We start from the raw sequence: 57,671 nt of genomic DNA on the forward strand, positions 1-57,671 counted from the left end.
GCCGGGCCTTGCCTGCGCAAAATGCCGATTCACGCAAGAATATCAATATGTTGGCGTTTATGGACGGAAACTAATCTAGTCTCTACCGTTCAGAGCGGCTTCCCTCGCCAGTGACAGCGAGTCAAGATATTTGGCATCGTCGGCTTTGATTGCCGCGCAGATCTGGTCGGGGGACAGCTCACTGGTGCACCTTTGGGCTCATAGTGTTTCCTCGTCATCGAGATGAGGATTGCCGGATTTGGCGTAGAACACCAACACGGGTCCGAGATCAAAGCGCGTCCCGGGCGCAAGGCGCTGGACGGACCGGGGCCATGTTTCGGTTGAGGCGCCATCGATGCCTCGCGCCAGCGTTCTGGCGAAGCGGGGCATCAGCGGAGCTAGTGTCGGTGCCAGGATCGCAGCGGCCGTCGTCTGAAGGGCTAGCGAAGTCCGATTGCGGGCGGGATAGAAACGTCGCGCCGCCGCAAAGTCTCGCGCCCCGCGGTAGATCACGCAATCGCGCACGAATTCGCAGACCTGAGTGGCCGCGCGCCGAACCGAGAAGCCTTCGTCCGAATAGGCGCGCTCCATCGCAGCGCGATAGATCTCTATGGCAGCAAAGAAGGCGCGGTCGACCGGGCTCCAGTCGCCTGCATCGGGTACACGGCCGGCAAAATCGTGCTTGATTTCCTGGTTCAACGCCTCAAGCCAGTTCAGCCAGATGCTTTGGAACACCTCGTTCTCGGTGCGGCGCAGTGCGTCCAGCGTGAAATCCGTCCGCTCACCTTCCGGGCGTGTCAGGCCCAAATGGAGGCGTACGACGTCGACTGTGTTTGGGCTCAGAACCTCCTTGCCCCAGACCGCATGGCGGCAGCTGGTTGAGAACTTCTTGCCGTCGAGCAGGTAGAACTCGTTGACGTGATAGCGGATGCGTGGCTTCCAGTGGGAGAAGACCTCGGCGTAAAGAGCGGGGTAGAGTAGCGCGTGGTAGAACGAATTGTCGAAGCCGAAGAAATGGACAATCTGCCAGTCGTTGCCGGGCATCTCCGCCTTCCAGTCGCGACCCATCGAGCGGCCGAGCGCCTGGATGTTGTAAAGAAAACCGAAGGCCATCTCCGGCCAGACCCAGATCACTTGCCCCGGGAACCCTTCCGCCGGCAGGCCCCAGTCCGAGGGGTGGGTAATGGGCACTGAAAATTTCCCGCGTCGGCGTACGCGTGCGAAGAGATCCAAGATCCGTAGCGGGACGCCCGACGCCCTTAGATGCCGGTCGATATTGTCGTAGCATTGGTCCATCGCAAGTTCAGCGCGGCGGAGGGAGCCGACCACCGGCGCCTCGGCAGACTTCCGTGACCGCGCTGCACCTAAGTCGTGGCAAAGGTTTGGGGCACCGCATTCCTCGCAGATATTGCCAGCGGCGGAGCCGCCGCAATCGGGGCAGAGGCCGCCAACATCCGGCTCGTAAAGATAGTGGCCTGTCACAGCATCAAAAAGCGCAGGGCTCTGGCGTAGATCTATCGCCGTGCTGCTCAGAAGACTGCGGAAACACGCGGTTTGGAACTCGCCGTAACCGTCATCGCCCATTGTGGCTTGGAAGCTGTGGAGCTCACAATCGAGAAGTGCAAGCGTGGCGCGTATCTCGTCGGCGTAGTAGCGCGCCACGTTTGCAGGAGTCGATTGATCGGCATCGGCGCGTGTCGCGACGTAGCTCTGGTAATCGTCGCTTCCGGTCAGGTGATAGGCCTCGACTCCTTTCATGCGCAGGAAACGAGTATAGACGTCAGCGCCGAAATAGGGGCCAGAAAGATGCCCCAGATGCAGATCGCCATTTGGCGTTGGCGGCGTGGAGAAGACGAAGATTGGGCCGCGTGGGGTCGTGGTCTTTGCAGCGGCATCAATGGCGGCCTCGCCGTCTCGCCAGTAGACAGCGACGAAATCTATGTCTTTGTTTCCGTCATTGCGCAGCACATGCGCTTCAAAAGGGTGAAACAGAACGACATCGCCTGCCTCGACCGAGATTTCCCCCCGGTCGGTGGTGACCTTGCCCGCACCAGACAGGACCACGAAAGCCTCGATTTCGTCGTGCCGATGTGGCTCGGATGTGACGCCGGGTCCAACCTTTCCGAATGAAAACCCGGTGCGAGCGCTTCCCGTTCCAAGCGTGGCCATGTCGATACCGAACGCCCGCGACAGCTCCGTTCGAGAAAACGTGTATTTGCGCATGACAACGAACCTAAGCTGTTGAAGAGTGGGACGGACCTTCGGCTGCCAACGCAACAGCCTCAGGTGCACTTCGTGGAGAGAACGGCAGCCCGACCCGTTGGCGGCCCGGCCAGGATAGTGCAGCTCTGGGCCGGCAAGCGGGCGACCAAGGGGGGCACTAGTCGGGCTGTAGGCGCACAGAAGACCGCCTGCGACCACCTCCGCAATCCACGTGCCAAAACGTCGTAACGGGCTGCGGTCGATGCTCCGCGAGCCCGCAAATCAGACGTCCATACCGTCCGCGCATTTTTGAGCGGTCGATCAGTTTCGTGTGCATGCCTCCGCCTGGCTGCGTGAGCTCAATCGCGATAGAAGATGCCATTTGGGGGCTTGAGATTGTCGAGATCGGCCACTTTGCCCTCGGGCGGGTTAAGGGCGCGCTTAAGCACGTTATATTCAGCGCGGGTCGGCCCGCCGGTTGAAGCACGCTGGAACACCAAGTAGAGTGTCCGCCGCGAACGATTGCTTTTGTTCGGTCGTGAGTAGTGCGGTGCGTAATCGTCGAAGATGAAGATGTCGCCAGCCTTCCATACTACGGGTTCCCAGGAGAACATTTCGGCGACTTCAGGATCGATCACCCCACCGGCATCCATGGGAAACACCCCCTTCTTGTGGTTGCCAGGGCTGAAGAAAAGCCCCCCGTTTTCCGGGTCGGAGTCGTCGATGCCTATGGCAACCACCGCATGGACCATCCGGTCGGGGAGTTTGTGTGGAATGTGATAAATGTCCTGATGCGGGAGATAGCCGCCGCTGTCGGGGTAGTGGAAAATCAGCAACTCCTTGAGCCTGCGCGAATCTTCGCCAAGCAGATCCTCGACCGCTGACTTTATGCGCTGATCTTCTAAGAGCAAACGACGCAATGAATCATGGAAGTCGAGAAAATTCTCGATCTTGGAGATGATCTTTCGATTGTCCGTCGTCTTCTCGAACCACATGAGCCATTTATCATCGCTGACATCCCATCGTGACATATCTTCGACAAAAGTAGAGATATCTTCCTGAGCCGCTGGAGCGAAGAATCTTTCGAGTCTGACGTATCCGTCTTTCTGCCACTTTTCTCTTTGTGCATCAGTCAACATGCGAAAAGCCTCCTGTTGGAAAGACTGGTTGGTCGGACATCCCAATTAGGGCAGTCGGGCGCTGGTCAAGTTGCGGGTCCACGGAGACGGACTCACGTCATGTGGGACGGCGATGCTAAGTGCGTTCCGCTCCGGCGGATATTGTCCGCAGAAGCTCGGCGCGAGACTGCCTATGTCAGGCTCAGCCGGGTCCAGGGGTTCCGTAAACTGGGCCGGATCAATCGCTTCACCCGGTCCAGCCACGACACGCATCGCTGAAGGCCGGCACCATCCGCTGACCGCCGACCCAGCCATGGCCGCCAAGACCACGGCGGTCTTTCGAGTGAGCGACTTGATACGGCAGTGGCAACCGTAGGGGAAATGCACGCCTCCAGAGTGATGCGATGCGCCGCTTGGTCCAAGGGCTTGGTCGATCACGATGATATCGGAGAAGCCTCCAGGGTTCACCGCAGCGCAGGCGGACATCATTCCTAGGATGCCACCGCCGATGATCAAAAGCATACGAGTCATATTCCACTGCCCATTTCTTCGGCTGCGTGGTCGGGCCAGCTCTCGATCGAGGTATGGGTGATGAAGCCAGGATGCTCGGGGTTCGCGCATGGCGCGCGCCCAAGAAGGCTATCGAGGATGCGGCGCGCGCGCCAGGCCAGCAGGCTTAGGTTCGGATCGGCCAGGCCGCGCTGCCCGAGGCTCGCGTTTTGTACGAAGATGCGTCTGTCACGCGGTCCGTCCCAGCTCACCGAAAAATCTTCGCGAATAGCTAATTCATTGTCGATCTGCTCCAGCCGGTGTGCGATGGGTTCCAAGAAGTCTGGCACCGCGTTCTCGTAGCCGGTGGCCAGAATGACGATGTCAGCCGTGACTTCTTCGACTTCGTTCATGCCGTGCTGCAGGGTCAGCCTGTGACCCGCGCCGGCGTTGATGCAGTGCGAGACGGTGCAACCTGGCCGCAGTGTGATGTCGCATCGGTTTAGCTCGAAGAATGCGTGGCGGTACAGCGCCTGATAGATCGCGCGCAACGTGCTTTCCGAAATGCCGTCCGAGGCAAGCACGAAACGCCGCAGGAGCAGCTTACGCTGCGACTCGCTCATCGCCGCGAAACGATCCGAAAAGCAGGGCATGAACAACTCGTTTGTGAACGGGCTGTTGTCCAGAGGCAGATAGTTTTCGCGCTGCGAGACCCAAGTGATCGAGGCAGGCCGCCGTTCTTTCGGCAGGCCGACAAGATGCAACATCACCTCGGCTCCCGACTGGCCTCCGCCGACCACGCAGACATGCTTTCTCCGCACCTCAGGGTGGATGTGCAGTAAAACGGATGAGTGGAACAGGTTACGTCCAATCCAGCCCTGAAACTGAGGCGGAATTTGCGCCTGCTTGCCAATGCCGACCACGACGTTTCTGGCGCCGAGATCCGCCTTATCCGTCCGCACCCGAAACTCGCCGTCAAAGCGGATTTCGTGCACTGTCTCGCCGCGACGCACAAGTGGGTTCCTGTGGAACGCCCAGTTCAGGTACTGCTCAAACTCAGCTCTGAACACAGCCTCGAACTGTGCGTTCAGGAAGTGGTACAGACGCCCATTCTCGTACAGGTAGTTTACGAAAGTGTAGGCTGATCGCGGATTCACCAGCGTGACCAGATCCTTGAAGTGGCTCACCTGGAGCTCTGAGGAATCGAAAGCGATGCCTGGATGCCAGCGGAAGTCGACCTGCTGATCCAGGAACAGTGCCCCTTGCCCAACTTGCTCGTGTATCTGACACGCAAGGCTCAAATTAGACGGCCCAGCACCGATCCCAACGCAAGATAACTCCACTTGCTTTCCTCCTATAGAGTCTTCCCACTAGGCGCTTGTTCGCGGCGAATATCGGCCATAGCCATTGGGCCCCCTCGTGGACGTTTCGATCCCCGGTGCCGACCGGATTTGCGAGAATTGTCCTGCGGGTTGTCGAATGTAGACCCGAGCATTCCAGCGCGGTGACAATCGACGGGTCATGCCGGCGACGTGGGTTGGGGGCAACGACGTATGTCCTTTCCGCCCGTCTGGATGCCCGCGTCGCCGTCACGCGAGACGCTTTCCAAGCCCATTAAGGTGGTTGAAGCCGGCGCAATCGCCCGCCTCAGCCATGACGCGCTGGCCCTTCGGCGGCTTGATGGCAGGCGAGAGCGCGGTTTTCACTGCGGCGAGGGCATTTTCGGTGCGCATGATCATGGAGGACGTCTCGCTGATGCGTTCGCAGAACCCCATGCATGGGCCGTGCCAGAGAAGGAAAAATTTATTAAACAATGGGTTGGCTGATTTGCGATCCTGTCGGAAATCCGACATTGAGGGGGGACCCTCACGGCGGCGCCCGATTTGCACGTCGATGTCGCCTTTTCCGAATAGCTAATCGGGCACCTTCTGCACCAGAATACTTCTCTTATGGAGACCAGCACGAGGTCTTCATCAACGGACAGTGCAGAACCTTGTGTCTCTGCCGGACAGATCGCGAATGCCTTCTCTCATCGAGGTCGGCAGTTGCAAGAGCTGCCAGACCTTCGCCCTATCGTGCCGTTGCACTGGCTCGATCCCGACATCCTCGGAGGCCGCAATCATGAAGAGTGACGCACTCTCATGTCCGCCGCGAGGCCTCTCTCATGGGGAAGCAATTCTCTACGTTGGTGTCGGATCGATGCTCTTGATTAGATGGTTCCGGATGGGCGGAGGCCCAGACCTAAGCGCATCAATGATTGCGCGATATGGGACCTTCACCAACTGGATTGTCGAATCTCTGTACAGATAGCGGGAAGACAATTGCGTTATGACCGCTCTGCCGGTTCCAAAAGCACGTGCGCCATTCGGTCCCTGCGACTCAATTCAGGCGGAGGGATGAGGCCGCAAAGCAGTTTTTTGCGCGCCCACCGGTGGGCTGGGATGGAGCCATCCTAAAGGCAGTTATTCGATGATCGCCGCCACGGAGTCCTCAGGCTGTGCCGCGCCCGACACCGGCGACGAAGTGGTCCTCGATCGCCCCGACGCCGATGTCGATCCGAAGCTCGGCCAGTTTCGTGGTGAGCTTCACTGCTTATTCCGCAGTGCCCGCCGAGCTCGCACAGGAGGTCCTATGAGGCGGTCACGGCTGCACTCGTTGTCGGGTCTTCGACAAAGTCGGACATGGGACACACCGCGATCAGGGCAATGTCATTGTTGTGAAATGATTTTCCCGTTTGGCACGACATGTGCAAGGCTATCCGCAAACGCGCTGCGGCAAGGACTGAGGAGAAATCATGCCATGATCAAGCTCGCCGAACATGCGGTCGCAGCCGCGAAAACTGGCCTTTCCGAGCCGACAGGACGTTGCGGCTGTTTTCCAGTCGACATCATTCTTCACGTTATCCGGACATGACCGTATTCGATTTCCGCCCAACGCTGAATGCTCCGTACGATGATCCCCATCTTTGGCTCGAAGATGTGGAAGGAGAACAGACACTTGCCTGGGCCGCCAGCCAGTCTGCCAGGACCCTGAGGCACTTCGGTGGAACACAGTTCGATCGCGACCCCGAGGCCCTGACAGCGATCTTCGACCGTCCTGACAAGGTTCCCGTGATCACGCGCCGCGGTCAGTACCTCTACAATTCTGGCAAGATGCCGGAAATCCGCACTACTATGGCGCCGGGACCACCCTTGCCGCCTATCCGCCGATCCTGCTCGCCACCACGAAGCGGGACGACCGCGTCCCACCCGGGTCACGCGCGTAAGACGGCCGCAAAGCTGCAGGCCTTTGGTTATCCCGCTTACTTCTAAGTGAGTACAGGTCGATGATTGCGAGCACGGCGCAAATAATGGGTGCGCGGTCCCACGCAAACTGCGCATGAGCGCTCCGCCAATCACGCAATTCGAACAAGACTTTTCGTAGTTCAGTGCATCATTTCTAAACAGCAAGGAGAGAATATCATGGCGAGAAACCAAATGCGTGCGGCACGGGGAGTAACAGCGGCCGTTTTCCTCATCGTGATGGGACAGCAGGCCGTCGCGGCGGACCTTGCGCAAGCCGCGAGCGTCCCGCAGGCGGGAGCCTCGGTCACGGAAGCGCCAAGCCCTTGGCAGATCCGACTGCGTGCGTTGGGGGTCGTCACTGAGGATTCGGGCTACGTCAAAGCAGTGCCCGGCTCCGATCTTTCCTATTCGAACACGGTGACGCCGGAACTCGATATCTCCTATTTCTTCACGGACAACATCGCCGCCGAGCTCATACTCGGCACCACCTATGCAAACATCGGGGGCCAAGGAGCGATCGGCGGGCTGGGCAAGATCGGCAAGGTTTGGCTGCTGCCGCCTACGCTCACATTGCAGTATCATGTTACCAATTTCGGCGCTTTCAAGCCCTATGTTGGTGCTGGCGTGAACTACACGATATTCTATAACCAGGATGTCGGCAGCGCCGACGCTCTCAAGGTTAGGAACACGTTCGGCGCCGCGCTGCAGGTCGGGTTCGACTACATGGTGGATCAGCACTGGGGCGTCAACTTCGACGTGAAGAAGCTTTTCCTCAAGCCAGACTTCGACGTCACGGTCGACGGCGCGAAGCTGACGGGGAAGGCTGCGCTCGATCCGTGGTTGATAGGCGCAGGTGTCACCTACCGCTTCTGATACGCAACGCGAAGGCGGCCCTGCTGACAGCCGATCTGAAATGAAGGGCGCCTCGGGCGCCCTTTCCACGCCGGCGGTGCACGGCGAGTCGACCCGGATCGATTAGAGGGGTGGGCCTTGTAACCCTTGGGCGGGGAGGTGTCCGAATCGGAGGAACGTTCTGATCAACTTCATGCGATACCATCCAACGCATAGCAGCCGATTGTCGGGGATACTTGAAGAAGCCGTTGTTAAGAGTGGGCGTCCCCGCGTGCACCCGACCAGGTACTTGCCAGTAGCAGCCGACAGGCTGCCCCGCGCCCGGGGCGNTGTTAATAGTGGGCGTCCCCGCGTGCCCCCGACCAGGTCCTTGCCAGTAGCAGCCGACAGGCTGCCCCGCGCCAGGGGCGCGAAGCCGAACGGGGCAAGACCGCTGAAGCCTGCCGAAGAAGACCGGGCGCGGTTCACGAGCAGCCGGCGCGCGCCGTCAGGCGCGCGGGCCCGTAGCAATTACTTGGAAGTGGGTGCGTCAGGCCTGTTTGTCGGGCCGAACCAGATCCGTGTGGCTGACGCCGAGGGCCAATGCCAGTTCATAGATCGTGATGATCGTCGGATTTCTTCGGCCCTTCTCCAAGCCGCTGATGTACTGCTGGCTGAACCCGGAAATCTCGGCAAGCTGCTCCTGCGTCAGACGCTTCCTTAGCCTGATCCTCTGCACATTACGTCCGACCAACCTGCGCATATCCATGCACGACAGCCAGCGGATTAGGCAGCTTGAGTTTATCAACTCTGATATGTAATCCACATCGAGCATCTAAATCGCTGGCGGAGGGGCTTCGCGGAGGCTGTTTTCCGGAGATATAACCAGCGATGTTACAGCCTAAATCGAGCACGCGAATTGCCGACGAAGTGCACTGGTCGGACAGCCTCACGGCATACCATAAAGCGCATTTCACGACTTATATGCGGCTCCTAGACGCCTCCGCCGATGATGCGAGCGAAGAAGAGATGGCCCACCTCATCCTCGGCATCGATCCAGCACGCGAACCGGAGCGCGCCAGGAAGGCTCTTCGTAGTCATCTCGACCGTGCGAACTGGATGGTCACAACTGGCTACAAGGAATTGTTCGCCGGCTGAACAATCCCGCTGTGCGCTCCGTTTCGCCTTTCAAGCAAGGAAACGCTCCTTTAAAACGCGGTCTCGCAGAGGGTGCATTGCATGTAGTTCGTTGGCAAAGTCACCGTACCAATCGGGTGCAATAAGTTGCATCATGATGGCGTCTGGGAAGGAATGGCCCTGCATTGGAGGCGAATGGCCACCCGAAACAGCCTGTGCTCATGCTCAGGACGACCAAAGACAAATTCAGTTTCTCAGAGAATTGAAGATCGTGAGGAGGCCAGCAGGGCTACGGCCTGATCCTTGGTGTGCACGCCGAGCTTCTTCTTCGCATTCTCGAGGTGGAAAGCGACGGTGCGCGGTTTGATGCCCAAGATGCAGCCCATAGCCCAGGCGGACTTTCCGCGCGCCGCCCATTGCAGACATTCATATTCACGAGGTGTCAACGAAACGCCGTCCACTGTTCGGTTGCCGGACAGCTTTCGACGGGCATAAATGTGAAAAAATGTCGCCATGAGTGGAGCGCCTGTTCATATCGCTCAGCAACGCGCAGGAATGCGGAATTGGGCTTATCAGCGGCAAAAGTCATCGCTGCAACACAGCCTCTACGATCGATAATCGGGATCGTCAAACCGCAGCGGATGCTGAACTGGGCCGCCTCATCAAAAAGCTTCTGTTGAGCCGGCGACATCTCAACGCCACGCAAATCCGATCCCCATGGAAACGGGCAGCCGCCACACCGCGCACGCATGATGACGGGATCGACTTTCTGATACTGGTTTTGCAGATAGTGCGCGGTCCAGGGAGGCGGATAGTTCGAGATCAGCTTGGGCTCGCCACAAGATTGCAATGGCAACGCCAAATAGGCAAAGGTGAGTAGATCAAGTGCTGTGGCCGCCCCGGCCATGGCATCCCGGAAATCTGTTTCATCGACACTCTCCGACAGCTTTTCCACAAATGTCTCGAAGAGAAGCGGCATCTTCTTCGTCATTGTCCTGACTCGATCCCTCCATCCGTCTACTGCGCGCCACCCAGATCTGGAGACCCCGCCAACCCGGCCGCACAACTGCGGCCGGGTTTTGCAGGCATGGCCGGGCTGCCCGTCGTTACAGAATGCGACGGAGCTTGCATGATCTTCGCACCGGTCGTCGCCAACCGCAGCTGCGCTGGACTGTTTGAACGGCCATCACCGAGAAGCTACAGCATCTTCCCAACGCAATAGTGCAATCAGAGAGGTTCTTGGGGCGAAATGAAATCCTCGCCGCCCCCGCATCATGCAATGGTGAGAAGTCATCCTGCGCCACCATGATCGGGGCCGTATCAAAGCCGTCATCAATCCAATGGTTGCCGCGTGAACGTCGGTCGACACGGAAGAGCACAACGGATAGGCTCATCTCGCCGCTTTGAGCGCTATGATCCGGACGTATTGTTGCGCCGCTTTCTGATTGTTGGTGGGCAGATCGACTCCAAACATTTAGCATGACTAGAGGTGGCGCTGTTCTCCGCTAAATTCAAATACCAATCTATCATCTTAAGCCGGGCCCAACCCAAGCCGGCAGAATCGCTCGACACTGCTGCGGCGACATTCGATTGAAGGCTCTGAAGCACTTTGCGAAGTGCGAAGCAGACGTAAACCCGCAGGCCATGGCAATGTCGATGATGGGCATCCGTGTGCCTTCGATCAGGCGCTTCGCATGGTCTGTGCGAATCCGGAGATAGTGACGCACTGGCGGAAGTCCGATATGGGAAGCGAACAAGCGTTCCAGCTGGCGCCGCGATACTCCGGCCCGTTGCGCGACATCCTCCATTGTCAGCGGGAACTCCACATTTTCTTCCATGATCCGCATTGCCATCAGGAGCTTGTCGCTCACACCGGCAAAGGCTAGACCCGACGGCCCGGTCTGGCGGTTTGATCCTGAGCGCTGACCTTGGACAGTCGCGTGGCGGCAGACCTCCTGTGCAATATACCCGCCGGCATGGCTGCCGATCAGATCGATCGCCAGGTCGAAAGCTGCCAGTTCTCCCGCGCAGGTTGAATACTGGCCGTCCTTGACAAACAAGGAGTCGCTTATGCGGGGCTGGTTGAACACTTCGGCGAAAGCAGCGAGCCGCGACCAGTGTATCGTGCAGCGTGTGCCTGCCAGAAGGCCCGTCCGAGCAAGCAGCCATGTCGCTGTCCCAACCGCAGATATCGGCACCCCGCGACGCGCCATCGTTCGCAGAAATCCGTTGAGTTCAGGCGTCAGTTGCTGTTCTACCAGCTCGCCCGTCACGATAGCGAGCTGGTTCGGTCTGCGATCGCCCGAACCGGCAAGCAGCTCGTCTATCACGACATCAACGGCAACCGAAAGGCCGTTGGCGCCCTCGATTGGCCGAGCGTCAAGCCCCGCGATTCGCCACCGGAACAGCGGGAGCCTCGATACCGTGTTGGCGATGCGAAAAGGTTCGATATAGGCGTGAAGCGCCAGGTGCGAGAACCCGGGTAACAAAAGAGCCACCAAGTCAAACGGTCGATCGGCCGCCGCCGAAATATTCGGCGTGGCCAACGACGTTATTGCGATGATGTTGGCGGGCGCGTTCACTAGGATCCGTACGTGACTACCGGCTGACCGAACATGCCGGGTTCCGGTTTGACACCTAGGCCTGGCCGCTGGGGTACGGCGATGTGACCATTTTCGATGACGATCGGATTCTTCGCGTCGAAATGTCCTTCGATATATTCCTGCGCGATCCAGGCGCCCTCAAAACGGCGCGGCTCCACAGTGGAAGCCAAGTGTACGCAAGCCGCCGCGATTATGTCGCCACCCCATGCGTCGTCACAGCTGTGCGGTAACGACCGGATGGCGCAAAGGTCGCGCATTGTCGCCATTTTGGTGAGGCCGCCGAGACGGGTGACCTTGAAGCCGAAGCCATCCGCGATGCCGAGGGAGATCGCCCTGAGTACTGCGTTCTGATCGTCGGTGTTCTCATCCAGATATACCGGATGCGTCACCCTACCCTTTAGAGTGGCGACCTCATCCATAGTGTTGCAGGCTTGTTCGAAAACGAATGGGATCGCCTGGCAAAGCCGGTCCAGATGGATCGCTGCAGCGACAGTGAGGCCCCTGTTGCCATCCACTGCGATACGCGCTTTGTAGCCGACCGCCTCCCAAAGCTTGTGAACGATGGCCACATCCTCTTCGAGATTTCGCCCCGAGATTTTGACCTGCAGCCGTGGATAACCTGCCTTCACCTTGTCGGTGGCAATCCTGGCCGTTTCGTCCGGTGAGCCAACAATCAGCGAACAGTAGGACGGGACGCGATCGGCCAGGGCGCCGCCCAAAAGCGTTGAAACCGGCACTCCCAGCCGTTGCCCAAGGAGGTCGAGAAACGCTATGTCGAACGCTGCCTTGGCATAGCCATGCCCGTTCAAGCGCTCGTCCATGCATTTGGCGAGAAACCTGATCGAGGCAATCTCCGCGCCCGTAAGACCTGGCGCGATTTCGGCAATCGCCGCGCGTGCGCCGAGTGCATGATGGGGCTGATAAACCGGCCCGACCGGGCAGGTTTCGCCCCAGCCAGTCAGCCCGTCATCGGTCACAACCTCGACCAGGGTGCTGTCAAGCGCGTCGACGTCGTCGCTTGCCATTCGATAGGTGCCACCTTTGACAGGCAGTTGGACCTTATAGACGTTGATCCGGTCAATGCGCATGAGGGTGCTCAGTATTCCTCGTTGAGTGCGTCGACGGCGGGGATTTCCCTCGAGCGACGGTCGATATAGGCGCGCAATTCCTCGTCCTTCGCGACGTCGAGCTTAGGTTCTTCATATTCCGCCAGAAGGCGGCGCGCATGATCGAGGGCACGTTGCTTGATATCCTTGGAGCCATCAGCGTACCACTGCTCGATCGAGTTATTGTCGAAGAGTTTTGGGATAAAGAAGGCCTTCTCGAAGTTCGCCTGTGTATGCGGATGGCCAAAGTAATGACTGCCCGGCCCGACATCGCGGACCGCAGCCAAGGCTTCATCAAAATCGTCCCACTGGATGCCTTGCGTCATGCGATAGCCCATGGTGCAGAAGGTGCATTATGCCGGCTCAGTGCCGAACGAATGGTGGCCTTGGCCAGCACAAGGCAAGGATCAATCAACGGTATATCGATGCCAGCATCCAGTCCGACCAGGTCGATTTCCGAGCAGCCGAGAACGATAGTCTCCGCTCCGCGCGCTATCAACGCGTCGATCAGACCAAGGATCTCGGATCGGATTGCATAACCTAGATCGCCGGTGTTGATCCGGGCGAGAGCGAGCATCAACCGTTCGAGCTCATCGGCTGTCTGTAAAACCGGCTCCAGATCACGGCTGGCAAGCCGATCCTGATAAAGGTTGGACCTAAGGCAGCCGCCCGTCGCCAGCAGGCCCACACGTCTGCACTGCGGGAAATCGGAACGGATTGTTCTCATTGTCTCTTCGACTATGCTAATGAAGGGAACTGAAACTGCCTGCCGCAGTTCGTCCTCATAAACATGAGCAGCATTGCAGGCCATCACGATAAAATTGGCGCCAGCGGTTTCGAGGCGTCTGCCACAAGTGGCAAGTGCAGCCGCCGCACTGGGGCCAGTGCCCAAGATAGCCGCGTTGATATCGGGAACCTTCGGATTGCAGTCGACGATCATGTGGAGATGGTCGCGATTGCTCTTGATCGGCGTATTCTCCAGAACAGAATTCATGAAGGCCACGGTGGCCCTAGGGCCGAGCCCGCCGATGATTCCGACCGTCTTTGGCAACATACCAACCTCGCAGCCCATGGACGCTCCGGGCGCGGATACGATCGAAGCATTCGCCTGTCGTCTCCAGCAAATGCCTGTCAAGGGACGACACTTGATAGCACGTGGGCAGGAGGGGTTTTGCGCCAAAATGCATCGGCCTCTGAAATACGGACCGCACTGAGCCTCGTGGTTTGAAATGCAATGTGGCGCGGTCTGCTGCACATTGCGCAATCTTGGCCAACGATGTTGTCGGCGTCGATCGGTTGGTCGAAATTGGACCCGCATTCGAGCGCAACCGCGACCAGATCGCGGGGGCGCCAATGCACGGCGGGGGACGCACTGAAGTATACACAGGCGCTCGCGTGCGCGCTCTAAAGTGGCGTGGCGCGGTTCTGAGCTAGAGCAGCGAGGTCACGCAGTTGCTTGTCGCCGACAGCGAGAAGGTTGCCTGTCGCGGCTGAAGCACCAATGCCAAGCCATATTGCGCAATGCGCGCGCCTGTTCCTTGGCGCAGGCCAGTTCGAGAAGGCGACCTTCTGGACGGGCCTCAGAGCCACGACACGCCCGATTTTACCTATATGGGCTTGGCGCACAGGCGCGGGCTGTTATTTAGAGCGGGATGAATTTAGGCTGAATCGGCGTGGGATTCCCTTAGGCGGGCAAATCTGATTGATCGGGATAGGGGGACGCCTCGCGACGCCGCCCCTCCCACACCACCGGGCATACGGGTCCGTACCGGCGGTTCGATCGGATTAAGCTTGGGTTGAGACATAGAGACGGGGAATACAGTTCATCCGCTTCCTCAACGCAATCGAGGCTCAGTTGCCCAAGGATAAGGCGGTTCACATCATCCTGGATAATTATGCGACACACAAACAGCCGAAGGTCCGGGCCTGGTTGGCGCGGCACCCACGCTGGACATTCCACTTCGTTCCGACATCGTGTTCCTGGTTGAACGCCGTCGAGGGCTTCTTCGCAAAGGTCACACGGCGACGGCTGAAAAATGGCGTCTTTCATTCCGTCGTTGATCTTCAGGCAGCCATCAACCGCCAAAGCCGTTCATGTGGAAAGCAGACCCTGACAACATCATCGCAGCCGTCAGACGTGGGCACCAAGTGTTGGAATCAATGCACTAGCATCGGACATGGAACCCTCGGCTGGACTACGGGAGCCGGCTCGGGAAAACGAGCCGCCCGACATGCTTTTCGATCAAAACGGGCCTGTCGTTGCGTGAAGCGCAAGCGTTCAGTCGAGCGCTGTTCACTACTACGAATGACTACCACGAATTCGCATGAGAGCCCGGCGCCGCCTTTGCGTTTAGGCGGCCGTCTGATCGAATCATTTCAATTCTTTCCGACAAGCGACTGTTGCAGCTAGCTGACCCTTTGAATTTGACGCGCAACGTCGCGTCTTCCACGTCAACATTGCCAGTGCCGTAGCGATGTCTTGCAGCGATCAGCATACGAGCCGCTTTCGAGCGCAAGCTCTAGCGCGATCTTGAGCCTGGCTAGGTAACCGGATCCGAAAGGTAGAAAAATGACGCAGCTCTTACCTGTTCTTCCAACTGTCGAGGAGCATCACTTGGATAGACGGCGCTATCCGGATGGGGTTGCTTTCATGGACGGGCAATACCTGCCGATGTCCGAGGCCAAAATCTCCGTGCTCGATTGGGGGTTCCTGCACTCGGACGCCACTTACGACACGGTTCACGTCTGGAACGGCAGATTCTTTCGGCTGGATTTGCATCTTGACCGCTTCTTTGGGGGGGTGGAACGGCTGCGAATGAAGCTTCCCTATGATCGGGAGAAAATAGCATCGATCCTCACAGCCTGTGTCGCTTTGTCGGGGCACAAGTCGGCGTACGTGGAGATGATCTGCACGCGCGGTTCATCGCCGACCTTCAGCCGCGATCCCCGCCAAGCGGAGAACCGCTTCATCGCGTTTGCTGTTCCTTTTGGCTCGGTCGCCAACAAGGAACAGCTGGAAAGAGGCTTGCACGTCGCGATCAGCGAAACCGTTCGCATCCCGCCGAAATCGATCGATCCCTCGATCAAGAACTATCATTGGCTCGATCTCGTCAAGGGCCTTTTCGACGCCTACGACAGGGGCGCGGAGACAGCGCTGATCGTTGATACACACGGGCATGTTGCGGAGGGGCCCGGCTTCAATGTGTTCGTTGTAAAGGACGGATTCTTGAGGACTCCTGCCTTTGGAGTGTTGCCGGGCATCACGCGCCGGACTGTGTTCGACGTTTGCGCCGAGATTGGTTTGTCGGCCACGGCTGCTGATATAAGTCGTGCTGAGATCAAAGAGGCTGACGAGGTGTTCATCACATCGACTGCCGGCGGCATTATGCCCGTGACCCGTATCGACGACACCGCGATCGCCAATGGGCGCGTCGGATCCGTCACTCGCCGGCTCATGGATCTCTATTGGCAAAAGCACGAGGATCCTGCATGGTCGACTGCTGTCGTCTACCCGTGATCGGAAATGGAGCCATGCGACAGCAACTCGGCGAGCGGCTTGGTGACGGGCTCGATGAGCTGTCCGGCACGCAAACTTTCGAAAATCGAGCAGGCGCGCTTCGGCGAGCGCCGCATCGGATTTGGCGGACTCCCCCATACGTCTTCCGATGCGCGAGACCCCCTGTCGGAAGACGAGCACGCGATCCGCGATGGTACGGCAACGTTCTGCGCCGAGGACACTTACTTCAAGAGGAGACCGACCTGCCGAGCGGAGATGGTGTTGCCGGCCTGCTCGGTGTCACAATCTCTGTTGGATTATGACGGACGGCCTCGGGGCTGGCGACGTTATCTTTGGCCTCGTGGCGCGCGAGGTTGAGCGAATCGACAGCGGTTACCACTCGATGGTGAGCACATACTTGCGTAGGGCGTACTACATGGAATTCCTGCGGAGTTGCCGATGAAGAATGCTTTCAGTGCCTGTTTGTCGGGGGAACTGGCTGGGTTGAAGTCTGCGGGGCTCTACAAATCCGAGCGCGTTATCACCTCGACGCAGTCGTCCAAGATCGAACTCGCGGATGGCAGCAAGGTCCTGAATTTCTGCGCGAACAATTATCTCGGCCTGGCGGACAATGAGGATTTGCGCGACGCAGCAAAGGCTGCGCTCGACCGCTGTGGATACGGCATGGCGTCGGTCCGCTTCATCTGCGGCACTCAGGAAGAGCACAAGCGGCTCGAAGGGACGATCTCACGCTTCCTCGGTATGGAGGACACGATCCTCTACTCATCCTGTTTTGACGCCAATGCCGGTCTGTTCGAGACCCTGCTCGGCGAGAAAGACGCCATCATTTCCGATGCCCTGAACCACGCTTCGATGATAGACGGCATTCGCCTCTCCAAGGCCAAGCGCTTCCGCTATGCCAACAACGACATGGTCGCGCTGGAAGAGGAACTGAAGAAGGCGGAGGGCAGCCGCTTCAAGCTGATCGCAACTGACGGCGTCTTTTCAATGGACGGCATCATCGCCGATCTCAAAGGCATATGCGACTTGGCGGAGAAATATGGCGCGATGGTCATGGTCGACGACAGCCATGCTGTCGGCTTCGTCGGCAGGCACGGGCGAGGCTCGGCGGAGCATTGCGGCGTCGAGGGCCGCATCGACATCATCACCGGCACGCTGGGCAAAGCGCTCGGCGGCGCCTCAGGTGGCTACACGTCGGGCAGGCGCGAGGTCATCGACTGGCTTCGCCAGCGCTCGCGGCCGTACCTCTTCTCCAATACGCTGATGCCGGCCATTGCAGGGGCGTCGCTAAAGGTGTTCGATCTGATCGAGCATGGTGATGCGCTGCGCGAAAAGCTCTATGCCAACGCCGACCGCTTCCGCTCTAAAATGTCGAAGGCGGGCTTCACGCTGGCTGGCGCGAACCATCCAATCATTCCCGTCATGCTTGGTGATGCCGCATTGGCTCAAGCGATGGCGGAAGACTTGCTCCAGCGGGGCATCTACGTCGTCGGCTTCTCCTTTCCCGTCGTGCCAAGGGGCCATGCGCGCATTCGTGCGCAGATGTCTGCCGCCCATTCGGAGGCCGATATTGACCGCGCCGTGGAAGCTTTCATTGAGGTGGGCAGGGACGTGAGGTCATCTGATGTTCAATGACTGAGAGCGTTCGCCGGTGCTCGCGAGGAAGTCATGATAGTCCTTGGTGTCGATTCAGGGTCAATCTGTGTAACCGAGAGGGGCGGGTTATTATCGTCAATCTACTATCGAACTAGTTGCCTGGTCTGAATGAGGCAGTGCTCGCCCGCCTCTAGGTGTTCGCCCGCGGAACCTGCACCGGTTTTTCTATCTGGAGAGCAAAATGTCCAAAATTGTTATCATCGGCGCCGGGATAACGGGTTTATCAACTGCGTATGCCCTTTTGGAGCGCGGCTATGATGTCACTGTATTAGATCGTCAGCGGTACGCTGCGATGGAGACGTCATTTGCCAATGGCGGGCAGATCTCGGCAAGCAACTGAAGTTTGGAACCGCTGGTCCACGATTCTTAAGGGGATCAAATGGATGGTTAGACACGATGCCCCACTTCTCATGAACCCTGCGCCCAATTGGCACAAGTACAGCTGGCTGGCGGAATTCGTGGCGAACATCCCCAATTACTGAGAAAACACGATAAATACGACCATGCTCGCGATCATGGCGCGGAAGCACATGTTTGAGATCGCCGAGCAAGAAGGAATCGATTTCGATCATGTTCGTCGCGGTATTCTTCACATATAGAGAAAAGGCCAACTTCGATCATGCGCGATCAGTAAACGAGTTGTTAGTTCAAGGTGGAATAGATCGACGTCCCGTTACAGTGGAAGAGATGAAAGCCATCGAACCTACTCTCCATAGTGCTCTATATGGTGGGTTCTACACGCCCTCGGATTCGACCGGCGACATTTACAAATACACAATCGGTCTGGCGCGGGCATGCGAAAAACGCAGCGCTCGCTTTTACTACGATGCAGACGTGAGGCGCATCGAACGCCAAGAAAGTTTTCGAGTTTTCTATGCAAGTGGTACTGAAGACCGAAATTCCGGGCAGCATGACATACGCGCAGACGCCATCGTCATCTGTGCGGGCTGTCGCAGCCGCGACTTTGCCGCGAGGTTGGGCGATCGGCTCAACATTTATCCGGTGAAGGGTTACTCGATTATGGTCGAGCTGGATGAGTCCGCGTCACAGGAAGCCGCACCATGGGTGAGCCTGCTTGATGACCGAGCCAGATCGTTACGAGCCGATTAGGTTTGTCTAGATTACGGGTCGCCGGAACTGCTGAGTTCAACGGTCTCAATCGCGACATTCGGGACGACCGCATTAAGCCTTTGGTGGACTGGACGCGAATGCATCTTCCGGAAGTAGATACCAAGTGCGTAGTGCCATGGGCGGGATTGAGGCCGATGACGCCCAATATGATGCCGCGGGTCGGCAAGGGCCAGGCACAGGGTGTGTTCTACAATACGGGCCATGGTCATTTAGGTTGGACCTTGTCGGCGGCAACTGCCGACATGCTTGCGGAGATCATTACGGGTGACCTGCTGGTTGACGCACGCAAAGTTGCCTGATCGCATTGGCGCGGTCGAGATTCCGAACTGGATGAACCGACCTGACGGATCGGGAGTGGAATTTGATCGCGGCGAATCCATCGCACGTGTCCTCCGGTATCGACACCAACTTCGCGCCAGGCGCTGCCGTCGCTCGTATTATGCGGTCGAATGATGCGCGCGGCGGCCAGACGATCGAGCCGCGTTGGTGAGCCGCCTGACGATCCTCCTCGGGTTGTTCTCGTTGTGGGTGGCGCCACGACCATCCTAGTCTCGCTATGCTGGGCGATTCGACAAGTGCATCCGAGGCGAGCCAGGCCGCTACGCCATCCGAGGCCGATAAGCGCCGGAGCGCCGAGCGGTACTTCGGCGGTGATCCGAACCGCGATGTTGCGGCATCCACGGTCTGAACCCGATTGTTACATTGATCGCACCTACGCCCTGCTCAGGATCTCCGATCCGGCGATTGAGAAGATCAACTGCGGGTTTCACAAAGTTCGGGACATAGATTTCAGTAAGTCGCGGCCAAGCTGATGACGGGTTTAGAGATCGATTTTCGTGAGCGCCGATCTGGCATTTTGCCCTCGCATTTTAAGCGAGGACATAGTGCCGAGACGGAAGCAGGCGAGACATACGAGCGTGAAGGACATCCGATCGATACTGCGGCTGACGTTTGAGCAGGAGCTTCCTGTGCGCGCCGTTTCAGACCGTGTGAAGATCAGCAAGACATCGGTTTCAACGTATCTGCTGCGAGCGCGGGAAGCTGGCCTTGCGGTTTGGCCGCTGCCAGCTGGGCTGATGATGACGAGATACTGGAACAGCGGCTATTTCGTCGGATGGGACGGCCGCCGCGCGAGACCGCTTAGCCGGACTGGCCGAAGATGGCGAGCGAGCTGAAGCGCAAGGGGGTAACGCTCAATCGTTGTGGCAGGAATACCGTGAGACCCATCCGGGCGGCTATGGTTACACTTGGTTTTGTGGCCGATTCGCTGAATTCGAGAGCCGCGTCAAGCCAACCTATCGCAGTCGTCACGTTGCTGGTGTTGCGATGGAATGCGACTATGCCGGGCACACGATCCCCGTCATCGATCCGTCGACAGGAGAGATCCGCGCGGCGCAGATTTACGTTGCGGTGCTGAGCGCGTCGCAATTGACGTTCTCTTATGCGAGCTTCAGCCAGAAGCTGCCGGATTGGATTGAAGCCAACCAACGGGCCTTCAGCTACTTCGGCGGGGTAACGAAGACAACGATCTGCGATGATCTCAGGTCGGCCGTCGCCAAGGCTCTGTGGTTCGAGCCGACGATCAACGCGACATTTGCCGCTTTTGCCGAGCATTACGACACAACAGTGCTTCCAGCACGGCCGAAACGTCCGCAAGATAAATCCTCCGCCGAAGGCTCGGTTTTAATCGTGGAGAGGTGCGTGCGGGACTGTCAGGAATTCTGTGCGCGAGGCTGGTTTCGTCATTGGCTGACGAACCTGTCGCCGAAGACGACGGCGAACTGGGTCTTGGCCTCGAACCACTCGCGCGGCGGTCGTTTCCATTCCTCGGCCGCGTGGTTCAGCACCAGATATAGCAGCTTCATGGCCGCATCGTCACTCGGGAAGTGTCCCCGGGTGCGGACGGGCGGCTGAGAAACGAACGCTTCTTCAGCCTTGCCGATCTCAATGCCCGGATCAGCACTTTGGTCGAAGACCTGAACGGCCGAACCATGCGCCGCTACGGCAAATCCCGTCGCGACTTGTTTGATGAGATCGAGCGCGCGCAACTCAAACCACTGCCGGCAACACCGTTTGAATATGCGGAATGGAAAGTCGCCAAGGTCCATCCCGACTATCATGTCGAGGTCGACAAAAGCTTCTATTCCGTGCCGCACGGCCTGATCGGCAAGCGGGTCGATGTTAGGCTGACGTATCGGGTGGTCGAGATCTCCCACGACCATAAACGTGTTGCCAGTCACATCCGAAGCTCGCAGCGCTCAGGCCACATCACCGTCAATGAGCATATGCCGAAGTCGCACCAGCGCTATGCCACGTTGAGGAGGGAAGCGGCAAAAGTCGGGAGCAACACAGCGATCTTTATCGAGCGTCTGCTGAGTGATCTCCCACATCCGGAACAAGGGTATCGGTCCGCACAGGGCATCCTTTCCCTGGCGCGACGCTACAAATCCGACCGCCTGGAAATGGCGTGTGAGCGGGCCTCGCCCAGTGCCGTCTTCTTCTGGCGGCGCCCGCGCCGCTGACGCCGGACCCGACCGCCGACTATCGCCGCGTTACCGCTGTCTCACAGGGCACTCCCTGGACATCTGTCCGGGCTGCGGCGGCGCCATGGCCTCGCTCGGCCCGATCCAGCGCAAGGCCCCGACCTGGCCAGACACCTCATGACACGCTGCGCACCGACACGCTCGCACCGTCCATCCCGGCGTCTGCTACAGTCGCCGAAGGGCCTTTGCGCGCCGCTAGTCAAAGTCGCAGCCTGGCTGTCGCCAGCAACGCTACACCTCAGCGTCAACGACCCAATGGCGCCGTCTCTCGCGTCGCAGATGGTCCTGCATCGCGACGACGGGCGACCGCCTAAGAGCGATCGGCGAGCCCGCTCCGGCGCCTCGGACACACTGTCGAGCCCTAAATCCCCATAGCCCCGCCCGCCATCCCGCGGTTCAGTTCAATCAGGCTTCAATGTAGTCGCGACCCGTGCGTGCCCGCCCAATCGCGCCCGCGACTACACAGAACCCTCCAGATTCAAGCTTTGGATGGAACGATTTGTGCTGACTGACGCCCAATGGGCGAAGATGGAACCGCATTGCCTGGGTAAGCCAATCGACCCTGGTCGAAGTGGCAGCGATAACCGCCGCTTCATCGAGGCCGTGCTTTGGATCGTGCGCACGGGAAGCCCGTGGCGTGACCTTCCAGCCTTTTTCGGAAGTTGGAATACCGTCTTCAAACGATACCGCGATTGGGTCAAAGCCGATGTTTTCATTCGGCTTTTCGAGGCCTGTTCGGACCAGCCGGACATGGAGTACGCCATGGTCGACGCAACCATCGTCAAGGTCCACCGCCACGGCCAAGGCGCAAAAGGGGGACTCAAAGCCAGGCCATAGGCCGCTCCAAGGGCGGCATGACCACTAAGATACTTGCGCTCACCGATGCGCTCGGCAATCTCGTGCGCTTCGTTCTCCTGCCTGGGCATCGCTTCGATACGGTGGGCGTCGCACCGCTCATCGACGGCCTCGCCTTCGGCGGGCTGATCGCCGACAAGGCCTTCGACAGCAACACCATCATTGCCGATCTGAACGAACGCGGCGCCAAGATCGTCATCTCGCAGCATCCGAGGCGCGCCTTGCCGCTGCCTCCCGATCTCGAACTCTACAAATGGCGTCACCTCATCGAGAACTTCTTCTGCAAACTCAAGGAGTTCAAGCGTATCGCCATGCGAGCTGACAAAACCGACCAGAGCTTCAACGCAATCATCCATCTCGCTGCCGCCGTCATAAACTCACGATGAGTCTCAACAGGCCTTAATCAGCTCGCTCGAAATTAGCCGAAACACCGCCTGGTGCCAGACCGCCGCAACGAGCGAGATATGTACGCCAGGACAAGTATGTGGATGCGAAGCTAACGACAATTCGGCCTGACGCGCAGATGCTCGCAATGGCTCGGCGGGGGCTCGGCACAGGCGGCAGGCGTCCAGGTTGGGGAGACGACGGGCTGCCTGTGCCGATCAGCCGCCGCTGCGCGATCAAAGGTGGCGTCATTGAGTAAGCATGCCAAGGTGAACGGCGGCCGGCTGGAGTTCATTCCGCCGCNGTTCCAGACCGCCGCAACGAGCGAGATATGTACGCCAGGACAAGTATGTGGATGCGAAGCTAACGACAATTCGGCCTGATGCGCAGATGCTCGCAATGGCTCGGCGGGGGCTCGGCACAGGCGGCAGGCGTCCAGGTTGGGGGGACGTCGGGCTGCCTGTGCCGATCAGCCGCCGCTGCGCGATCAAAGGTGGCGTCATTGAGTAAGCATGCCAAGGTGAACGGCGGCCGGCTGGAGTTCATTCCACCGCTGATCCCGACTCGGGTCAAGGAACCGCCCGAAGATGAGGGATGGCTGCACGAGGTCAATCTTGACGGCTACCGAACGCAGATCATCATCGATCAAGGCGGCGTGCGTCTTTACAGCAAAAACGGCCGCGACTGGACCACGAAATACTGGCCCATCGCGCTGGCTGTCGAGCTGCCATGCCGGGCTGCCATTATCGACGGCGAGGTCATTGTGCCAGGCGAGCAGGGCGCTCCCGATTGCCCTGCGCTGGAAGCCGCGATCTGGAACGAACCGAGCCGGCTGGTGTTCGTCGCGTTCGACATCCTCCATCTCGACGGTCGCAATCTAGACTCCTTGCCGCTGCTGCAGCGCAAGCAGGCGCTGTGGCAACTGGTTGAGCACGGCCCCGGCAAGATCCAGTTCAACGAGTATTTCGAGGGCAGTGCGCTAGCGATTTTCCGCACCATCGAAAAAATGGGGCTCGAAAGCATTATCTCGAAGCGCGCCGACAGCCGCTACAGGAGCGGACTGTCGAATACATGGCTGAAGGCCAGATATTCCGAGGGATCCGATTTCTGAGCTTCGACGACCGCTTCTGGCGCAACCGGATCCTCACGGTGGCGCCAGCCAAATCCGCTTTTGATACGCGGCCGACATAGGGCGCTTTGCAGTCCGGCAGGTTTGGGGCCGTTAGCGGACTGGCAGCTTCCCGCAGCAGACCTTCAAGAGTGGACATTCAGGTTGGTGTAGTATCTTCGGACATTCGGCGAAGTGTGCTGGTGTCGCCCTGAACATTTCTTTTCTTTACTTAACTACCTACCGCAAGGTCGGTCGAGGAGCGATCCGCGACTAGGAGTCGAGAATCTTGCTTACCAGTTGGGCGGTGCGCGGCGCGAGGGTCAACCCTACGTGTCCATGGCCGAAAGCAAGGATGACATCCCGCCCGCCTCTTGACGGCCTGATAACGGGGACGGAATTGGGCATCGAAGGACGGAATCCGAGCCAGGTGCGGCTCGGTTCCCCGAGGTCTGGAAAAATCCGACGCGAATTCGCCACCAGCGCTTCCACCAGCCGTGGGTTGACGGGTGCGGCCAGACCGCCGAGTTCCACCAGCCCGGCAACGCGCATCCGGCCCCGCATTGGACACATATAGAATCCGTGCGCGGTCGGACAGACCGGCCGTTCGATCGGCGGTTCGGCCATGTCGAATTCCACATGATAGCCGCGCTCTGTATCAAGTGGCAGACGGTCTCCGATCTGGTCGGCCAGTTTGCGCGAATGGGCGCCAGCGGAGAGGATCGTGGTGCGCGCGCGAATCTCGAATGGCGAAGCCACGATCCGAGTTCCGTTAGACTCACGGGCGATCGTTTGTGCAGAGGCCTGAATGAATTCCACGCCCGCACTCCGAACCGCCGCGGTCAAGCGGCGCATGACCTCACCCGGATCGCGGAGATTAGTGGCGCTTGGGAAGAACAGGCCGCCTCCTTCGAAAGGCGGCAGCCGAGGCTCGAGTCCGAGCACCTCATTGGCCGAAAGCAGTTCCTGGGCAACGCCGTGGCTGCGGCGCAGCTCAATGTCCGTCGCCGCTGCCTTGAACGCCTTGCGCGTCTCATAGAGATAGAGGCAGCCTTTTGCAGATAACAAATCCGATGCGCCGATCTGAGTGGCGAATTCCTTCCATTGAACCGAGGCGTCCGAAACAAGGTCGGCGATCCGGTGGGCATTTTCCCGATATCGGTGCGGCAGGGATTCGTAAGCGAACCGCGCCAGCCACGGAAACAATGTTGGCAAGGCGGATGTGCGGATCGATAGGGGACTGTCCGCGTCAAGGAGCAGGGACAGTAGATTGCGGAGGACCGAGGGCGTACCCACGGGCATGACCGCGTAGTCCGCGATGCTCCCGGCATTGCCATAAGATGCGCCACTGCCGGGCTCGTTCGGCTCGATCACGACGACCTCGCGCCCATCGGAACGAAGCCTAAGCGCAATCGCCAAACCTATAACCCCGCCGCCGATCACGGCAATGTCAGTCGAGATCCTGCTCATCTGGTCCACATGCGTTAGGTCAAGGATAATCGATAGCGCGGCCAAGAACTTCCGAAGCGGCGATTGCAGTGCGCCGCACAGCCCCTATCGCAATATGCGCCAATGATGGGTCCTGGTCGGGCGGCTAGCCGCGTTGGCGCTCACGCAGGCGCGGCGTAACGCGCGACATAGGCAGCTGTTCGCGCTTCACGCGGCTTGTCGAGCACGTCCGTCGCCGTTCCTTGCTCGATAATCCGGCCGCCGTCGATGAAGACGACCCAGTCCGACACTTCACGGGCGAAGGGCAGTTCGTGGGTAACGAGAATCATCGTCATTCCGTCGTTCGCAAGTTCTCGCATCACACGCAGCACCTCGCCGGTCGATTCTGGATCGAGCGCAGAGGTCGGTTCGTCGAACAAAAGCACGGTGGGGCCGAGGGCGAGTGCCCGCGCGATCGCCACGCGCTGCTGCTCGCCGCCCGACATGCGCTCCGGATAGGCCGTTGCCCGATGCGCGAGACCGACGCGCGTCAGCAGGCGCACCGCGCGCTCGACGCCTTCGCGCTCGCCAATTCCCGCGGCATGCATCTGGGCGAGAACGACATTCTCCACGGCCGTAAGATGCGGGAAGAGGTTGAAGCGCTGAAACACCATGCCGACGCGCTGGCGCAGCTTGGCGAGGTTCCTGCACGTCACCGCACCCTTGGCGCAGATCGTCTCGCCGTTGACGTCGATGACGCCATCGTCGGGTTGCTCGAGCAGGTTGACGCAACGCATCAGCGTCGTCTTGCCGCCGCCACTCTGGCCGATGATGCTGACGATGCGGCCGGACGGTACGTCGAGATCGATTCCGCCGAGCACCTGCCTTCCATCGAAGGATTTCCGCAGGCCACGGATGGTGACCGCCGGTCTGGCTCCGGACGCCGTCGCGTCACGCGCGGTATCGAGTGTCTCATGTACCATCGATTCAGGCTCCGCTTGCGAGCAGCGTCTTCGCCAGCTTCAGCCGCCGCCGGCGGCCCGGCGACAGTGGCACGCCCGCCTGGATCGTTCGCTCCAGCCAGAGCAGGCATTGCGAGACCGGATAGCAGACGGCGAAATAGATCGCCGCGATCACCAGATAGACTTCGAGCGCCCGAAACGTTTCGGAGGCGATCAGCTGAGCCTGCGTCATCAGTTCAGCGGCCGAGATCGTCACCAGGAGCGACGTGGATTTCAGGAGGTCGACGAACATGGTGTTGGTGCCTGGCAGCGCCAGCCGCAGCGCCTGGGGCAGTACGACATGGCCGAAGGTGGTGGCGCGGCCAAGACCCAGCGCCTGGGCCGCCTCGTTCTGACCGGAATGGATGCCGGAGATGGCGGCCCGGAAGATCTCCGACAGATAGGCCGCATAGAACAACACGAGGCTCAGCACGCCGGCGACGAAGACGCTAAGCTTGATGCCCACCGACGGCAGGCCGAAATACGTGACGAAGATGATCGCGAGCAGCGGGACGTTCTTGAATATCTCCGTGTACAAAGCCGCCGGCAGACGCACCAAACGCAAGCGATTGAGGCGCATCAGCGCCAGCACGAGGCCCAGAGCAGCGGCGCCGACGAAACTGGCGATGGTGTAGGCCAGGGTCCTGAGCAGACCCCAGCCGAGATTGCTTGCGTAGTCACCCCAGGGAACCTGGAAAAACCCGGTGAGAGTGTGGAAAAGGGACATGCGCTTGCCCCCCGGTGCTCAAGGCGCAATTGAGGGCGGCGACCAGTCCGCCCGACGGTCCACGCCACGGCGCTGAGCCGCCATCTCCGGCGAAGGAACCAGGAACTGCTTTGGATCGCCGCCCCATTTGGTAACGAGCGCGGCAAGCGAGCCGTCCTTGTACATCGCATCGATCTGGTCCGAGACCGCCTTCGCGAGCTTCGGCGCCTCTTTCGGCAGGTAGAAGCCGGTCATGTACGGCTGGAAATACTGGTAGTCGGGATGGGCCTTGACCTGGTCGGCGGTCGGCGGCGCCAGGTATGCGACCCGGAACTTCATGTCCGGCCGCTCCTTCTGCTGGTAGATGATCAGCAGCGGGTCGAGGAAGCCGACATCCAGCCTGCCTGATGACAAATCCTGAAAGACACTGTCGGCCGACGGATAGGTGTGCGGCGTGGCGTTCGGCACTTGCGCGATCGATTTCGCCCAGACATAGCCGGTGACGGTCCCGAGATCCTTGCCTTCCAAGCTCTTGACGTCCGGATAGTCAGCCGTGCCCTGCACCGCCATCGCAGGTGGCGAATAGTAGGGCGGATCGGTGAAGAGACCGACCTTCTGGCGCGCGTCCGACCAGGCGATACCGCCAATTGTGATGTCCGCGCGCCGCGATTGCACCGATGCGAGCATGCCTGGAAAATCGGTGACGCTGACGTCCATCTTGAGGCCCAGCTTGTCGGCGACCGCGGCAAGGATGCCACTGTCCAGCCCGACGAGCTTGTCATCCTTCATAGCCGTATAGGGCATGTAGGGCTCGATCGTTACCTGCAGGACGCCCGGCTTCAGCGTCTCAAGTCCGTCCGCACGCGCCACTGTGGCCACCAATCCAATCCCGACGCCCAGCAAGGCGGCAATGCCGACCTTGAGTGGCGAGCGCGACAAAACACCCTTTTCCATCACCGAAATCTCCCTGTGGGTCAATATATGTGTGATATATTGACCAATATATTATATGAATCCGTTGTCAAGTGATTCCCTGACGATCGGATTCGATCATTCGGGAATGAAGAAGGGTGAGTTGGATGGACGCGCGGATGCCGGAAGACGATGCCGACAATGCCGAGGCTAGCTCGACATTGGCCGAGCGCACTTATTTGCAGCTACGGGAAGACATCATCACGGTTAAGCTGGCGCCCGGTACCCTGCTTCGTGAAACGGACCTCATGCGGCGGCTTGACGTGGGTCGTACACCTGTGCGCGAGGCGCTGCTGCGGCTGCAGCGCGATGGCTTCGTCGACGTCAACGGCCGCCGGGGAACCTCGGTCAGTACGATCGACATCAGCGACCTGTCCGCGATCTATGAGGCTCGGGCGAGAATTGAATCCTGGGCGACGCGGCTGGCCGCCGAACGTCTGCGTGAGCCCGAGCGCCGCGAAGCCCAAGGCCTGATCGCCGAACTCGCCGCCTTTGCGAACCCTCCCGAACTCGAACCTCTGCTGGCGCTCGATCGACGCATCCACCGCTTCATCTATCGCGCTGCCAAGAATTCCTATCTGTTCGACACGCTCGACCACTACCACAACCTGTCACTCAGGATCTTGCATGTGGCGACGCGACGGTTTCCGGAGCTTATGACGGGCCTCGACAAGGTTCTACAGGAGCAGACCCTGATGCTCGAGGCGGTTTGCCGAGGAGATGGCGAAACAGCTGAGCGCATTGCTCTGCATCACGTCCTCAGTTTCGAGCAGGACGTTCGCAAGATCATCTGAGTTCGCTGTAGGGACGTCCCGCAACAGATTTCAGGAGCTGGACAATGTGGCGCGTCAACAAGGTAGTCGCAGGCGTCGACGTGATCTGACCCTCTGCTGCCTTTCAAACCTCTGTCTAGGAAGGTCCTGATTGGATGGAACTTGCCGTTCGAGCCAGCTACAGGAACGGGCAAGCCGCCTCAACAGCGGTCGTGCAACGAGTGTCATCTCGTCTAAGAATGCGCTGTCGCTAACACAATGGGCATTGCGGCGAGGTGGCGGGTCGCGCTCAGTCGGGAAGCTGCGCCTTCGCCAGACCCTCTCTGATCCTCTCTCCGTCGGCTTGGTTTTGAAACGGCAACCGAGCCCAGTGCTCTTCGAAGGAATATCTCGGGTTTATGTCTCTCAGTTCGTGCCAGACGCGCCGCGCTTCGGCGGACTCGCCGAGGTGGCCAAGTGCGGAAGCGAGGAAGGCGCGCGATAGGTCGGTCTTCGGNTCTTCGGCGTAAGACGGATCCGCTCGCGCAAGGCAGTCGCCGCGGCATCGTATTGGCCGGCCACCAAATAGGCTGAACCGAGGAAGTGCAGGTATTGATGCGTGAAGGCCGGGTCCAGGCGCATGGCACGCTCAATGTATGGGATCGCCGCCAGTGGATTCCCCAAATAGACCTCGATCATGCCACTCGTGCCGTAAGCAAGGGCGTAGTTCGGGTTAAGCGCCAAGGCTTTCTCCGCCGCGGCTTTCGCCGCCACTAGGTCGCGTTGCCACAGCGTGATGATAGCGGCGACGCAATGTACATACGGCTCGTTGGGACCCTTTTCGATCGCCTGCGCGGCGAAGTGAGCGGCTAGACCAAGTGCGTCGGGTGTGTCGGCCCAATGGTTCTGGAAGTCCTGGCAATAGGCGTAGGCGAGACCTGCGTAGGGCTCTGCATAGGGAGGGTCGAGCTCGATCGCGCGCTTGAAGGCCGCAATCGTTTGCTCAAAGACGTCGCGATTCTTAGTTGATCCAAGCGAAAGCTCGCGCCCGCGCAAGAAACTGTCATGCGCTTCGACGTTGCTTATACGGCTATCCGCTAGAAGCGCCTTTTCAGCCGGCCGGAGCGTGACCTTGAGGGCATCGACGATCTGGAGAGTCACCTCATCCTGAACTGCGAAAATGTCGGTGAGGTCGCGATCGTAGCGTTCGGCCCACAGATGGCCGCCGGTCGTGGTGTCGACGAGCTGGGCGGTGATGCGGACGCGATTGCCGGCGCGACGGATCGAGCCTTCGAGCACTGATGCGACACCGAGTTCACGCCCAACCGTCCGGACGTCGGGACTCTTGTTCTTGTAAGCAAAGCTCGAATTGCGCGCTACCACCATAAGCCCGGCAATCTTCGAAAGGTCGGTAATGATGTCTTCGGTGATGCCGTCCGAGAAATACTCCTGTTCAGGGTCGCGGCTCATGTTTGTGAAAGGCAGGACGGCAATCGAAGGCTTTTCCGGGAGATCTGTCGGCGCGGCCGGGCTGGCGGCGGCAGGTTGGACCGGTGTAGCCTGAGCCGCGATGGCGCTACCCTTGGCCGAAACGCCGACCTCCAACGAATAGACGCGCATCGGTTCAGCGATGTTCTTGAGTTGGGTTTGGCCGAGATCGCTGACCAAGAGGTCGAGCCTCGACCTGACCTGCCGATAGGCATCCTCCGAAAGGCAGATGGTGCCGGGGGCAGCAACGCCCTCCAGGCGCGCCGCAATGTTGACGCCGTCGCCCATGAGGTCGCCGTCGCTCTCCTCAACGACGTCGCCGATGTGGATGCCGATGCGGAACTCGATACGACGATCAGGAGGTACGCCCGCATTGCGCTCGACCATTGCGTTCTGCACCTCGATGGCGCAGCGTACTGCATCGACCACGCTGCGAAACTCGACGAGGGCTCCGTCCCCGGTGCGCTTTACCACTCGACCATGATGCACGGCGATCGTGGGATCGATCAGATCGCTGCGCAGTGCCCTCAGCCGCGCCAGGATGCGATCCTCGTCCGCACCTGCGAGCCGCCTGTAGCCGACAACGTCGGCTGCCAGGATTGCAGCAAGCTTTCGGGACTCGCTCATGCCGTCCTCCCCGTCCAGCCCGCCACTATAGCCGACCAGAGCCGCTCCGTCTCAGCACAGGACGGTCAAGCTGAAGGAAAATAGCCGAGCCATTGGTCGGTGTCCGCAAGCGGGTCGAGACGCGACCTTCGCGGCATCGTTGGCAAAGAGTCCGGGAGTGGCGCAACCACGACCTCCAGCCTGATGGCCGGCAAGGTCTGCTTTCAGGAAGCTGCGAAGCCGACCTCCACGGCCGGAACGCCCGCAAAGCGGCTGTTCCGCGCGAGGGCGGCGGCTTCGTGATCCGGTTAAAGTTCGTTCTTCCGCAGGTCCTTTACAGCAACGAGAAAAGCTCGCAGTGCGGGCGGTACGGCTCGATGTCCGGGGTAGTAGACGGCAACTTCTTCCGGTGCTGGCGTCCACGCGGTCAGGACTATGCGTAGCCGGCCATCGGACAAGGCCGCTTCGGTGGCCCAATCCGCCACATAGGCAATGCCCAGACCCCGTATCGCGGCTTCGACCATCAGTTCCTCGTCGTCGAGGACGACGGGGCCGTTGGCCCCGATCGAGAGTTCCTGGCCTGCGCGTTCGAACTCCCATCGATAGAGCTTGCCGCTGGGCATACGGTGGCCGATGCAATGGTGGCGTTGCAATTCCTCGGGCGTTCCCGGCTCGCCGAAGCGAAGCCCGATGCATCGCGATCTCGTGGCGATCGCAACCTTGCCGTTGACGATACAGGTGGCGTTCCCACCTCTGACGACGTGGTCGAATTCGTTAGGCACATCGGCCACTAGTCGCTGCCTCTATGATCGAGATGTCAATATCGACGGTAGCAGCCGAGACGGCACTTGGCACTGGGGCAGGATCGCATTTGCCCGGTAATCTGAAGTCCGATCAACCACGGAGCCGAAGCCTTTTAGAATCCATACGGGCGTTGACAGCCTCAATTATGAAGATCCCCACGTCGGGATGTGTCCGAAGCTATACATGCGTCCTCGCGGCGTGTTCCTGGCCGGGATAGATCACGGATGCCTGGCGCGTTGACGATCAACAAGGATCGGCCACGGTAAGCTCGGCAGAGCGGCGCTTTGCATTTATTTTTCACACAGCGCCTGGAAGTCGTCGACTGACGGATTCGCCAATTGCTGAATTTTCCGGCAGAAAATCCTGGCAAGGTGGCACTTCTGCCTAGGTTTTGGCTATTTTGTGCTTGCCCCAGCCCGTATCGGCGGCAGATTTGCGCTGCTTATGGTTGGAATTTTTACTTCTAATTTGGCGCATCGCGCAAAAAATATATCCTGCCCCCAGCAGACAGCCAGACATCGAAAGAATGTGGATTGCCGACGACACGCTCGGCATGCAGGGGAAGGGTTTGACCATGAAACAGGTGAAGTCGACGAATGCACTGACCAGAAGAAAGTTTCTCAAAGGCAGCGCGGCCGCGGCCGGAGCCGCCGTCGGATCGGGCGCGATCGGCGGGTTCCCGACGATCTGGGCCCAGGAAATCAAGGACATTGAACTGCGCCATCTCGGCGTCTCCTACTCGGTGGTGAAGGCCATCGGCGACCAGGCTGCCAAGGATCTCGGTTTCAAGGTGACGATGCAGAACCTCGACACTTCGGCAGCCATCAATCGCTTCATGACCCAGCCGAATTCGGTCGATATCGCCGATCTTGAAGGCTGGCAGGCCAAGCTCGCCGCCAAGCGCGGCGTCATCCAGGGCATCGAGGCTAAGAGGATCAAGGAATTCGACAACTTCCTGCCGATCTTCACCAAAGGCGAACTCGACGGTCACAAGATCCCGCGTCAGGGTATCTCCCCTTATGAGGCACTCTATATCGAGAAGCCGGAGTCCACCGAACTGCATGACGGCATCACCGAATGGCTGACGAATGTGCCGCAGGTCTACAATGCGGATTCCATCGGCTACCGTCCCGATCTGGTCGGGCATCCGGTCACCGAATGGAAGGATTTGATCGACCCGAAGTTCAAGGGCAAGGCGGCGATCCTCGACGTGCCGGCGATCGGCATCATGGACGCCGCCCTTTGTTTCGAGAGCGCCGACCTGATCAAGTACGGCAACAAGGGAAACATGACCAAGGCCGAAATCGACTTCACCATCGACAAGCTGATCGAACTGAAGAAGTCAGGCCACTTCCGCGCCACCTGGACTACATTCGACCAGTCGGTGCAGCTGATGGCGGCCGGCGAGGTAATCATCCAGTCGATGTGGTCGCCGGCCGTCGCCGCGGTGCGCGTCAAGGAGATCCCTTGCGTCTACGCTCCGGTCAACAAGAAGGGTGAAAAGGAAGGCTATCGCGGCTGGTGCAACGGCATGGGCCTGATGAAACATCTCACCGGCAAGAAGCTCGACGCAGCCTATGAATATATGAACTGGTACATGTCGGGCTGGCAGGGCGCTTTCGTCAGCCGCTACGGCTATTACAGCCCTGTCCCCTCCACTGCGAAGAAGTTCATGACGCCGGCCGAATACACCTTCTGGTACGACGGCAAACCGGCACCGGAAGAGGTCAAGGATCCCTATGGCGTGCCCATGGAAAAAGTGGGCACCGTCCGCGACGGCGGCTCCTTTGTCGAGCGCGTCACCAACATCTCGTGCTGGAACACGCTGATGGACGAGGCGGCCTACATGAACAAGCGCTGGAACGACTTCAAGGTCGCCTGAGGCGCTAGCCGCAACCGGATCGGGCTCGCCGTGCCCGATCCATACGTTCATCCGAGAATCTTCGGAGTTCCGCGATGGCGCAAAGCGCTGCGTTCAAGCGAAATCTGGCCGGATGGGCCTATGTGGCCCCGCTGGTCGCCGTGCTGATCCCGTTTTTCGTGCTGCCGCTGATCGCCGTGGTGGCCGCGAGCTTTTTCGACACCGATGGCTTCGGCGGATTGTTCCCCGCCTTCAACCTCGGCAATTACACGCAGATCCTGACTTCGGGACTGACGTTCAATCTCTACTACGAGACGATCAAGTTCACGCTGCTGACCTGGTTTTTCAGCCTGGTGATCGGTTTCTTCGTCGCTTATTTCCTCGTCTTCCATGTCAAGAACCGATTGCTGGCGCTCGGGCTGTTCCTGCTCTGTACGGTACCGTTCTGGACCTCGAACATCATCCGGATGATTTCCTGGATCCCCTTGCTCGGCAAGGAAGGGCTGGTCAATGAGGCTTTGCTCAAGCTCGGACTGATCGATCAGCCGCTTGAATTCCTGCTGTTCTCCAGCTTCGCGGTGGTGGTCGCCTACGTCCACCAGCTCACCATCTTCATGATCGTGCCGATTTTCAACGCCATGGGCCGCATCGACAGGCGCGTCGTGGAGGCTGCGCTCGATGCTGGCGCCAGCCGTTTGGACATCATGCGCCTGATCATTGTGCCGCTGTCGAAGAGCGGCATCGCGCTCGGTTCGATCTTCGTGATTTCGATCGTCATGGGCGACTTCTTCGTTGTCAGGGTGATGTCGGGCGGCGGCTCGGCGTCGGTCGTCGGCGCCTTCTACGAGGACATCTCGGTGCTGCAATATCCGACTGCCGCGGCGAGTGCTGTTCTGCTGACGATAATCCTCATCATCACCGTCGGTCTGATCCTGCGTTTCGTGGATATCCGCAAGGAGATCACGCGATGAGCCTGGCCCGTACCTCGGGTGTGGTCGCCGCCAGCGTGCCGGAGCGTAGGAGCCGGGCGATGGCGCCAGCCAGTGGACGGCCTTGGACCTTCTATGTGCTTGCCACGCTGTTCACGTTGTATCTGTTGGCGCTCTACGGTCCGATGGCCTGCATCTATCTCCTCTCCTTCCAGGACCTCCGCGGCGGGCTGGTCTTCCCGATGAAGGGCCTGTCGCTGCACTGGTTCGTCGACCTGTTCACCCAGGTTCGCACCGGCGACGTCAAAGGCTCCTTCGAGCGCTCGTTCGAGCTCGCAATTGTCGTCACGGTGCTGACCGTGGTCGTGTCCTTCCTGGCTGGGCTTGGCTTCCGCAAACGCTTCGCCGGCGACATCATCGTCTTCTATATGATGATCGGCAGCCTGGTTGCTCCCGGCCTGGTGCTCGGCATTGGCGTCGGGCTCATCTTCAACGCGATCGGCGTCGACGCAAGCCTGTTCACATCGGCGCTTGGCGCGCAGCTTTCATGGACGTTACCTTTCGGGGTACTGGTCATGTTCGCTGTCATGTCGCGGTTCGACCATGCCTGGGAGGAGGCCGCGCGCGACCTCGGCGCCTCGCCCTGGCAGACCATCCGCCTCGTTGTGATCCCGGTGCTGGCGCCCGGCATTGTCGCTGTCGCGCTGTTCGGCTTCACGCTGTCTTACGATGAGTTTGCCCGGACGCTGCAGACGGCCGGCTCGCTCAACACACTGCCCCTGGAGATCTGGAGCATGACGCTGAACATAACCTCGCCAGCGCTCTACGCGCTCGGCACCGTAACCACGATCGTTTCTTTCCTCGTCATTGGCGCAAGCCTGGGCACTATCGCCTTCATCCAGAAGCGGCGCGAGGCGCGCACGCCCGGCCAGCAGGGAGGTGCTGCATGAGCCTCGGCAAGGGCCAGATCGAGATCGCCGGCGTCGCCAAAAGCTATGACGGCTTCACCTATGCTGTCGACGGCGTCAATCTGAAGATCCCGGACGGCGCCTATTGCTGCATTCTGGGCCCATCCGGCTGCGGCAAGACGACGATCCTGCGAATGATCGCCGGTCATGAGGATCCGACTGTCGGCGAGATACTGATCGGCGGCGAGAACGTCGTTGGCCTGCCGCCGGTCGAGCGCCGCACGGCGATGATGTTCCAGTCCTACGCGTTGTTTCCGCATCTCACGGTGCGCGACAACATCGCCTTTGCGCTCAGGGTTCGCGGGCTTTCGAAGACGGAGCGCTATGCCAGGACCGACGCCATGATCGAGAAGGTGCGGATGACCGAGTTTTCCAACCGTCTCCCGGCGCAGCTGTCCGGCGGTCAGCAGCAGCGTGTGGCGCTGGCCCGTGCGGCGATCACCGAACCGCGGGTGCTGCTGCTCGATGAGCCACTGTCGGCACTCGATGAGCATCTGCGCATCAGGATGCGCGCCGAATTGAGGCGCATGCAGCGCGAACTGGGCATCACCTTCGTCCATGTCACCCACACCCAGCTTGAGGCGATCGCGCTCGCCGACATGGTTGTCGTCATGGAAAACGGGAAGATCAAGCAAGCCGGTCCGGCGCGCGAAATCTACGCCGCACCGAAGGATCGCTACGTCGCGGAGTTTCTTGGCGGACAGAATGTGCTGAGCGGCAAGCTCGGCAAGATTAACGGCACGCGGGCGATGATCGCGAGCCCCGAGATCGCCGGCATTCAGATTCCGACGTACGCCGGAGCCCGGCTGGAGGCTGGCCAGGCAATCGACATCGCAGTGCGGCGCGACGATGTCGAACTCTTCCGCGAGGACACGGCACTCTCCGAGGACATGGCGTCGGTGCCGGCGACGATCCTCGGCATCGAGTATCAGGGCAATTTCGTCAAGGTGATGCTGGACGCAGCCGGCGAGGAGGAATTCGTCGCCTATGTCCCTGAGCGCCGTTTTTTCGAGAATCCGTTCGAGGTTGGCGACAGCATCCTTGCCGCATGGCTGATCGAACGCGCACATTTGCTTGCCTAGACTGGAGCCCGTGATGGAAATCAATCTTGCAATCAACAAACACCCGATCAGCGTCTCGGTCGATCCGGCGACGCTCCTGGTGGAGCTTCTGCGCGAGCAGCTCTCGTTCACGGGAACGCATGTCGGCTGCGACACCAGCCAATGCGGTGCCTGCCTGGTGCATTTCAACGGCGAGTCCGTGAAGAGTTGCACCATGCTGGCAGTCTCGGCCGATGGTGGCTCGGTGATGACGGTCGAAGGCCTGTCGGTTGCCGGACGTGCCAATCTGCATCCGATGCAACAGGCCTTTCATGAAAACCATGGGCTGCAATGCGGCTTCTGCACGCCGGGCATGCTGATGAGTGCGGTCGATCTGGTCGGGCGCAACCCCGACCCAACCGAGACGGAGGTGCGCGGTTGGCTGGAAGGCAATCTCTGCCGCTGCACCGGCTACCACAACATCGTCAAATCGGTGATCGCCGGCGCTGCCGCCATGCGCGACGCGAAGTGAGGGGCTTATGAAAATGTCAAAAGTGGTCGCCATCGGCGCGTCGCCAAAGCGAAAGGAGGATCTCCGCTTTGTCACCGGGCGCGGCAACTACGTCGCCGACATCAAGCGGCCGGGCATGGTGTTCGGCGCGTTCCTTCGCTCGCCGCATGCCCATGCCCTGCTTGGAGCGATTGATGCGACGGCAGCGCGAGCTATGCCCGGCGTGGTGGCGATCTATACCGGCGAAGATCTGAAAGCCGACAATGTCGGCGGCCTGCCGGTTGGCTGGGGCATCCACGGCAAAGACGGCAACCCAATGAAGGAGCCGCCGCACCCGCCGATCGCGCATGGCAAGGTGCGCCACGTCGGCGACGCCGTCGCTTTCGTGGTAGCGCAATCGGTCGAGCAGGCGCGGAGCGCACTGGAGGCGATCGAAGTCCAGTACGAGGTCCTGCCCGCCGTGGTCGGTGTCGTCGAGGCCCTGCAGGCGGGGGCGCCAACCGTCCACGACGAGATTCCAGATAATCTTTGCTGCGACTGGGAACTGGGCGACGCCGCCGCCGTGGAGGCGGCCTTCACTGCCGCCGCGCATGTCGCCAGCATCGAACTCGTCAACAACCGCCTCATAGGCAATCCGATGGAGCCGCGCGCGGCCATCGGTGAATATGATTTCGCCACCGGCCAGCACACGCTGTGGACCACCAGCCAGTTTCCGCATGTGGTGCGCTTCTTGATGGGCGAGTTCGTGCTTCATATCCCCCAGCACAAATTGCGCGTCGTGGCGCCAGACGTCGGAGGCGGCTTCGGCGTCAAGCAGTTCCACTATGCCGAGGAAGCCGTCGTCACTTGGGCCGCCGCCAAGCTCGGGCTACCGGTCAAGTGGGTATGCGAGCGGTCGGAAGGCTTCATCTCCGACGCCCATGGCCGCGATCATTTCACCGAAGCCGAACTGGCCCTCGACGAGAGCGGCAAGTTCCTGGGTTTGAGGGTGCGCACGCTCGCCAACATGGGGGGCTATCTCTCGACCTTCGGGCCCAATATCCCGACCAATCTTTATGCACCGCTGCTATCGGGGGTGTATCGCATGCCGGCCATTCACTGTTCGGTCAATGTGGTGTTCACCAACACAGTTCCCGTCGATGCTTATCGCGGCGCCGGGCGGCCTGAAGCGACCTTCGTGCTGGAACGGCTGGTCGACGTGGCGGCGATCGAAATGGGCATCGACAAGCGCGCGATCCGACGTCGCAACATGATCCCGACAGAGGCCTATCCCTATCAGACGCCGGTCATCGTCGAGTATGACAGCGGCGACCCGTTGGGTTGCCTCGACCGAGCCGAGAAGCTCGCCGATGTGGAAGGCTTCGAGCAGCGGCGGCTGGAGTCGGCGCGCCGCGGCAGATATCGCGGCCTCGGACTATCCACCTACGTGGAAGCCTGTGGGCTTGCGCCATCGCGGCTCGCCGGCAGTCTCGGGGCGCGCGGGGGTCTCTACGAAAGCGCCACGGTGCGCGTGCATCCAACCGGCGCCGTCACCGTGCTGATCGGCACCCACAATCACGGCCAAGGCCACGAAACGACCTTCGCGCAGATTGTCTCCGATCGGCTTGGGGTACCCTTCGAGGATATCGACATCGTCTGCGGCGACACCGCCAAGGTTCAGTTCGGCATGGGCACCTACGGCTCACGATCGCTGGTCGTCGGCGGTGCTGCACTTTCGAAGGCGGCCGACAAGGTGATCCTGAAGGGGAGGAAGATCGCAGCGCATCAGCTCGAGGCCGATCTGGGGGATATCGTCTTCCACGCAGGGGAATTCTCTGTCGCCGGCACCGATCGCAAGAAGAAGTTCACCGAGATCGCCGGCGCGGCCTATGTACCGTTCGATTATCCGTTGGAAACGCTCGAACCCGGGCTCGAGGAGCAATCCTTCTACGACCCGGTCAATTTCACCTATCCCGGCGGCGCGCATTTCGCCGAAGTCGAGATCGATCCCGACACCGGCACGGTGACGCTCGAGCGCTATACCGCCGTCGACGATGTTGGCACGATCATCAATCCGATGATCGTGGAGGGCCAGCTGCAAGGCGGTATCGCCCAAGGTGTTGGCCAGGCGCTGTTCGAGCACGGCGTCTATGATGAAAGCTCCGGACAACTGCTCTCCGGGTCCTTCATGGACTATTGCATGCCGCGCGCCGACAATTTCCCGTCGATCGTCGTGGCGCCGCACTCCACCACCTGCACCCATACGCCGATGGGCGTGAAGGGTTGTGGCGAATGCGGCACCATCGGTTCTCCGGCTGCCGTCATTAACGCCGTGGTCGACGCCCTGCAGCCACTGGGCATCACCCATGTCGACATGCCGGCAACGCCCAACCGGATCTGGAACATCATCCGCAATTCACGCGCCGCGCTTGCAGCCGAATGAGGGGGCTTTGATGAAATCGTTCGCCTACCTGAAGCCCGAGACGACCGTTGCGGCAGCCGATCTGTTTTCCGAGCATAACGACGCCAAGATTCTGGCCGGCGGCATGACGCTGCTACCCACGATGAAGCAAGGCTTGGCCGCGCCGGCAGCGATCATCGATCTCTCAGCGGTAGCGGCACTTCGCGAGATAGCATTCGAGGAGGGTGCCCTGGTCATCGGCGCAATGGCTCGTCACTACGACGTGGCGGCCTCCGTACTGGTGCAGACGCATATCCCCGGGCTGGCCTTGCTCGCAGGGCAGATCGGCGACCCGCAAGTGCGCCATCGCGGCACGATCGGCGGCTCTGTAGCCAACAACGATCCAGCCGCCGACTATCCGGCGGCGATCCTCGCGCTCGATGCGACCGTGGTCACGACCAGACGCACCGTCGCCGCCGCCGCGTTCTTCGTCGATATGTTCGAGACGGCGCTCGAGCCTGGGGAAATCGTCACCGGTTTCCGCATCCCGGTTCCGGAAATGGCGGCCTACGCGAAATTCCGCAGCCCGGCGTCGCGCTATGCGATTGTCGGCGTGTTCGTCGCACAGACGGCCGGAAAGGTGCGTGTCGCCGTCACCGGTGCGGCCTCGTCGGTTTTCAGGGCGCTCGACGTCGAGGCGGCGCTGCAGGAGCGGTTCGATCCGGATGCACTCAACCGCGTCTCGATGGATCCATCGGGATTGAATTCCGATATCCATGCGGATCGCGACTATCGCGCCAATCTGGTGATGGTGATGGCACGGCGAGCGGTATCGGCTGCGCTTCAAAACGCCGGCCAGGGTGCAACAAAAGGACAATAGCGGCCGGCCGGCGCGGTTCGGCCGCGCAAGTCCGGCCCGGGAGGGCTTATGACCGTCAATCCAGCCAATTTCGGCGCGGCCAGCGCGCCGGGCGACCTTGCGCGTCTTTCCGCCGCCGACATGGTCGCCGGCTACAGAGCAGGCCGTTTCGACGCTGTCGACGTGATCGACGATACGGTGTCGGCGCTCCGCCGCGCGGACGCTGTCTGCGACATCGTGGTAACCGACCTTTATGACGAGGCTGTTTCCGCCGCCAAGGTGATAGCACAGCGCTACCGAAAGGGCGTTGAGAACCGTGCGCTGGCGGGCGTTCCTGTTACCGTAAAGGATCTCGTCTTCGTCGCCGGTAAACCGGCGAAAGCGGGCGCGCCTTCACTCGCCGGTTTCGTGCCTGAGGTCGATGCGCATGTCGTGCGCCGCCTGCGTGATGCCGGCGCCATCGTAACCTGCAAAACGACCACCTGTGAATCCGGCTACAAGCTCACCGCCGACAGTCCGGTCAGCGGCATTACCCGCAATCCCTGGTCACCGGACCGCACCAGTGGCGGCTCAAGCGGCGGTGCCGCCGCCGGTGTCGCCGCCGGCTGCGGCCCGCTGGCGATTGGCACCGACGGCGTCGGTTCAATCCGGGTCCCGGCTTCGTTCTGCGGGGTCTTTGGTCTCAAGCCGACTTTTGGCCTCGTTTCGCGCGCGCCCGGCTTCTTTCCGCCGTCATGGGGATCGCTCGCGCATACCGGCCCCATTGCTCGAACAGTCACCGATGCGGCCCTGCTGCTCGAGACAATTGCGGGCTACGACGTGCGCGACGCCGCCTCGCTCGCCCTGAAGCCGCAGGAATATTCGAGGATATCGCCGTCAGCGAAGGGCCTGCGCGTCGCCTTCTCGGCTGATTTCGGCTACGCGCCGATCGACCCGCAAGTCCGGGCGGCGTTTGGCACCGCAGTGGATATCCTGGCTTCCGCCGGCGCCGAACTCGTCGAGTTCCCTTTTACCCTCGACCCGCAGATGCTGGACAAGGTGCTCAAGCCGATCGCCTTCACCGAACAAGCGGCATCGGTCGGCGGCCGCGGTGAAGAAGCGTTTGTGGATTCGGACGATGCGTTCCGCGCGATTCTTCAAAAAGGCCTTGGCTACAGTGCCGCGGACTATATGGCGGCAACGCATCTGCGCACAAAGCTGAGGAGCCAGTTCGTCGAGCTGTTCGGCACCGTCGACATATTGCTGACGCCGACGGTCGCAGTCACCGCCTTCGCGGCCGGCACGCTCGGCGCATCCTGCGTTGACGGGCGTCTGGTCGACGCGCATCTGGGCTGGTCGCCCTTCACCTGGCCGGTCAATCTGTGCGGCCTGCCAGCCGCGACGGTTCCTTGCGGGCGCGATTCCTCGGGTCTGCCGATCGGCCTGCAGATGATCGCGCCATGGATGCGGGAGAGCTCCGTCATTGCGCTGGCGGGAGCGTTCGAGCAGGCACGGCCTTGGGCGCTGGAATGGCCGCCGCTCAACTTCCAGTGAGGGGTTCTTCGCTTTCAGCTTCACGCATGTCCGGCATCAGCACACCGCCGATCTCGCGGCTGATATCAAGATAGTGCGAAAGATAGTCGTACAGCGCCTTGGCGGCCGGCGTGGTCGCGCCTTGCGCCTTGTAGAGCAGCAGGTCCACCTTCGGCAGTGTCGGAAATTCGCCGCTGGCGACGATCTCGCGCATGCCCGAAACGAGCGCGCTGCGGCCGAGCACTGTGACGGCCATACCCGAAAACACCGCGGCTTGGAGGCCGCTGACGCTTTCGCTGACGCAGGCGATGCGCCAAGGACGGCCCGCCATTTCGAGGTGCTCGATGGCGTGGTCGCGATAAATGTTGCCAGGCGGCAGCAGTGCCAGCGGCAAGGGTATCTCGATGTGCGCCGTTGAGTGTTCCCCAGTGATCCAGACGAGCTGTTCCTGACGCACGACCCGCCCGCCGATGAAGTCGTTCATCCGCGTGACGAGCGCGATGTCGATTTCGCCGCGATGGACCTGCGCGACCAGCGGCGTCGATAGCGAACATTGAAGCAGGACTTGGACACGCGGGAAGGCGCGCTGGAATACGGCCAGGATCGACGGCAGCAGATAGGCCGCGTAGAGATCGGGCGTACCAAGGATCACCTGGCCTTCGATGTCGGGCGACGAGAGGCGTGACAGCAGCTCGTCGTGCAGGCGCAGGATCGAATTTGCATAAGAAAGCACCAGCCTGCCATCGGAAGTAAGCACCATCTTGCGTCCGTCATGACGGAACAGGTTGCAGCCGCAAATGCCGTCGAGTCGCTGAAGTTGCAGAGTAATGGCGGGTTGTGAGCGGCTGAGGCGCCGCGCCGTCTCCGTAATGCTGCCGGTTTCCGCGACACATTGCATCGATCGGAGCATTCGTATGTCGACGCTGATGAGGTTCATGTTCGTGCCCGCGCGAGATCCGATGCGCCAAGTCAATTTTAAGCAAGATTCGTTCCAATTTTCTGTGCGGCGTCTGCAGCGGTCGCGTAGGTACATATTCTGGGCATCTCCTCGCTCGCCGCCTTAGATGATAGGGCACCCTTCGCCTCGCCAGATCGCGCATACGACCGCCAAAACATGCCGAACTGCCGCATGGCGAAAAACCTGCATTCAGCCGCCAAACTCTGCTTGTTAAAGCAAGTTAGAGCTGAGACAGCGCTGGCAAATTAGAAATGCTACACTCGTAGGGCAGGGGCGTCGACTCAGGATGATTGTGGCCGGCGGCGGATTGGAGCCTCGCCAAAAAATGCCGAAAGATGATGACTCAGCGCAGCGGCAAGGGAAGCTCCGTGCAACTCAACGTCTACCCGGATGCTCCTCATGCATTTGACTCCCCAGAATTCAAGAACGGTATCGAAGCCACCATTCCAGATCAGCCCGCGTGAAGACCGGAAGAACGGGCAACGCGGAACGGACGTCCGTGCCTTTTTGCGACGAGTTTTTGGGGACTAGCCAAGAGCGTTGTCTGCTGCCCTTTCTTGCCAGCCCCAGGCGGCGCTTACGGATCGATTGGCTGCAACCGCATTGTAGTCCACCCGGTGGCCGTAGGCTCCGCCCCTTCATTCGCCGAAGTTGATGGGCGTCCGCAACGACGCCTCCGGTCGTGATGACATCCTCGATAAAGGTCACTTTCCGTCCTGCGATGTCCTGGCCTTCGATGGCACGACACACGTCCCGTAGGTCTTGGCCCCTTTTCGGACAAATGCCGCCGGCAGTCCGGTCTCAATCGAGATCGCTGTGACGAGACGAATGCCCCCAGTTCAAGACCCGCAATGATTTCTGTTTGAGCAGGCCAAAGATCGGTCACCGCCCGAGCCAGCGACCTCAGCAAGACGGGAATGCCTTCAAAGCGATACTGTGGCATAGCGGCCATGGCGCAATGATATCAGCATTCCCGCCAATCTTGCTCCTGTTTCATGACCGGAGCGAGACATATCTACCGACATTGCCGCGTGACAAATGACCGAGGAGACATTTCCGATGAAGGCAATCGTTGTGACGGATCAGGCTGCGGGAACGGCCGGAATGAGGCTCGTGGAGCGACCCGAGCCACAGGCAGCGATAAACGACGTCGTCGTTCAGGTTCATGCGTCAGGGTTCGTCCCGACTGAGTTGGCGTGGCCCTCAACCTGGACCGATCGCGTCGACCGTGACCGGACGCCATCGATCCCCGGGCACGAGTTGGCCGGAGCGGTCACCGCCCTCGGCTACGGCACAACGGGACTGTCGGTGGGCCAGCGGGTGTTCGGTCTCACCGATTGGTATCGTGACGGCACCCTGGCGGAGTATGTGGCCGTCGAGGCACGCAACCTCGCGCCGTTGCCAGGCGACGTCGACTTTGCGGTAGGCGCTAGTTTGCCGATCTCGGGCCTGACCGCGTGGCAGGGACTGTTTCAGCACGGCCGCCTTCAGGCGGGGCAGAGCGTCCTCGCGCACGGCGCGGCCGGCGCAGTCGGGTCGATGGTGACGCAACTCGCACGTGAGGCCGGCGCCTACGTCATCGGCACCGGACGCGCCCCCGACCGTCAGAAGGCGCTCGACTTTGGCGCGAACGAGTTCGTCGACCTTGAGAACGACGCCCTGGAAGACGTCGGCGGCGTCGATCTGGTTTTCGATGTCATCGGCGGCGACATCCAGAAGCGGTCCGCGGGCCTGATTCGAGCCGGAGGAACACTGGTGACAATCGTCGGACCGGCCGAGGCGCGGCCTGCGGACGGACTGGCGATCGACTTCGTTGTCGAGTCCGATCGTGCCCAACTGAGTGAGATCGTCCAGCGAGTGCGGGATGGGCGGCTACGGACAAACATCGGCAACGTCTCGACCCTCGATGACGCCGTCGCCGCCTTCAACCCGACCGAGCGACGGACAGGGAAGACGATCATCCGCGTTCGTCCGTGAGGCCCGGAACGGCGAGCGGTTCTGCCCTCATTAGATTCTGAACTGGCTTCCCATCCCCGCAATATTGGACAGCGAGCTGGCTTCTTCTTCTGGTACAGAACGGCTTCACGTGACCAGTCTATGGACCGCGCACCAGCAACCGCACCGGGGCTCATTCGTTGGCCTGCCGCGAACGGCAATGTCAGCTCTCGCGGTTCGATCCATGAACGGCCCTACTGGCCTGGCGATCCTGGATGACTGAAATGGGGCCGCAACCTGATCGTCCGCGATTGGGAGCCACATGGGGCTCACGCAGCTGTTCCGGCCTTTCTGTCGGTTGTGTGATTTCAATTCATGACATCTTGCGTGTCTTTCCAACGCGAGCGGACTTTCGAGGCCATAGCAAAAAGATGCCGCCGAGCCTTGCGGCACGGCAGCGTCTTTTGCTTTTCGCGATGTTGTCCCGATCAGGCCTCCAGGATAGCCACGATCTCGTAGGTATCCGGATCGACGATGACTATGCGTCCGTCGGCCAGCACGAAATATTCGTAGCGTTCATAAGCCGGGACGATCTTGACGATACGCGGTGGCAGCCGATGCAGGCGGATCTTATGCCGGGGCACCTCGACGCCGACTGAGATGTCGAAGCCGACATCGCGAACCGGCTGGACGTGGGTCTCGTGGATGATCTGCGTGATCTGCGTCTTCTGCTCGACCGTCACGTTGTTGATCGAGGCCGTCTTGTTCTGGTCGGTCTGGACGTTGGCGTTGCCCTGGGCGTTCTGCTCGGTGGTTGTACCGGTCTTACCCTGGGCATTCTGCTGGGTCGGCATCTTGGTCGTACCCTGGGCGTTCTGCTCAGTGGCGGTGCCGGTCTTGCCCTGGGCGTTCTGCTCAGTGGTTGTACCGGTCTTACCCTGGGCGTTCTGCTGGGTTTGCATCTTGGTCGTACCCTGGGCGTTCTGCTCAGTGGTGGTGCCGGTCTTGCCCTGAGCATTCTGCTCAGTGGTCTTCATCTTGGTCTTGCCTTGGGCCTGCTCATTCGTCTTCGAACCCTTCGGGCAATTGGTCATGCCGGTCTGGCACTTGGCCGTACCCTGAGCCTGCTCCTCGGTGTTGGNGCTCGGCTGCGCGGATTCGGTCTGCGCCATCGCGGCGCCGCAACCGACGCCGAGCGCGATCATGCTCGTGATCAGAAGATGTTTCATCTGATTTCTCCTTCGGAACTCGGTCCCTTCATTCCATAAACCGCAGGCGAAAGGCATGGTTCCGAAATTTGCCCGCAAAACCCGGTGAAGGCCGACAGCAATTTTGTCAGGAACAAGGCTCGGCCGCGCTCGATGAAGCCTGGCCATGAACGCCGGCTTCGGCGAGTGCTACACGCTCGGCGGCGTCGGCGAGACGCCCGAGTGGCAAGAGGTGATGGCAAAGCGCCTGCCCTATTGGGTCGGCGATCTGCCGCGCGAAGTCCATCGGATCACATGCAGCGTGGGCGTGCAGAAGCGCTCGGTCTTCTATGGCGTCCGTGGCTCCGGCGTGCGGAATTCGTCCAATCCTATACGCCGCATTCGTGATCGCGCTGCTACGCTACTGCCAGGAGAATAACCGGCCGCATCAAGGTACCGTGATCATCGATTCCCCCCTGACGAGTTATAAGAAAGAGGGAAAAGCAGTCAGTGACGATGAGCGCGTAAACGCTGGAGTCTAAGCTGCATTCTGGGAGTCTTTCTCGGTTGGGCTCATGCGTTCCTCGCATTGGCTCCGCGTTGCCGCCCCTCCACCGGTCAGTTTGATTGAAATTGTGCCGAGAGCAGATTTGGTGGAAAATGGTCATCGAAGCGATTGCGCAAACGTTTCGACAGAGCTACCTTAGTCCCAAATCCGCCAGAACCAATAAGAGCGGACCGGAAATGCATCATCAGGGAGGAGCGCTTGCCAGCACTCCAATTGAGCCGCCATGCCGACAATGGCTGAGGTCGCGCGCCGCGCCGGCGTGTCGGTTTCGACTGTTTCGCATGTCATCAACCGGACCCGCTTTGTCTCGCCGGAGAAGGCGCGGCTGATCAATGATGCGATCGCCGCGATGGGCTATCAGCCCAACGAACTGGCGCGATCGCTGAAGGTGGCCTCGACCAACAGCGTCGGCCTGGCGATCTCGGCGATTTCCAACCCCTATTTCACCGACATCATCTGCGCGGTGGAAGCCGAATGCGCGCGTCTTGGCCTCATGGTGTTCCTCTCCGACACGCAGGAGGACCCCGATCGCGAGCTGTCGGTGGTGCGCGCCTTCCACCAGCGGCGGGTCGACGGCGTTATCCTGGCACCGTCGGGCGCGCCGCAGCGCGCCATCGACTATTTGGCCGAGAAGAAGCTGCCCTGCGTGCTTATAGACCGCTTCGCCGATCAGCGCTTTGACCAGATCGGTGTCGAGAACGAAACGGCGATGCGGGCGCTCATCGACCACGTCGCCTCCTTCGGTCACAAGCGCATCGGCTATCTCGCTGGCCAGCCGGGCTTGGCGACGACGCGTGAGCGCATCGAGGCCTTTCGCGCCTCGCTTGCCGCCAATGGACTTGAATGCCTGCCGCAGTATGTCTCGTGCGAGAACGTCGACACGGTGAGCGCCACCGCATCAACCCACGCCATTCTGTCCCTGCCGTCTTCGCCCACGGCATTGATCACCGGCAACAATATGACGACCATCGGAGCGGTACGGGCAATCCGCGAAAGGGGTCTCTCGATACCAGGGGATATCTCGCTTGCCGGTTTCGACGATTTCGAATGGGCCGATTGCTTCGAGCCGCGATTGACACTCGTCGCCCAGCCCTGCACCGAGATCGGCCGGCAGGCCGCGGCCTTGCTCTGCGCCCGCATTGCGTCGAGCGGCCTGGAGCCGCAGGCGGTCCGGCTGCAGGCGACGCTGCAGGCCCGGCAATCGTGTGCGAGGCCGGCATGAGCGCGCCGCTGCTTTCCGTCACCGGTGCGGTCAAGCGCTTCGGCGGTGTCCAGGCGCTGCGCGGCGTCGACTTCGACCTCAAGGCCGGGGAAATCCACGCACTCCTCGGCGAGAACGGCGCCGGCAAGTCGACTCTCATGAATCTCTTATCGGGCGTCTACATCCCGGACGAGGGCAGCATCCTCATCGACGGCAAGCAGGTAGCCTTTAACAATCCGCGCGAGGCGCAGGCGGCCGGCATCGCCACCATCTTCCAGGAGCTCGACCTGGTGCCGACGCTCGACGTCGCGGCCAACCTGTTCCTTGGCCGCGAACTGATGCGGCCGGGCGGTTTCCTCGACGTGCCGGCGATGCGCGGCGAGGCCCGCAAACGCTTGGAAGCCATCGAGCTTGCCATAGATCCGGCCAGCATGGTCGCCGATCTGTCGATCGGTCAGCGCCAGGTCGTGGCGATCGTCAAGGCGCTGTCCTACGCCTCGCGCGTTTTGATCATGGATGAGCCTACGGCGGCACTGACGGTCGGCGAGGTCGAAAGGCTGTTCGACATCATGCGCAAGCTAGCCGGCAGCGGTGTCGGTATCGTGTATATCTCGCATCGCCTGGAAGAGGTGCCGCTGATCGCCGACCGGGTGACGGTGATGCGCGACGGCCGCGTTGCCGGGGTCACTGAGCCGCGCGCGCCGCAGGCGGAGCTGGTTCGGCTGCTGGTCGGGCGGCCGCTGGAGGAGCTTTATCCCGAACGCGCCAGGACGGCCGGCAAGACGCTGCTCAGCCTGCGCGACGCGAGCTTCCGGCTTGCCCATGAAAGTGCCGGATGGCAGCCGCCGACCGGCATCTCGCTCGACGTCAATGCCGGTGAGATCGTCGGCCTGGCCGGGATCATGGGGGCAGGGCGCACGGAACTGCTGAGCGCGCTCTATGGCGCCGGTCTGTCCGGCCGTTGGGAAGGCGAGGTCGCCATTGACGGCCGGCCGGTGAAATTGAATTCGATCAAGGCCGCGCGCGACGCGGGGATCGCCTTCGTCACCGACGATCGCCGAGGCAGCGGCCTGATGCTCAGAATGGCGGTAGGCCTCAACCTCGTCATGTCGGTGATCCGCCGCATCTCGCCGGCAGGCCTGATGTCGCCGCGCCGCCAGGCTGATGCCGTCAGGCAGTCATTCGGCCAGTTCGACATCAGGCCGAAGAACTCTGACATCGCCGTCGGCGCGCTTTCGGGCGGCAACCAGCAGAAGGTGGTGCTGGCCAAGGAGATTCTCGGCAATCCCCGGCTGCTGCTGCTCGACGAGCCGACACGCGGCGTCGATGTCGGCGCCAAGGGCGAGATCTATGCGCGGCTGCGGCAACTCGCGGCGCAAGGGCTCGGCATCCTGGTCGCCTCCAGCGAGATGCCGGAGTTGATCGGCCTGTGCGATCGCATCGTGGTGCTGCGCCAGGGGCGCAATGTGGCGGAATTCATCGGCGGCGTCGACGAGCACACGGTGCTTGCCGCGGCAAACGGCAGGGAGGCCTGATGGCGCAGGACAAGATTTCGATCGCAGGGGCGCCTGTGGTGCCCGTGCCGGCAGCAAAACATCGCGACCCGCTGGCCCTCATCGTGCGTTTCCAGAGCTTGATTGGACTGGTGCTGGTGGCGATCGGCGGCATCATCTTCTCGCCGCGCCGGCATGGCGAGATCCTGTTCCTCAACCCCGACAACATCGCCAACATCGTGCGCGCCGTGTCGGAAACCGGCATCATCGCCATCGGCATGACCTTCGTCATCATCACCGCCGGCATCGACCTCTCGGTCGGCGCCGTGCTTGGTCTGTCCAGCGTGGTGACCGCATCGATGATGATTTCGGGTGGCTTTGGCCTCATCCCGACCATTCTTGCCGTGCTGATCATGGGCATCGTCTTCGGCACGATCCAGGGCACTATCTCCAGCCGCTTCCGGCTCGAGCCGTTCATCGTCACGCTGGCCGGCCTGCAGGCGGCGCGCGGCCTGGCGCTGGTGGTGTCGGGCAATCAGTACATCAACATTTCCTATGGCGACGGGCCTGGCCTGGCGCCCCCGGTGTTCGCGGTGCTTGGCGAACGCCTGTTCAGCAACACCGTTCCGGTGGCCACCATCGTGTTCATAGCCTTCGCCGCGATCGCCACCGTGGTGCTCAACACCACACGTTTCGGCCGCTATGTCTTTGCCGTCGGCGGCAATGAGCGCGCCGCGCGCATTTCAGGCGTGCCGGTGTCGATGGTGAAGATCTCGGTCTATGCCATCACCGGCTTTGCCTCCGCGCTGGCCGGTATCGTGCATGCCGGCCAGTTCAATTTCGGCAGCGCCAATGACGGGATGGGCTACGAGCTCACCGCGATCGCCGCCGTGGTCATCGGCGGCACCAGCCTGTTCGGCGGCGCCGGTTCGATGGTCGGCACCGTCGCCGGCACCATCATGCTCGGCGCGCTGGCCAACATCCTTCAGCTCAACAACATCACCCCCGCCATGCAGCTGCTCGCGACCGCCGCGATCATCGTGCTGGCGGCAGTGCTTCAATCCCTCGTTCGCCGCCGCGAGGGTTTGGGCCGTTAGGACGAAGGCGGCGGCAAGTAAGAGTCAGTCAACCAAGGTCTGGCCCCGGCCCGACGAGGAGGAGAGTGAATATGGAAACCACGAGAAAAAGGCGTGCCCTCAAGGCCGCGCTTATGGCAGGCGCTGGCCTGTGCATGGCGGGAGCCGCCCAGGCTGCCGGCCCGATGGTCAAGGCCTGCGCCAAGGACGGTCAGTTCATCATCGGCTTTTCGCAGGCGAACAATGCAGAACCCTATCGCCAGCACGTCAATGACGAGCTGACCGCGGCAGCGAAGCAAGTGCCAGGCTTCACGCTGCAGATCGCCGACGGCGCCGGCAACGTCAACACGCAGACTTCGCAGGTCGACAACTTCATCACCCAGAAGGTCGACCTCCTGCTGATCTCGCCCTTCGAGGCGGCACCGCTGACGCCTGCCGTCAAGCGTGCCATGGATGCCGGCATCCCGGTCATCGAACTCGATCGCAAGACGGTTGGCGATCCTGGCAAGGACTACACCGCCTTTATCGGCGGCGACAACTACAAGATCGCCATGGAAGCGGGCAAATACACCGCCAAGACCCTGCTGCCGGACGGCGGCGAGGCAGCCGTGCTCGAGGGACTGCCAAGCTCCACGCCGGCGGTCGAACGGCTGAACGGCTTTAAGGACGGGGTGAAGGCGAATGCCAAGATCCAGGTTGTGGCTGAGCAGGCGGCCGACTGGGTGCCGGACAAAGCCCAGACCGCCTCGCCGCCATGCTGCAGGCGCATCCCGACATCAAGGTGCTCTACGCCTCGAATGATATGATGGCGGCGGGCGCGCTGCTTGCCGCCAAGGGCGCCGGCAAGGACGTCAAGATCATCGGCACCGATGGCTTGCCGGGACCTGCGGGCGGCATCGAAGCCGTCGCCAAGGGTGATTGGGCGGCGACCTTCACCTATCCGACCGGCGCCAAGGAAGCGATCGAAATGTCGAAGAAGATCCTGGTCGATTGCGCCTCGTCGGTGGAACCCACGGTCACCGTCGACACGACGGCGATCACGGCCGAGAACGCCAAGCAGCTGTCGGGTAAGTAGCCACGGCTGCAACTCACGAGAAGAGGGCGGGCGCGACCCCGCCCTCTTTGCGTTCGCAACTATCAAAGGCAACTCAAAAGAGGGCATCGCGCTGAAAGTACGCCAAACAGGCTAAGGCGATTCCATATTTGACAGACCCGGCAAAACGGCCGGCGCGGTATTGCCGGCGAGACAACAGTGAAACCCGCGTCGGCGCTGCGGCTAGTCATAGCCGCCCCGCCAAGCTAGCGCTCGCCCGAAGCCGGGCAATCCAGGCACTTCGGTTTGGTTAAAAACGTACGGTGGAATCCCATTGTGCCTACGTCGGATGTGCTTATGAATCGAAGTCGTCACCAACTGGGTTATAGGGCGTCGGTGCTTGAGACTTCGCAAAGCTCCCGCCCTCTGATGGGGAGTTGGCATCATGGACCGGCCATGTAATCAGGTATCGCCTTTTGTCTGCGACGTTCTGCGCAGCGCCTTCATAAAACTCGTCATCGAAGAGAAAATCCCTGAAGATCGATGGCGTACGTTTGCTGAGCAGTTGATAAGCGACTTCACGGATAGCGATGACATCGATCCTGAGTTGCTGGAATGGATCATACGCAAGTAGCTGCGTAACCCGGAAACGATAAAAACCCGCCGTTGCGACGGCGGGTTTTTACCGTTCAGGCGAAGCCGTGGGGACATGCACCCATGCGGCGGCGGGGCTTTGGGGGGCACATTGTCTGCGCCGCACATGGCGCCTTTCCCCACGTAAGCCGAAGTGTAATTTTACTTCAGCGCTCACGCAATTGCGCCAAAAGGATTACCAGCCGTAGGGGAATGCAGGGGTGTTACCCTGCCAAGCGCCGCTGTCGGTCTCTACGTTCGTCTTCGATTGTAGCACGAACGACGAGAACAGATGGTGATTCTGATGGCGGCTCGTTTCGCAGGGCTGCAGCCGAAGAGGGAAAATGAAGCGCCGCACCCCACGCTTCACCCCACATTTTTCATGGACGTTATTGGACCTTGCCGGATTTCTGTAGCCTTCCTCGCGGAGATAGTTCGCGACAGCGTTCCTCACGTTACTTTCCCAAACCAATCAAGGTGGCGTCGAGAGATCCTGCCGGGTGCTGCTCTTTCTGCTGGGTGGTTGCAGACCCTCATAGAGCGACGATTGTGACCCCCGCCGCCGCCGGGATTATCATCGAGCATCATACTCGTCATGAAGACGGACCCAATCGCCCAGAGTATGGGACGGCCCATTTTCATTGCGACCGAGCGGGGTCAGGTCGAGATAGCTGTATGTGCCGATCAGGTTCTCGCCGCCACGTCCTCGCACCTGGAAAGTGCAATAAATCTCGCCATCGCCATCTTTGTAGAAGACGGTCGCTCCAGCGCGGTCTCTCCCTGTCATCGCGACCTCTTCAAAATTGAACAACACCCTCCCCGAGGCGATCTGATCCTCCGTGAACGATACCTGGAAGTCGAAATTGAAATCGCTTCCGAATGACGACACCCAATCGAACTGCCAATTCATCCGCGCCTTGAAGTCCAGCAACTCAGTCAGAGGAGCGCGAGCATACGACCAGGGAGACATCGTGATGCATCAAATGCTGATTGGCGGCGTCGATGTGATCCGAAAGGAATGAACAGCCGGTGCAGCGATAATCCGCATTAGGCGGAAACATGAAGTGATAGACGATTAACTGGCTACGGCCCTCAAAGAGGTCAGCGAGCGATTTTCTTCCTTGGGTCGTAGTCGTATCGAACTCGTACGGCTTTTCGATCCGCAGCCAAGGCAGGGCTCGCCGGTCCGCCGCGAGTTGTTGACGCTGGTGCGTAAACGCCTTTTCTTTCTTGAAGTGCACCTTATGCGCTTCAAACCAGTCCCGGTAAGGCGCGATGATGTGATCCGTCATGTCGTCCTCCTTGTTCACGCCGACGCGCGTTGACAGTCTCGTTGCTTGTCTGAAAGACGTTGTCGAAAGCCACGATCCGACACCAGCGGCGAGATTTCCACGGAAAAGAGCACAGGTGACAACACCGAACGCCGGTGGGCGTCTCGGAGATAGCGAAGACGGTGAAGTGCTCGCGGTTGCAAATCTACCGGACCCTCAAAGGGTCGTCAGAGGACGTCGCCTGAGGCGACCACTACACACGCAAAACCATCAAATCACCGCGTGACCCGAGCACCAGACAGCGGGGTTTCGGAGCCGTCCAGCGACTCCCCAAATCGGCAATAGTGCAAAATGTACGGTTCGCGGAATTATGGTACAGTTTGCCATCGTCTGCATTTGCCACGGGCGCAGGCGGCTGGGAGATGACAAGCGCTCTTGCCTTTATGGGAGGGCGCCATGGACCAGGAAGTTACCCAGAGCAGAAGCGAACTGTTAGGTCGCCTCAGCCAAGCCGATTTCGAACTCCTTCAGCCCTACATGCACAACCGGCATCTTAAATTGAAGACTCCGCTGGAATCGGCTGCCGAGCCCATTGAGTGCGTCTACTTTCTCGAAAGCGGCATCGGATCTGTCGTGGCGAAAATTCGACCGGAAGCGAATGCGGAGGTAGTATTATCGGCCGCGAAGGTATGACCGCCTGCGCCTTGGTCATGGGCGTCGACTGGGCAACCCACGATTGCTATATTCAGGTGACGAGTGAGGCGGTTGGCATCGACGCGGAGCCGTTCAACGCTGCGCTGGAAAGCAGTCCAACTCTCCGGCTCTTGCTGCTTCGCTATGTTCACTGCTGATGTGCGACGACCGGATGGCGCGAAGCCCCTTGAGAGTTAACTTGATGTCAAAAATCCTCGCAATGCCCACAGTTATCTCCCGCTCGCGGCCATCAGCGGGGACAATACGCTGCCAGTTCAACTGCGGACAGCTCGGCCGGATATGTTTTCGCTAGTCGGGCAAATCGCCTCGCTTTGGTTTTTCATTATCCAAAGCGGACAGCTTGCGCGTGGCCTCGTCAACTGCCACGCCAACCAGCGCGTCGAACTCCGGCACAGCCTCAATGTGACCGCCCGATGAGACGGACCTTCGGATCTGAAGCAGGAGAAACCTAGCATCGCGCAGGACGACGGACAGATCGTTATTGCCCATGGCTCGCCTCATCGCAGGACCAGTCGAGAGGCCGCCCGCGGGCCATCTTACCCAATGTACGCTACTTCGCAAGAGATTTGTCGGAAACGTACAGAACTCGACAAGGTACAACGAGCTTCAGTCGATTTGGTTGCAGCCGCTGATTGCCCGCCATGCGATCTCAGGTGGCGAGGATCAGGTGATCCTGGCTTTCGCGTCGCTGAGGTTCTTGTTCTTGAGCATATCGAGCATGTGGTTGGCCTCCTTGAGCGCCTCCGCCAAACCGACAAGCGAGACACCTCCCAGCCCTATGTCCCGCCGCCGTCCCTGGACGACGACCCAGAGTATCCAGCGCTTGGCGCCCGATGGGTCAACAACCGGATAAAATCCATTTCCATCGGTGTATCTGCCAGGAGATAGCTTCTGCTTGAGCTGGAGAGCGCTAAGTTGTTTTCCTGGGTGCTGGCCCTGGCGCTTTATCGAAGATCTCGAACTCGCCCAACAACGTAGACGGATTTGGTTGAACCTCAATCGACATCGCTGGACAGTTGAAACTTCATAACCATCTTGTTTTGATTGAAAGACAGGACATTATAGGATGTCCCTGGCCACCGCATTGGCGGGCTCTCTCCGCCGCTTAGCAATACCTGCTGCGCGCTGGAAAATTGGCGGCGGCTGCGGTCGACTGAAACGCGGAGATATTTAAGAGGCTTTCGACCCTTCTTAGTGCTTCCAGCGGCAAAGGCGCTCACAGCTGGCTAATCTCATCAGGTATGAAGTCGCCTGTTTGGCGTTTCCACAAGCGCGCAAACGTTTCTTCCAACAGTGCGACAAATGACGCCTCGAACTGGGCGAGGCGGTCAGAACGTCAGAACCGTTGCCGTGGCAAGTCAGACCTAGGTCCAGTCGTTACGTGGACTAAGGTCCAGGGGAGGAACATTTTGAATTCAATCAAGTTCGGCGGGGCGGGGCAACGCACTCCATAGGAGCATTGAAACATGAGAACCAATTTCAAGATCGCCGCTGCTGCGGTTCTGCTGCTGGCCGGCGTCGGCGCAGCTGCAGCTCAGGACGTTGTGATCACGCCTGAACAGGACACGGTCGTAAGGGAATATGTTAAGAAGCAGCCGCTCGCTTCTGTGAAGGTTCCCGGTGTCGAACTCAATGTGGGTACGGCTCTGCCCGACACCGTCGAGGTTCACGAAATCCCCAATGTCAAATATCGCTATGCGGTGATCGACAACCGAACCGTCCTTGTGGATCCGGGTACCCGAAAAATTGTGAAGGTCTACGATTGACGAACACGTAGCGCAACGTAGCCCTTCTGACCCTTCCCGGTTGGCCCGTCACCGCTTCTTAGGTGGCGGGCTGCGGGTTTTGATACTCGGCCAGGACGAGGCACGCTGTAGGCGTATTCCGACACCGTACAAAGTCGGCTTGACGAACCATTAGTGATCTCTAACTATTCGTGCTGCGGCAGACGATGCTAACCCATCGTTGCTGAAGATCGGGATCTTCACCGGGCTCCCGATCGGCCCGCGCTTCCTGCAAGCGGCGCGGGCTTTGCTCTCGTATAGGAAATGCGATGCCAGACAAGCCGGGTCAGTCGGACCACCCGATCTTCTTGCCTTTCAGATGCCAGGTGTCGCTTGCGATTGAACGATGCTTTCACTCGCTCGAACATCAGCGAAGCTGATCGTCCTGCCGGGACCGCTGTTGGGCGGCTGGCTGAACCCACTATGTGATTTCGGCAAGCGCATCAGGCACGCAAAGCTTCAGTGCACCAAGATGACCAAGTCCGGTGGCCTACCGGCATGTCGTTGAAGTCTCACCTTTACTGACCTACATGCGCGGTGCTTCGGATGTTTCCTCCCATCGTCCGGCGCGTTCCCCTCTGGAGGTTTTACCTTCATACTTGGCCGGACCTTTGGTCCGGCCTTTTTCTTGCGCGCGAGAAACGGGCAAACTGACGACTACGCCCAGCGCTGATTGGGCGGTCTCGCTGCCAGGATGGTGCAGTCTGCGTTGCCACTTCACCGGTGAAATGAGAACCATGATGACAGGCTGTCAAGCCCATGGCTTATCTTCGCCAGCCCGGCATGCGGAAGACTGATCCATGGCCGTTTTCTCGACCTGCTATTCTTGCCGCTCATTCGAAGGCAATGACAATTCGCCGCCCGCCTTTGCCGATATTTCCAAGTGTTCTGGAAGAATTGACTATGCTGGCTTGCCGAAGACCATAGGCAAACCACGTTTCGACGCCATCTCGACCACCAGTTCTTCGATTGCTTGATCGGAAAGGCGGGTCTGGAGTGTCGTACGAATCCGCTTGACCAGTTCATGCACCGGCAAAGGCGCGAGATCCTCGGCATCATCGAGGAACCGACTGACTTCGATCACAACGTCCGCATCGATGTCGCCCGGCAAATCTCGCATATGCTATCTCCGATCAACGTCAATATTGCCGCCTTTCTGACCGGTGTCGAGTCAGGCAGATGAACGCCGGGTTGTTTCCCATGACGGCAGGACTCGGCGCTCTGCTATCGGCTACATAAATCCCGGGCACCGCTGCAACGGGCGTGAAGCTCAGCTTCCCCATTCACTCTGGGAGCCATTGAGCCTGCTATCCATTTGGCTATCAGTCGCTGCGTAGGATTTTCGCCTCTAACGCCGCTGCAACGAAGGCTCCTCTCGCTACCGGCGTCTGGGCTTCACCACGCAGAACCTGAAGACATACATCCATAGCCAGTTTTCGCTTCTCAGTCTGATGAGGGAAACTCCGCAGCAGGATCGTGGCTGCGTCGTTCACATCGAATATGACGCGCTCACCGTCATGCCGGCCAATTTGCACCACCACGGGCCGGACAAACCTGCTCGACATGCAACCACTCTCTCAGCTTCGACCATGACACGCTCTTCGCGTATCATGACGTTGGGTCAGTTTATACATGTATTGGCTAGGGCCGGGGAGAACTTGCAGTTGCTCAATCTCAACACAAATTGCCTGTGCAATTTCAGCAGGGTCGCCATATCTCGGTGGGTCCCGGTTTTCTTGTGCAAGAAAGCACAGCGGATTCCGGAAGGTGAAGCGGCGCTTGGTCCCGTGGGCGACTTCCTGAAGCCCAAGCCTTCCCCTGGCTGTCAGCCCTGACGTGGCCGCTGCCGCAATGCCGGAGCTTCTGGGGCACGCGATCCGAGAGAGGAAGAGTGGGTTGGAGGTTCGGGAGAGAGTCTCCCGGCGCCCGTCGAGGAGTGACAGCCATGACCCCGATGGAAATTTACACGCCCAAGCTAACGAGCGTGCCGGTTAGAAGGTCCACGTCGGACGCTACCGCGTAGTCGGAAGCTTTCAGACTGGCTTTTCCAGGCCATCA

The 57,671-nt window shown here is 60.2% G+C and carries 43 protein-coding genes and 10 pseudogenes; 29 read left to right on the forward strand and 24 right to left on the reverse strand.

Annotated elements, in window-relative coordinates; genetic code table 11:
* Positions 1-198: 198 nt before the first annotated feature.
* The 4 genes from X744_RS145655 to X744_RS1000000171110 all read right to left on the reverse strand — a co-directional run bounded on the left by X744_RS145655 (position 199) and on the right by X744_RS1000000171110 (position 5,527).
* Positions 199-2,202, reverse strand: coding sequence for a class I tRNA ligase family protein (locus tag X744_RS145655; protein WP_023761715.1), 2,004 nt, complete (start codon positions 2,200-2,202; stop codon positions 199-201).
* A 338-nt stretch (positions 2,203-2,540) separates the two neighbouring features.
* Positions 2,541-3,320 carry a phytanoyl-CoA dioxygenase family protein gene (locus tag X744_RS145650; protein WP_031260878.1) on the reverse strand — a complete coding sequence of 260 codons (780 nt, stop codon included), beginning with the start codon at positions 3,318-3,320 and terminating at the stop codon, positions 2,541-2,543.
* A 506-nt stretch (positions 3,321-3,826) separates the two neighbouring features.
* Complete coding sequence (locus X744_RS145645; protein WP_031260881.1) at positions 3,827-5,131, reverse strand: lysine N(6)-hydroxylase/L-ornithine N(5)-oxygenase family protein; 1,305 nt, start codon at positions 5,129-5,131, stop codon at positions 3,827-3,829.
* A 246-nt stretch (positions 5,132-5,377) separates the two neighbouring features.
* On the reverse strand, positions 5,378-5,527 hold the full coding sequence (locus X744_RS1000000171110) for a hypothetical protein (protein ID WP_156938606.1): 150 nt from the start codon (positions 5,525-5,527) through the stop codon (positions 5,378-5,380).
* A gap of 1,170 nt (positions 5,528-6,697) precedes the next feature.
* Between X744_RS1000000171110 and X744_RS1000000172535 the strand changes: the two genes are divergently transcribed.
* Positions 6,698-7,099 (forward strand): hypothetical protein, encoded by a 402-nt coding sequence (locus X744_RS1000000172535; protein WP_023761720.1) that lies wholly within the window; start codon positions 6,698-6,700, stop codon positions 7,097-7,099.
* A gap of 165 nt (positions 7,100-7,264) precedes the next feature.
* Positions 7,265-7,945: an OmpW family protein gene (locus X744_RS145640; protein WP_031260882.1), complete on the forward strand. Its 681-nt coding sequence runs from the start codon at positions 7,265-7,267 to the stop codon at positions 7,943-7,945.
* 508 nt (positions 7,946-8,453) lie between these two features.
* On the opposite strand, the gene X744_RS0137960 is transcribed toward X744_RS145640, so the two are convergent.
* Complete coding sequence (locus X744_RS0137960) at positions 8,454-8,672, reverse strand: helix-turn-helix transcriptional regulator (protein ID WP_023730016.1); 219 nt, start codon at positions 8,670-8,672, stop codon at positions 8,454-8,456.
* 122 nt (positions 8,673-8,794) lie between these two features.
* Here X744_RS0137960 and X744_RS145635 point away from each other — a divergent pair, with 122 nt between their 5' ends.
* Entirely contained in the window at positions 8,795-9,061 is a 267-nt protein-coding gene (locus X744_RS145635; RefSeq protein ID WP_023761723.1) for a DUF2285 domain-containing protein, read from the forward strand.
* 233 nt (positions 9,062-9,294) lie between these two features.
* Here the strand turns inward: X744_RS145635 and X744_RS01000000170160 are convergent.
* From X744_RS01000000170160 to X744_RS145615, 5 genes and pseudogenes are all read right to left on the reverse strand, one after another.
* Positions 9,295-10,031, reverse strand: a pseudogene (locus X744_RS01000000170160) (autoinducer binding domain-containing protein).
* Between the two features lie 535 nt (positions 10,032-10,566).
* The gene (locus X744_RS145630; RefSeq protein ID WP_023761726.1) at positions 10,567-11,622 is read right to left on the reverse strand and encodes a GlxA family transcriptional regulator; all 1,056 of its coding nucleotides are present in this window, start codon (positions 11,620-11,622) and stop codon (positions 10,567-10,569) included.
* A complete protein-coding gene (locus X744_RS145625; protein WP_023761727.1) occupies positions 11,622-12,731 on the reverse strand; it encodes a mandelate racemase/muconate lactonizing enzyme family protein in 1,110 nt (369 codons plus the stop codon). Before X744_RS145625 ends, X744_RS145630 begins: the two co-directional genes overlap by 1 nt.
* Positions 12,732-12,739: 8 nt before the next feature.
* Positions 12,740-13,075 (reverse strand): trimethylamine methyltransferase family protein, encoded by a 336-nt coding sequence (locus tag X744_RS145620; protein ID WP_245266812.1) that lies wholly within the window; start codon positions 13,073-13,075, stop codon positions 12,740-12,742.
* Positions 13,072-13,821, reverse strand: a complete 750-nt coding sequence (locus X744_RS145615) for an amino acid racemase (RefSeq protein WP_023761729.1) — start codon at positions 13,819-13,821, stop codon at positions 13,072-13,074. The genes X744_RS145620 and X744_RS145615 overlap by 4 nt, the downstream gene beginning before the upstream one ends.
* A 747-nt stretch (positions 13,822-14,568) precedes the next feature.
* Between X744_RS145615 and X744_RS1000000172540 the strand changes: the two are divergent.
* The 5 genes and pseudogenes from X744_RS1000000172540 to X744_RS1000000175430 all read left to right on the forward strand — a co-directional run.
* Positions 14,569-14,918: pseudogene (locus tag X744_RS1000000172540) on the forward strand (transposase); the annotation flags it as partial.
* Positions 14,919-15,318: 400 nt separating this feature from the next.
* Positions 15,319-16,266 (forward strand): aminotransferase class IV, encoded by a 948-nt coding sequence (locus X744_RS145610; RefSeq protein WP_031260888.1) that lies wholly within the window; start codon positions 15,319-15,321, stop codon positions 16,264-16,266.
* A gap of 438 nt (positions 16,267-16,704) precedes the next feature.
* A complete protein-coding gene (locus X744_RS145605) occupies positions 16,705-17,901 on the forward strand; it encodes a glycine C-acetyltransferase (protein WP_023761733.1) in 1,197 nt (398 codons plus the stop codon).
* Between the two features lie 202 nt (positions 17,902-18,103).
* Positions 18,104-19,352 (forward strand): annotated as a pseudogene (locus X744_RS01000000170165) (D-amino acid dehydrogenase).
* Positions 19,353-20,202: 850 nt separating this feature from the next.
* Positions 20,203-20,712: pseudogene (locus X744_RS1000000175430) on the forward strand (IS21 family transposase); the annotation flags it as partial.
* Positions 20,713-20,795: 83 nt separating this feature from the next.
* On the opposite strand, the pseudogene X744_RS1000000172545 reads toward X744_RS1000000175430, so the two are convergent.
* Positions 20,796-20,957: pseudogene (locus X744_RS1000000172545) on the reverse strand (IS256 family transposase); the annotation flags it as partial.
* Positions 20,958-20,960: 3 nt separating this feature from the next.
* Here X744_RS1000000172545 and X744_RS145600 point away from each other — a divergent pair.
* The 3 genes and pseudogenes from X744_RS145600 to X744_RS145585 all read left to right on the forward strand — a co-directional run.
* A pseudogene (locus X744_RS145600) lies at positions 20,961-21,554 on the forward strand (IS21 family transposase); the annotation flags it as partial.
* A 570-nt stretch (positions 21,555-22,124) separates the two neighbouring features.
* Positions 22,125-22,837: pseudogene (locus tag X744_RS1000000172550) on the forward strand (IS5 family transposase).
* Between the two features lie 491 nt (positions 22,838-23,328).
* A complete protein-coding gene (locus X744_RS145585) occupies positions 23,329-23,946 on the forward strand; it encodes a DNA ligase (protein WP_245266813.1) in 618 nt (205 codons plus the stop codon).
* A 270-nt stretch (positions 23,947-24,216) separates the two neighbouring features.
* Here X744_RS145585 and X744_RS145580 read toward each other — a convergent pair whose 3' ends face one another.
* The 4 genes from X744_RS145580 to X744_RS145565 form a co-directional block, all read right to left on the reverse strand.
* Positions 24,217-25,413, reverse strand: a complete 1,197-nt coding sequence (locus X744_RS145580) for an FAD-dependent oxidoreductase (protein ID WP_023761745.1) — start codon at positions 25,411-25,413, stop codon at positions 24,217-24,219.
* 140 nt (positions 25,414-25,553) lie between these two features.
* Positions 25,554-26,354 carry an amino acid ABC transporter ATP-binding protein gene (locus X744_RS145575; protein ID WP_023761746.1) on the reverse strand — a complete coding sequence of 267 codons (801 nt, stop codon included), beginning with the start codon at positions 26,352-26,354 and terminating at the stop codon, positions 25,554-25,556.
* Between the two features lie 4 nt (positions 26,355-26,358).
* The gene (locus tag X744_RS145570; RefSeq protein ID WP_023761747.1) at positions 26,359-27,099 is read right to left on the reverse strand and encodes an amino acid ABC transporter permease; all 741 of its coding nucleotides are present in this window, start codon (positions 27,097-27,099) and stop codon (positions 26,359-26,361) included.
* Positions 27,100-27,117: 18 nt separating this feature from the next.
* Positions 27,118-28,032: a transporter substrate-binding domain-containing protein gene (locus tag X744_RS145565; RefSeq protein ID WP_023761748.1), complete on the reverse strand. Its 915-nt coding sequence runs from the start codon at positions 28,030-28,032 to the stop codon at positions 27,118-27,120.
* A 125-nt stretch (positions 28,033-28,157) separates the two neighbouring features.
* Here X744_RS145565 and X744_RS145560 point away from each other — a divergent pair, with 125 nt between their 5' ends.
* Positions 28,158-28,844: a GntR family transcriptional regulator gene (locus tag X744_RS145560; protein WP_023761749.1), complete on the forward strand. Its 687-nt coding sequence runs from the start codon at positions 28,158-28,160 to the stop codon at positions 28,842-28,844.
* 268 nt (positions 28,845-29,112) lie between these two features.
* Here X744_RS145560 and X744_RS06200 read toward each other — a convergent pair.
* Positions 29,113-30,917, reverse strand: a pseudogene (locus tag X744_RS06200) (adenylate/guanylate cyclase domain-containing protein).
* Positions 30,918-31,204: 287 nt separating this feature from the next.
* Complete coding sequence (locus X744_RS0137980) at positions 31,205-31,687, reverse strand: LysR substrate-binding domain-containing protein (RefSeq protein WP_023761752.1); 483 nt, start codon at positions 31,685-31,687, stop codon at positions 31,205-31,207.
* 587 nt (positions 31,688-32,274) lie between these two features.
* On the opposite strand from X744_RS0137980, the gene X744_RS145550 reads away from it, so the two are divergent.
* The 8 genes from X744_RS145550 to X744_RS145515 all read left to right on the forward strand — a co-directional run bounded on the left by X744_RS145550 (position 32,275) and on the right by X744_RS145515 (position 41,781).
* Positions 32,275-33,582, forward strand: a complete 1,308-nt coding sequence (locus X744_RS145550; protein ID WP_050589584.1) for a PotD/PotF family extracellular solute-binding protein — start codon at positions 32,275-32,277, stop codon at positions 33,580-33,582.
* Positions 33,583-33,656: 74 nt separating this feature from the next.
* The gene (locus tag X744_RS145545; protein ID WP_023761754.1) at positions 33,657-34,532 is read left to right on the forward strand and encodes an ABC transporter permease; all 876 of its coding nucleotides are present in this window, start codon (positions 33,657-33,659) and stop codon (positions 34,530-34,532) included.
* 59 nt (positions 34,533-34,591) lie between these two features.
* Positions 34,592-35,440: an ABC transporter permease gene (locus X744_RS145540; protein ID WP_245266816.1), complete on the forward strand. Its 849-nt coding sequence runs from the start codon at positions 34,592-34,594 to the stop codon at positions 35,438-35,440.
* Positions 35,437-36,540, forward strand: coding sequence for an ABC transporter ATP-binding protein (locus tag X744_RS145535; RefSeq protein ID WP_023761756.1), 1,104 nt, complete (start codon positions 35,437-35,439; stop codon positions 36,538-36,540). Before X744_RS145540 ends, X744_RS145535 begins: the two co-directional genes overlap by 4 nt.
* A gap of 13 nt (positions 36,541-36,553) precedes the next feature.
* Positions 36,554-37,030: a (2Fe-2S)-binding protein gene (locus tag X744_RS145530; protein ID WP_023761757.1), complete on the forward strand. Its 477-nt coding sequence runs from the start codon at positions 36,554-36,556 to the stop codon at positions 37,028-37,030.
* A 13-nt stretch (positions 37,031-37,043) separates the two neighbouring features.
* Entirely contained in the window at positions 37,044-39,431 is a 2,388-nt protein-coding gene (locus X744_RS145525) for a xanthine dehydrogenase family protein molybdopterin-binding subunit (RefSeq protein WP_031260900.1), read from the forward strand.
* A gap of 10 nt (positions 39,432-39,441) precedes the next feature.
* A complete protein-coding gene (locus X744_RS145520) occupies positions 39,442-40,269 on the forward strand; it encodes a xanthine dehydrogenase family protein subunit M (RefSeq protein WP_023761759.1) in 828 nt (275 codons plus the stop codon).
* 48 nt (positions 40,270-40,317) lie between these two features.
* On the forward strand, positions 40,318-41,781 hold the full coding sequence (locus X744_RS145515; protein ID WP_023761760.1) for an amidase family protein: 1,464 nt from the start codon (positions 40,318-40,320) through the stop codon (positions 41,779-41,781).
* Here X744_RS145515 and X744_RS145510 read toward each other — a convergent pair.
* Positions 41,768-42,793 carry a LysR substrate-binding domain-containing protein gene (locus X744_RS145510; RefSeq protein WP_245266815.1) on the reverse strand — a complete coding sequence of 342 codons (1,026 nt, stop codon included), beginning with the start codon at positions 42,791-42,793 and terminating at the stop codon, positions 41,768-41,770. The two genes, X744_RS145515 and X744_RS145510, sit on opposite strands and share 14 nt — an antisense overlap.
* 984 nt (positions 42,794-43,777) lie before the next feature.
* On the opposite strand from X744_RS145510, the gene X744_RS145505 reads away from it, so the two are divergent.
* Positions 43,778-44,695, forward strand: coding sequence for an NADP-dependent oxidoreductase (locus X744_RS145505; protein WP_031260904.1), 918 nt, complete (start codon positions 43,778-43,780; stop codon positions 44,693-44,695).
* Positions 44,696-45,141: 446 nt separating this feature from the next.
* Here the strand turns inward: X744_RS145505 and X744_RS145500 are convergent, their stop codons facing one another.
* Positions 45,142-45,882: a DUF1236 domain-containing protein gene (locus tag X744_RS145500; protein WP_023761763.1), complete on the reverse strand. Its 741-nt coding sequence runs from the start codon at positions 45,880-45,882 to the stop codon at positions 45,142-45,144.
* A 145-nt stretch (positions 45,883-46,027) separates the two neighbouring features.
* Between X744_RS145500 and X744_RS145495 the strand changes: the two genes are divergently transcribed.
* The 6 genes and pseudogenes from X744_RS145495 (at position 46,028) to X744_RS145475 (ending at position 51,845) form a co-directional block, all read left to right on the forward strand.
* Positions 46,028-46,279 carry a hypothetical protein gene (locus tag X744_RS145495; RefSeq protein WP_023761764.1) on the forward strand — a complete coding sequence of 84 codons (252 nt, stop codon included), beginning with the start codon at positions 46,028-46,030 and terminating at the stop codon, positions 46,277-46,279.
* 352 nt (positions 46,280-46,631) lie between these two features.
* Positions 46,632-47,630 carry a LacI family DNA-binding transcriptional regulator gene (locus tag X744_RS145490; RefSeq protein WP_031260905.1) on the forward strand — a complete coding sequence of 333 codons (999 nt, stop codon included), beginning with the start codon at positions 46,632-46,634 and terminating at the stop codon, positions 47,628-47,630.
* The gene (locus X744_RS145485) at positions 47,627-49,144 is read left to right on the forward strand and encodes a sugar ABC transporter ATP-binding protein (protein WP_023761766.1); all 1,518 of its coding nucleotides are present in this window, start codon (positions 47,627-47,629) and stop codon (positions 49,142-49,144) included. The genes X744_RS145490 and X744_RS145485 overlap by 4 nt, the downstream gene beginning before the upstream one ends.
* Positions 49,144-50,199 carry an ABC transporter permease gene (locus X744_RS145480; protein WP_023761767.1) on the forward strand — a complete coding sequence of 352 codons (1,056 nt, stop codon included), beginning with the start codon at positions 49,144-49,146 and terminating at the stop codon, positions 50,197-50,199. Before X744_RS145485 ends, X744_RS145480 begins: the two co-directional genes overlap by 1 nt.
* 71 nt (positions 50,200-50,270) lie before the next feature.
* A pseudogene (locus X744_RS1000000176060) lies at positions 50,271-51,253 on the forward strand (substrate-binding domain-containing protein).
* A gap of 403 nt (positions 51,254-51,656) precedes the next feature.
* Complete coding sequence (locus tag X744_RS145475) at positions 51,657-51,845, forward strand: hypothetical protein (RefSeq protein ID WP_023761770.1); 189 nt, start codon at positions 51,657-51,659, stop codon at positions 51,843-51,845.
* A 573-nt stretch (positions 51,846-52,418) separates the two neighbouring features.
* Here X744_RS145475 and X744_RS01000000170180 read toward each other — a convergent pair.
* Positions 52,419-53,136: pseudogene (locus tag X744_RS01000000170180) on the reverse strand (thioredoxin family protein).
* Between the two features lie 435 nt (positions 53,137-53,571).
* On the opposite strand from X744_RS01000000170180, the gene X744_RS1000000171115 reads away from it, so the two are divergent.
* Positions 53,572-53,808, forward strand: a complete 237-nt coding sequence (locus tag X744_RS1000000171115) for a hypothetical protein (protein ID WP_023761773.1) — start codon at positions 53,572-53,574, stop codon at positions 53,806-53,808.
* Positions 53,809-54,117: 309 nt separating this feature from the next.
* Here the strand turns inward: X744_RS1000000171115 and X744_RS145470 are convergent, their stop codons facing one another.
* Positions 54,118-54,318, reverse strand: coding sequence for a hypothetical protein (locus X744_RS145470; RefSeq protein WP_023761775.1), 201 nt, complete (start codon positions 54,316-54,318; stop codon positions 54,118-54,120).
* Positions 54,319-54,492: 174 nt separating this feature from the next.
* Complete coding sequence (locus X744_RS1000000176295; protein ID WP_348626176.1) at positions 54,493-54,828, reverse strand: Arm DNA-binding domain-containing protein; 336 nt, start codon at positions 54,826-54,828, stop codon at positions 54,493-54,495.
* Positions 54,829-55,295: 467 nt separating this feature from the next.
* On the opposite strand from X744_RS1000000176295, the gene X744_RS145465 reads away from it, so the two are divergent.
* Entirely contained in the window at positions 55,296-55,595 is a 300-nt protein-coding gene (locus tag X744_RS145465; RefSeq protein WP_023761776.1) for a DUF1236 domain-containing protein, read from the forward strand.
* Positions 55,596-56,514: 919 nt separating this feature from the next.
* On the opposite strand, the gene X744_RS0138005 is transcribed toward X744_RS145465, so the two are convergent.
* Together X744_RS0138005 and X744_RS145460 are read right to left on the reverse strand one after the other, a co-directional pair.
* Entirely contained in the window at positions 56,515-56,733 is a 219-nt protein-coding gene (locus X744_RS0138005; protein ID WP_031260907.1) for a hypothetical protein, read from the reverse strand.
* A 202-nt stretch (positions 56,734-56,935) separates the two neighbouring features.
* Entirely contained in the window at positions 56,936-57,178 is a 243-nt protein-coding gene (locus tag X744_RS145460) for a DUF982 domain-containing protein (RefSeq protein WP_023761779.1), read from the reverse strand.
* Positions 57,179-57,671: the final 493 nt, after the last annotated feature.

Source organism: Mesorhizobium sp. LNHC252B00 (assembly GCF_000502955.1).
In the GTDB taxonomy this organism is placed as follows: domain Bacteria; phylum Pseudomonadota; class Alphaproteobacteria; order Rhizobiales; family Rhizobiaceae; genus Mesorhizobium.

Bases quoted from the DNA above. Each gene is read 5' to 3' on its own strand.
- X744_RS145655 (WP_023761715.1), bottom strand. From the start codon at position 2,202: ATGCGCAAATACACGTTTTCTCGAACGGAGCTGTCGCGGGCGTTCGGT.
- X744_RS145650 (WP_031260878.1), bottom strand. From the start codon at position 3,320: ATGTTGACTGATGCACAAAGAGAAAAGTGGCAGAAAGACGGATACGTC.
- X744_RS1000000171110 (WP_156938606.1), bottom strand. From the start codon at position 5,527: ATGATCATGCGCACCGAAAATGCCCTCGCCGCAGTGAAAACCGCGCTC.
- X744_RS1000000172535 (WP_023761720.1), top strand. From the start codon at position 6,698: ATGACCGTATTCGATTTCCGCCCAACGCTGAATGCTCCGTACGATGAT.
- X744_RS145640 (WP_031260882.1), top strand. From the start codon at position 7,265: ATGCGTGCGGCACGGGGAGTAACAGCGGCCGTTTTCCTCATCGTGATG.
- X744_RS0137960 (WP_023730016.1), bottom strand. From the start codon at position 8,672: ATGGATATGCGCAGGTTGGTCGGACGTAATGTGCAGAGGATCAGGCTA.
- X744_RS145635 (WP_023761723.1), top strand. From the start codon at position 8,795: ATGTTACAGCCTAAATCGAGCACGCGAATTGCCGACGAAGTGCACTGG.
- X744_RS145625 (WP_023761727.1), bottom strand. From the start codon at position 12,731: ATGCGCATTGACCGGATCAACGTCTATAAGGTCCAACTGCCTGTCAAA.
- X744_RS145620 (WP_245266812.1), bottom strand. From the start codon at position 13,075: ATGACGCAAGGCATCCAGTGGGACGATTTTGATGAAGCCTTGGCTGCG.
- X744_RS145615 (WP_023761729.1), bottom strand. From the start codon at position 13,821: ATGGGCTGCGAGGTTGGTATGTTGCCAAAGACGGTCGGAATCATCGGC.
- X744_RS145610 (WP_031260888.1), top strand. From the start codon at position 15,319: ATGACGCAGCTCTTACCTGTTCTTCCAACTGTCGAGGAGCATCACTTG.
- X744_RS145605 (WP_023761733.1), top strand. From the start codon at position 16,705: ATGAAGAATGCTTTCAGTGCCTGTTTGTCGGGGGAACTGGCTGGGTTG.
- X744_RS145580 (WP_023761745.1), bottom strand. From the start codon at position 25,413: ATGAGCAGGATCTCGACTGACATTGCCGTGATCGGCGGCGGGGTTATA.
- X744_RS145575 (WP_023761746.1), bottom strand. From the start codon at position 26,354: ATGGTACATGAGACACTCGATACCGCGCGTGACGCGACGGCGTCCGGA.
- X744_RS145570 (WP_023761747.1), bottom strand. From the start codon at position 27,099: ATGTCCCTTTTCCACACTCTCACCGGGTTTTTCCAGGTTCCCTGGGGT.
- X744_RS145565 (WP_023761748.1), bottom strand. From the start codon at position 28,032: ATGGAAAAGGGTGTTTTGTCGCGCTCGCCACTCAAGGTCGGCATTGCC.
- X744_RS145560 (WP_023761749.1), top strand. From the start codon at position 28,158: ATGGACGCGCGGATGCCGGAAGACGATGCCGACAATGCCGAGGCTAGC.
- X744_RS145550 (WP_050589584.1), top strand. From the start codon at position 32,275: ATGAAACAGGTGAAGTCGACGAATGCACTGACCAGAAGAAAGTTTCTC.
- X744_RS145545 (WP_023761754.1), top strand. From the start codon at position 33,657: ATGGCGCAAAGCGCTGCGTTCAAGCGAAATCTGGCCGGATGGGCCTAT.
- X744_RS145540 (WP_245266816.1), top strand. From the start codon at position 34,592: ATGGCGCCAGCCAGTGGACGGCCTTGGACCTTCTATGTGCTTGCCACG.
- X744_RS145535 (WP_023761756.1), top strand. From the start codon at position 35,437: ATGAGCCTCGGCAAGGGCCAGATCGAGATCGCCGGCGTCGCCAAAAGC.
- X744_RS145530 (WP_023761757.1), top strand. From the start codon at position 36,554: ATGGAAATCAATCTTGCAATCAACAAACACCCGATCAGCGTCTCGGTC.
- X744_RS145525 (WP_031260900.1), top strand. From the start codon at position 37,044: ATGTCAAAAGTGGTCGCCATCGGCGCGTCGCCAAAGCGAAAGGAGGAT.
- X744_RS145520 (WP_023761759.1), top strand. From the start codon at position 39,442: ATGAAATCGTTCGCCTACCTGAAGCCCGAGACGACCGTTGCGGCAGCC.
- X744_RS145515 (WP_023761760.1), top strand. From the start codon at position 40,318: ATGACCGTCAATCCAGCCAATTTCGGCGCGGCCAGCGCGCCGGGCGAC.
- X744_RS145510 (WP_245266815.1), bottom strand. From the start codon at position 42,793: ATGTACCTACGCGACCGCTGCAGACGCCGCACAGAAAATTGGAACGAA.
- X744_RS145505 (WP_031260904.1), top strand. From the start codon at position 43,778: ATGAAGGCAATCGTTGTGACGGATCAGGCTGCGGGAACGGCCGGAATG.
- X744_RS145495 (WP_023761764.1), top strand. From the start codon at position 46,028: ATGAACGCCGGCTTCGGCGAGTGCTACACGCTCGGCGGCGTCGGCGAG.
- X744_RS145490 (WP_031260905.1), top strand. From the start codon at position 46,632: ATGCCGACAATGGCTGAGGTCGCGCGCCGCGCCGGCGTGTCGGTTTCG.
- X744_RS145485 (WP_023761766.1), top strand. From the start codon at position 47,627: ATGAGCGCGCCGCTGCTTTCCGTCACCGGTGCGGTCAAGCGCTTCGGC.
- X744_RS145480 (WP_023761767.1), top strand. From the start codon at position 49,144: ATGGCGCAGGACAAGATTTCGATCGCAGGGGCGCCTGTGGTGCCCGTG.
- X744_RS145475 (WP_023761770.1), top strand. From the start codon at position 51,657: ATGGACCGGCCATGTAATCAGGTATCGCCTTTTGTCTGCGACGTTCTG.
- X744_RS1000000171115 (WP_023761773.1), top strand. From the start codon at position 53,572: ATGGACCAGGAAGTTACCCAGAGCAGAAGCGAACTGTTAGGTCGCCTC.
- X744_RS145470 (WP_023761775.1), bottom strand. From the start codon at position 54,318: ATGGGCAATAACGATCTGTCCGTCGTCCTGCGCGATGCTAGGTTTCTC.
- X744_RS145465 (WP_023761776.1), top strand. From the start codon at position 55,296: ATGAGAACCAATTTCAAGATCGCCGCTGCTGCGGTTCTGCTGCTGGCC.
- X744_RS0138005 (WP_031260907.1), bottom strand. From the start codon at position 56,733: ATGCGAGATTTGCCGGGCGACATCGATGCGGACGTTGTGATCGAAGTC.
- X744_RS145460 (WP_023761779.1), bottom strand. From the start codon at position 57,178: ATGTCGAGCAGGTTTGTCCGGCCCGTGGTGGTGCAAATTGGCCGGCAT.